The 54,824-nt window shown below is 68.5% G+C and carries 56 protein-coding genes and 1 tRNA gene; 33 read left to right on the top strand and 24 right to left on the bottom strand.

Annotated elements, in window-relative coordinates:
- Nucleotides 1-117 precede the first annotated feature (117 nt).
- From MFF55_RS12445 to MFF55_RS12420, 6 genes are all read left to right on the top strand, one after another.
- Nucleotides 118-1,221, top strand: a complete 1,104-nt coding sequence (locus MFF55_RS12445; protein WP_373874796.1) for an aromatic ring-hydroxylating oxygenase subunit alpha — start codon at nucleotides 118-120, stop codon at nucleotides 1,219-1,221.
- A gap of 83 nt (nucleotides 1,222-1,304) precedes the next feature.
- Nucleotides 1,305-1,505, top strand: coding sequence for a hypothetical protein (locus MFF55_RS12440; protein WP_238244407.1), 201 nt, complete (start codon nucleotides 1,305-1,307; stop codon nucleotides 1,503-1,505).
- A 62-nt stretch (nucleotides 1,506-1,567) separates the two neighbouring features.
- Nucleotides 1,568-2,626 carry an MBL fold metallo-hydrolase gene (locus MFF55_RS12435; RefSeq protein WP_238244406.1) on the top strand — a complete coding sequence of 353 codons (1,059 nt, stop codon included), beginning with the start codon at nucleotides 1,568-1,570 and terminating at the stop codon, nucleotides 2,624-2,626.
- A 91-nt stretch (nucleotides 2,627-2,717) separates the two neighbouring features.
- On the top strand, nucleotides 2,718-4,421 hold the full coding sequence (locus MFF55_RS12430) for a methyl-accepting chemotaxis protein (protein WP_238244405.1): 1,704 nt from the start codon (nucleotides 2,718-2,720) through the stop codon (nucleotides 4,419-4,421).
- A gap of 451 nt (nucleotides 4,422-4,872) precedes the next feature.
- Nucleotides 4,873-6,639 carry a pyrroloquinoline quinone-dependent dehydrogenase gene (locus tag MFF55_RS12425; RefSeq protein WP_238244425.1) on the top strand — a complete coding sequence of 589 codons (1,767 nt, stop codon included), beginning with the start codon at nucleotides 4,873-4,875 and terminating at the stop codon, nucleotides 6,637-6,639.
- A 246-nt stretch (nucleotides 6,640-6,885) separates the two neighbouring features.
- Nucleotides 6,886-8,016 carry an endo-1,4-beta-xylanase gene (locus MFF55_RS12420; protein WP_238244404.1) on the top strand — a complete coding sequence of 377 codons (1,131 nt, stop codon included), beginning with the start codon at nucleotides 6,886-6,888 and terminating at the stop codon, nucleotides 8,014-8,016.
- Nucleotides 8,017-8,121: 105 nt separating this feature from the next.
- On the opposite strand, the gene MFF55_RS12415 is transcribed toward MFF55_RS12420, so the two are convergent.
- Together MFF55_RS12415 and MFF55_RS12410 are read right to left on the bottom strand one after the other, a co-directional pair.
- Nucleotides 8,122-9,024 (bottom strand): alpha/beta hydrolase, encoded by a 903-nt coding sequence (locus MFF55_RS12415; protein WP_238244403.1) that lies wholly within the window; start codon nucleotides 9,022-9,024, stop codon nucleotides 8,122-8,124.
- Between the two features lie 94 nt (nucleotides 9,025-9,118).
- A complete protein-coding gene (locus MFF55_RS12410) occupies nucleotides 9,119-9,952 on the bottom strand; it encodes a lytic transglycosylase domain-containing protein (protein ID WP_373874798.1) in 834 nt (277 codons plus the stop codon).
- A 128-nt stretch (nucleotides 9,953-10,080) separates the two neighbouring features.
- On the opposite strand from MFF55_RS12410, the gene MFF55_RS12405 reads away from it, so the two are divergent.
- The 6 genes from MFF55_RS12405 to upp all read left to right on the top strand — a co-directional run bounded on the left by MFF55_RS12405 (nucleotide 10,081) and on the right by upp (nucleotide 15,223).
- Nucleotides 10,081-11,727 carry an ABC transporter ATP-binding protein gene (locus tag MFF55_RS12405; RefSeq protein WP_238244401.1) on the top strand — a complete coding sequence of 549 codons (1,647 nt, stop codon included), beginning with the start codon at nucleotides 10,081-10,083 and terminating at the stop codon, nucleotides 11,725-11,727.
- 5 nt (nucleotides 11,728-11,732) lie between these two features.
- Nucleotides 11,733-12,971, top strand: coding sequence for a phosphopentomutase (locus MFF55_RS12400; RefSeq protein WP_238244400.1), 1,239 nt, complete (start codon nucleotides 11,733-11,735; stop codon nucleotides 12,969-12,971).
- On the top strand, nucleotides 12,961-13,152 hold the full coding sequence (locus tag MFF55_RS12395) for a DUF1192 domain-containing protein (RefSeq protein WP_238244399.1): 192 nt from the start codon (nucleotides 12,961-12,963) through the stop codon (nucleotides 13,150-13,152). The genes MFF55_RS12400 and MFF55_RS12395 overlap by 11 nt, the downstream gene beginning before the upstream one ends.
- Before the next feature lie 111 nt (nucleotides 13,153-13,263).
- Complete coding sequence (locus MFF55_RS12390; RefSeq protein WP_238244398.1) at nucleotides 13,264-13,905, top strand: TetR/AcrR family transcriptional regulator; 642 nt, start codon at nucleotides 13,264-13,266, stop codon at nucleotides 13,903-13,905.
- Between the two features lie 70 nt (nucleotides 13,906-13,975).
- On the top strand, nucleotides 13,976-14,437 hold the full coding sequence (locus MFF55_RS12385) for a DUF2852 domain-containing protein (RefSeq protein WP_238244397.1): 462 nt from the start codon (nucleotides 13,976-13,978) through the stop codon (nucleotides 14,435-14,437).
- A gap of 147 nt (nucleotides 14,438-14,584) precedes the next feature.
- Nucleotides 14,585-15,223, top strand: a complete 639-nt coding sequence (gene upp / locus MFF55_RS12380; protein ID WP_238244396.1) for a uracil phosphoribosyltransferase — start codon at nucleotides 14,585-14,587, stop codon at nucleotides 15,221-15,223.
- Nucleotides 15,224-15,251: 28 nt separating this feature from the next.
- Here the strand turns inward: upp and MFF55_RS12375 are convergent, their stop codons facing one another.
- Nucleotides 15,252-15,533 (bottom strand): type II toxin-antitoxin system RelE/ParE family toxin, encoded by a 282-nt coding sequence (locus MFF55_RS12375; RefSeq protein WP_283206731.1) that lies wholly within the window; start codon nucleotides 15,531-15,533, stop codon nucleotides 15,252-15,254.
- Nucleotides 15,530-15,763 carry an acetyltransferase gene (locus MFF55_RS12370; RefSeq protein WP_238244394.1) on the bottom strand — a complete coding sequence of 78 codons (234 nt, stop codon included), beginning with the start codon at nucleotides 15,761-15,763 and terminating at the stop codon, nucleotides 15,530-15,532. Before MFF55_RS12370 ends, MFF55_RS12375 begins: the two co-directional genes overlap by 4 nt.
- Before the next feature lie 226 nt (nucleotides 15,764-15,989).
- Between MFF55_RS12370 and MFF55_RS12365 the strand changes: the two genes are divergently transcribed.
- Together MFF55_RS12365 and MFF55_RS12360 are read left to right on the top strand one after the other, a co-directional pair.
- Complete coding sequence (locus MFF55_RS12365) at nucleotides 15,990-17,003, top strand: NAD(P)H-quinone oxidoreductase (RefSeq protein WP_238244393.1); 1,014 nt, start codon at nucleotides 15,990-15,992, stop codon at nucleotides 17,001-17,003.
- Nucleotides 17,004-17,126: 123 nt separating this feature from the next.
- Nucleotides 17,127-17,426 carry a hypothetical protein gene (locus MFF55_RS12360; RefSeq protein WP_238244392.1) on the top strand — a complete coding sequence of 100 codons (300 nt, stop codon included), beginning with the start codon at nucleotides 17,127-17,129 and terminating at the stop codon, nucleotides 17,424-17,426.
- Nucleotides 17,427-17,450: 24 nt separating this feature from the next.
- Here MFF55_RS12360 and MFF55_RS12355 read toward each other — a convergent pair whose 3' ends face one another.
- From MFF55_RS12355 to MFF55_RS12330, 6 genes are all read right to left on the bottom strand, one after another.
- Nucleotides 17,451-18,332, bottom strand: coding sequence for a 3-hydroxybutyryl-CoA dehydrogenase (locus MFF55_RS12355; protein ID WP_238244391.1), 882 nt, complete (start codon nucleotides 18,330-18,332; stop codon nucleotides 17,451-17,453).
- A 201-nt stretch (nucleotides 18,333-18,533) separates the two neighbouring features.
- Nucleotides 18,534-19,481 (bottom strand): electron transfer flavoprotein subunit alpha/FixB family protein, encoded by a 948-nt coding sequence (locus MFF55_RS12350; RefSeq protein WP_238244390.1) that lies wholly within the window; start codon nucleotides 19,479-19,481, stop codon nucleotides 18,534-18,536.
- Nucleotides 19,482-19,549: 68 nt separating this feature from the next.
- The gene (locus tag MFF55_RS12345; RefSeq protein WP_238244389.1) at nucleotides 19,550-20,299 is read right to left on the bottom strand and encodes an electron transfer flavoprotein subunit beta/FixA family protein; all 750 of its coding nucleotides are present in this window, start codon (nucleotides 20,297-20,299) and stop codon (nucleotides 19,550-19,552) included.
- A gap of 168 nt (nucleotides 20,300-20,467) precedes the next feature.
- Nucleotides 20,468-21,040 (bottom strand): cob(I)yrinic acid a,c-diamide adenosyltransferase, encoded by a 573-nt coding sequence (locus MFF55_RS12340; protein WP_238244388.1) that lies wholly within the window; start codon nucleotides 21,038-21,040, stop codon nucleotides 20,468-20,470.
- 26 nt (nucleotides 21,041-21,066) lie between these two features.
- The gene (locus MFF55_RS12335) at nucleotides 21,067-21,702 is read right to left on the bottom strand and encodes an acyloxyacyl hydrolase (protein ID WP_373874795.1); all 636 of its coding nucleotides are present in this window, start codon (nucleotides 21,700-21,702) and stop codon (nucleotides 21,067-21,069) included.
- Between the two features lie 130 nt (nucleotides 21,703-21,832).
- Nucleotides 21,833-22,018 carry a twin transmembrane helix small protein gene (locus MFF55_RS12330; RefSeq protein WP_238244424.1) on the bottom strand — a complete coding sequence of 62 codons (186 nt, stop codon included), beginning with the start codon at nucleotides 22,016-22,018 and terminating at the stop codon, nucleotides 21,833-21,835.
- A 203-nt stretch (nucleotides 22,019-22,221) separates the two neighbouring features.
- Between MFF55_RS12330 and MFF55_RS12325 the strand changes: the two genes are divergently transcribed.
- A complete protein-coding gene (locus tag MFF55_RS12325; RefSeq protein WP_238244386.1) occupies nucleotides 22,222-23,220 on the top strand; it encodes a hypothetical protein in 999 nt (332 codons plus the stop codon).
- 53 nt (nucleotides 23,221-23,273) lie between these two features.
- Here MFF55_RS12325 and MFF55_RS12320 read toward each other — a convergent pair whose 3' ends face one another.
- The 6 genes from MFF55_RS12320 to MFF55_RS12295 all read right to left on the bottom strand — a co-directional run bounded on the left by MFF55_RS12320 (nucleotide 23,274) and on the right by MFF55_RS12295 (nucleotide 29,698).
- On the bottom strand, nucleotides 23,274-25,856 hold the full coding sequence (locus MFF55_RS12320) for a TIGR02302 family protein (RefSeq protein ID WP_238244385.1): 2,583 nt from the start codon (nucleotides 25,854-25,856) through the stop codon (nucleotides 23,274-23,276).
- A gap of 127 nt (nucleotides 25,857-25,983) precedes the next feature.
- Nucleotides 25,984-27,252 carry a diaminopimelate decarboxylase gene (gene lysA, locus MFF55_RS12315; RefSeq protein ID WP_238244384.1) on the bottom strand — a complete coding sequence of 423 codons (1,269 nt, stop codon included), beginning with the start codon at nucleotides 27,250-27,252 and terminating at the stop codon, nucleotides 25,984-25,986.
- Nucleotides 27,253-27,303: 51 nt separating this feature from the next.
- Nucleotides 27,304-27,642, bottom strand: a complete 339-nt coding sequence (locus MFF55_RS12310) for a hypothetical protein (protein ID WP_238244383.1) — start codon at nucleotides 27,640-27,642, stop codon at nucleotides 27,304-27,306.
- 86 nt (nucleotides 27,643-27,728) lie between these two features.
- Nucleotides 27,729-27,995: a 3',5'-cyclic-nucleotide phosphodiesterase gene (locus tag MFF55_RS12305; protein WP_238244382.1), complete on the bottom strand. Its 267-nt coding sequence runs from the start codon at nucleotides 27,993-27,995 to the stop codon at nucleotides 27,729-27,731.
- 145 nt (nucleotides 27,996-28,140) lie between these two features.
- The gene (locus tag MFF55_RS12300; protein WP_238244381.1) at nucleotides 28,141-28,950 is read right to left on the bottom strand and encodes a hypothetical protein; all 810 of its coding nucleotides are present in this window, start codon (nucleotides 28,948-28,950) and stop codon (nucleotides 28,141-28,143) included.
- Between the two features lie 211 nt (nucleotides 28,951-29,161).
- Nucleotides 29,162-29,698 (bottom strand): DUF1134 domain-containing protein, encoded by a 537-nt coding sequence (locus tag MFF55_RS12295; protein ID WP_238244423.1) that lies wholly within the window; start codon nucleotides 29,696-29,698, stop codon nucleotides 29,162-29,164.
- A gap of 162 nt (nucleotides 29,699-29,860) precedes the next feature.
- On the opposite strand from MFF55_RS12295, the gene MFF55_RS12290 reads away from it, so the two are divergent.
- The gene (locus MFF55_RS12290; protein WP_238244380.1) at nucleotides 29,861-30,391 is read left to right on the top strand and encodes a YHS domain-containing (seleno)protein; all 531 of its coding nucleotides are present in this window, start codon (nucleotides 29,861-29,863) and stop codon (nucleotides 30,389-30,391) included.
- Here the strand turns inward: MFF55_RS12290 and MFF55_RS12285 are convergent.
- Nucleotides 30,377-31,219 carry a 3'(2'),5'-bisphosphate nucleotidase CysQ family protein gene (locus tag MFF55_RS12285; protein ID WP_238244422.1) on the bottom strand — a complete coding sequence of 281 codons (843 nt, stop codon included), beginning with the start codon at nucleotides 31,217-31,219 and terminating at the stop codon, nucleotides 30,377-30,379. The genes MFF55_RS12290 and MFF55_RS12285 overlap by 15 nt on opposite strands.
- Nucleotides 31,220-31,382: 163 nt before the next feature.
- Between MFF55_RS12285 and chpT the strand changes: the two genes are divergently transcribed.
- The 6 genes from chpT to MFF55_RS12255 all read left to right on the top strand — a co-directional run bounded on the left by chpT (nucleotide 31,383) and on the right by MFF55_RS12255 (nucleotide 37,985).
- A complete protein-coding gene (gene chpT / locus MFF55_RS12280) occupies nucleotides 31,383-32,108 on the top strand; it encodes a histidine phosphotransferase ChpT (protein WP_238244379.1) in 726 nt (241 codons plus the stop codon).
- Nucleotides 32,109-32,240: 132 nt separating this feature from the next.
- Nucleotides 32,241-34,949 (top strand): hybrid sensor histidine kinase/response regulator, encoded by a 2,709-nt coding sequence (locus tag MFF55_RS12275; RefSeq protein ID WP_238244378.1) that lies wholly within the window; start codon nucleotides 32,241-32,243, stop codon nucleotides 34,947-34,949.
- Nucleotides 34,950-34,983: 34 nt separating this feature from the next.
- Nucleotides 34,984-35,475, top strand: coding sequence for a chemotaxis protein CheW (locus MFF55_RS12270; RefSeq protein WP_238244421.1), 492 nt, complete (start codon nucleotides 34,984-34,986; stop codon nucleotides 35,473-35,475).
- Nucleotides 35,476-35,495: 20 nt separating this feature from the next.
- Complete coding sequence (locus tag MFF55_RS12265; protein ID WP_238244377.1) at nucleotides 35,496-35,864, top strand: response regulator; 369 nt, start codon at nucleotides 35,496-35,498, stop codon at nucleotides 35,862-35,864.
- A gap of 82 nt (nucleotides 35,865-35,946) precedes the next feature.
- Nucleotides 35,947-37,110, top strand: coding sequence for a protein-glutamate methylesterase/protein-glutamine glutaminase (locus MFF55_RS12260; protein ID WP_238244376.1), 1,164 nt, complete (start codon nucleotides 35,947-35,949; stop codon nucleotides 37,108-37,110).
- Nucleotides 37,107-37,985, top strand: coding sequence for a CheR family methyltransferase (locus MFF55_RS12255; protein ID WP_238244375.1), 879 nt, complete (start codon nucleotides 37,107-37,109; stop codon nucleotides 37,983-37,985). Before MFF55_RS12260 ends, MFF55_RS12255 begins: the two co-directional genes overlap by 4 nt.
- Nucleotides 37,986-38,262: 277 nt before the next feature.
- On the opposite strand, the gene ctrA is transcribed toward MFF55_RS12255, so the two are convergent.
- The gene (gene ctrA / locus MFF55_RS12250) at nucleotides 38,263-38,964 is read right to left on the bottom strand and encodes a response regulator transcription factor CtrA (RefSeq protein ID WP_238244374.1); all 702 of its coding nucleotides are present in this window, start codon (nucleotides 38,962-38,964) and stop codon (nucleotides 38,263-38,265) included.
- A gap of 383 nt (nucleotides 38,965-39,347) precedes the next feature.
- Between ctrA and fliI the strand changes: the two genes are divergently transcribed.
- The 3 genes from fliI (at nucleotide 39,348) to MFF55_RS12235 (ending at nucleotide 42,357) form a co-directional block, all read left to right on the top strand.
- A complete protein-coding gene (gene fliI, locus MFF55_RS12245; protein ID WP_238244373.1) occupies nucleotides 39,348-40,706 on the top strand; it encodes a flagellar protein export ATPase FliI in 1,359 nt (452 codons plus the stop codon).
- An 81-nt stretch (nucleotides 40,707-40,787) separates the two neighbouring features.
- Entirely contained in the window at nucleotides 40,788-41,195 is a 408-nt protein-coding gene (gene fliJ / locus MFF55_RS12240; protein ID WP_238244372.1) for a flagellar export protein FliJ, read from the top strand.
- Nucleotides 41,196-41,349: 154 nt separating this feature from the next.
- The gene (locus MFF55_RS12235) at nucleotides 41,350-42,357 is read left to right on the top strand and encodes a lysylphosphatidylglycerol synthase domain-containing protein (protein WP_238244371.1); all 1,008 of its coding nucleotides are present in this window, start codon (nucleotides 41,350-41,352) and stop codon (nucleotides 42,355-42,357) included.
- 92 nt (nucleotides 42,358-42,449) lie between these two features.
- Here the strand turns inward: MFF55_RS12235 and MFF55_RS12230 are convergent, their stop codons facing one another.
- From MFF55_RS12230 to flhA, 4 genes are all read right to left on the bottom strand, one after another.
- Nucleotides 42,450-43,070, bottom strand: coding sequence for a TadE/TadG family type IV pilus assembly protein (locus MFF55_RS12230; protein WP_238244370.1), 621 nt, complete (start codon nucleotides 43,068-43,070; stop codon nucleotides 42,450-42,452).
- Nucleotides 43,067-43,510: a TadE/TadG family type IV pilus assembly protein gene (locus MFF55_RS12225; protein ID WP_238244369.1), complete on the bottom strand. Its 444-nt coding sequence runs from the start codon at nucleotides 43,508-43,510 to the stop codon at nucleotides 43,067-43,069. Before MFF55_RS12225 ends, MFF55_RS12230 begins: the two co-directional genes overlap by 4 nt.
- A gap of 52 nt (nucleotides 43,511-43,562) precedes the next feature.
- Complete coding sequence (locus MFF55_RS12220) at nucleotides 43,563-44,576, bottom strand: hypothetical protein (protein WP_238244368.1); 1,014 nt, start codon at nucleotides 44,574-44,576, stop codon at nucleotides 43,563-43,565.
- A 323-nt stretch (nucleotides 44,577-44,899) separates the two neighbouring features.
- Nucleotides 44,900-47,044, bottom strand: coding sequence for a flagellar biosynthesis protein FlhA (gene flhA, locus MFF55_RS12215; RefSeq protein ID WP_373874797.1), 2,145 nt, complete (start codon nucleotides 47,042-47,044; stop codon nucleotides 44,900-44,902).
- A gap of 238 nt (nucleotides 47,045-47,282) precedes the next feature.
- On the opposite strand from flhA, the gene MFF55_RS12210 reads away from it, so the two are divergent.
- Entirely contained in the window at nucleotides 47,283-47,993 is a 711-nt protein-coding gene (locus MFF55_RS12210) for a general stress protein (protein WP_238244367.1), read from the top strand.
- A 15-nt stretch (nucleotides 47,994-48,008) separates the two neighbouring features.
- On the opposite strand, the gene MFF55_RS12205 is transcribed toward MFF55_RS12210, so the two are convergent.
- Together MFF55_RS12205 and MFF55_RS12200 are read right to left on the bottom strand one after the other, a co-directional pair.
- Nucleotides 48,009-49,250: a KpsE/RkpR family capsule polysaccharide export protein gene (locus MFF55_RS12205; RefSeq protein ID WP_238244366.1), complete on the bottom strand. Its 1,242-nt coding sequence runs from the start codon at nucleotides 49,248-49,250 to the stop codon at nucleotides 48,009-48,011.
- Between the two features lie 138 nt (nucleotides 49,251-49,388).
- Nucleotides 49,389-50,042 carry an ABC transporter ATP-binding protein gene (locus MFF55_RS12200; RefSeq protein WP_238244365.1) on the bottom strand — a complete coding sequence of 218 codons (654 nt, stop codon included), beginning with the start codon at nucleotides 50,040-50,042 and terminating at the stop codon, nucleotides 49,389-49,391.
- A gap of 224 nt (nucleotides 50,043-50,266) precedes the next feature.
- Here MFF55_RS12200 and MFF55_RS12195 point away from each other — a divergent pair.
- From MFF55_RS12195 to MFF55_RS12165, 7 genes are all read left to right on the top strand, one after another.
- A tRNA-Ser gene (locus MFF55_RS12195) sits at nucleotides 50,267-50,356 on the top strand.
- A gap of 200 nt (nucleotides 50,357-50,556) precedes the next feature.
- Nucleotides 50,557-51,702 carry a tyrosine-type recombinase/integrase gene (locus MFF55_RS12190; protein WP_238244419.1) on the top strand — a complete coding sequence of 382 codons (1,146 nt, stop codon included), beginning with the start codon at nucleotides 50,557-50,559 and terminating at the stop codon, nucleotides 51,700-51,702.
- Nucleotides 51,703-52,509: 807 nt separating this feature from the next.
- Nucleotides 52,510-52,737: a helix-turn-helix domain-containing protein gene (locus MFF55_RS12185; RefSeq protein ID WP_238244364.1), complete on the top strand. Its 228-nt coding sequence runs from the start codon at nucleotides 52,510-52,512 to the stop codon at nucleotides 52,735-52,737.
- A 199-nt stretch (nucleotides 52,738-52,936) separates the two neighbouring features.
- Nucleotides 52,937-53,185, top strand: coding sequence for a transcriptional coactivator p15/PC4 family protein (locus MFF55_RS12180; RefSeq protein WP_238244363.1), 249 nt, complete (start codon nucleotides 52,937-52,939; stop codon nucleotides 53,183-53,185).
- Nucleotides 53,182-53,436, top strand: a complete 255-nt coding sequence (locus tag MFF55_RS12175) for a hypothetical protein (RefSeq protein ID WP_238244362.1) — start codon at nucleotides 53,182-53,184, stop codon at nucleotides 53,434-53,436. Before MFF55_RS12180 ends, MFF55_RS12175 begins: the two co-directional genes overlap by 4 nt.
- Nucleotides 53,437-53,510: 74 nt before the next feature.
- Entirely contained in the window at nucleotides 53,511-54,167 is a 657-nt protein-coding gene (locus MFF55_RS12170) for an AAA family ATPase (RefSeq protein WP_238244361.1), read from the top strand.
- Between the two features lie 85 nt (nucleotides 54,168-54,252).
- Nucleotides 54,253-54,414: a hypothetical protein gene (locus MFF55_RS12165; RefSeq protein WP_238244360.1), complete on the top strand. Its 162-nt coding sequence runs from the start codon at nucleotides 54,253-54,255 to the stop codon at nucleotides 54,412-54,414.
- Nucleotides 54,415-54,824 lie beyond the last annotated feature (410 nt).

The following is a 54,824-nucleotide window of genomic DNA, read 5'->3' as shown; positions in this document are numbered from 1 at the left end:
TGTCTCGCCGCTGACCCCGGCTGGCCTCCCAGGCCTCCACCGGGTATGAGGCGCGCTCGTCATCGCGAGGGGCGCCGGACGGCTCCGAGCGCCGGCGTTCCGCTTCAGGCCGCCCCCATGCTCGCACATTCCTCCGCCCTGGAGACCGGCGCGGCCCCGCCCGCGACACCCGACGAGGCGCTCGATCCCGATGCCATGCGCCAGCCGCTCGGCGACGCCTGGTACTGCGTCGGCCGCGCCGAGGCCATCAGCGGCGCCAAGCTCCGCGCGGTCGAGCTGAACGGCGAGCAGATCGTCGTCGGCCGCGATCCTTCGGGCGCGCTCTTCGCCCTGCGCGACCGCTGCCCGCATCGCGGCATGGCCCTCTCGAAGGGCCGCTTCGACGGCGCCTCCCTGACCTGCCCCTTTCACGGCTGGCGCTTCGGCACCGACGGCCGCTGCCGGGACGTGCCGACCCTCTCGGCCTCCGACGCGGCGGATTTCTCGAAGATCGCGGTCCAGCGCTTCCCCGTGAGCGAGAGCGCCGGCTTCGTCTGGTTGAACGGCCATCTCGGCCGGCAGGGCGCGGACGTGCCGGCCATGCCCGAGCTCGGCTTCACGCCGCGGGGCTCCCTCGTTGTCGAGCTCGTGGTCGAGGCCTCCTTCGACCTCACCACCTTGAGCCTCGTCGACCCCGGCCACGTCGCCTTCGTGCACGATTCTTGGTGGTTCCGGCCCTCGAAAGAGCTGCGCGAGAAGGTGAAGACCTTCCAGCCCGTGCCCCACGGCTTCGTCATGACGAGCCACGCCACAACGACGAGCTCGCCGGTCTACCGCCTGCTCGGCGGCGTGCCGGCCGTCGAGATCGAGTTCCGCTTGCCCGGCGTGCGGCTGGAGCGGATCGAGGCGGGGCCTAAGCGCGTCGCCAACTACACCTTCGCGACGCCGCTGACGCGCAACCGCACCATGCTGACGAACGCGCTCTACTGGAACATTCCCGGGCTCAACCTCCTGAAGCCCGTCGCCCGCCCGCTGATGCGCCAGTTTCTGACCCAGGACCAGCAGGTGCTCCAGCACGCCCAGGCGGGCCTCGACCGTAAGCCGACCATGGTGCTGTTCGGCCAGGGCGACCTGCCCTCACAATGGTATTTCCGCCTCAAGCGCGAGATGCTGCAGGCGCAAGGGGAGGGGCGGCCGTTCCGCAATCCGCTGACGCGCCAGGAGCTTCGCTGGCGCTCGTGAGCCCCGGCTCCTGAAACTTTCGCGCGGCCGACGCCGTAGGGTGGGGGATCGGGGAGAGGCACGCTCACGAAAGGCTCGAGGCCTTGCCGCAGCCGCACTACGTCATTCGCCGCAGCCGCATGGGCCGCTTCAACTTCACCCTGCTCGGTCAACACGGGCGCCTCACCGGCGTCGTGGTCGTCCCGACCGAGAATCGAACGAAGCCCGAGGTCGAGGAGGAGGCGCGGGCCAAGATCCGGGCGCTCGCCCGGGAGCTCGTCGAGACGGCCGGCCCGACCGAGTAGGGCCCTGCGGCGCGAGCGCCGACCGGCTTGACGGCGGCGCCCGAACCGCCATCTCGGGAGCGATGAAACGGCGAAGCCTTCTCGCGGCGGTGAGCGCGGCCACGGTGATGACGCTTGGCGGGGTCGGTTACGCCGCCCACCGGCGCAGCCGCAATCCCTATTACAGCGGCCCCAAGAGCGACCATTTCGACGGAATCCGCTTCCACAGCCCCGACCAGGCGACGGACAAGGACCTCACGGACGTGATCCGCTGGCAGCTCTCCCGGTCCGGCGAGCCCTGGCCGAAGCGTTTCCCGAGCCCCTTCTCCGACAAGCCGCCGGAGCGGGTCGACGGGTTGCGCGTCGCCCTCATCGGGCATGCGAGCTACCTGGTCCAGGTCGCCGGCCGCAACATCCTGATCGATCCCGTCTTCGCCAAGCGCGCGAGCCCGGTGGCTTTCGCTGGGCCGAGGCGGGTCAACCCGCCGGGGATCGCCTTCGACGACCTGCCGCCCATCGACGCGGTGCTGATCACGCACAACCATTACGACCACCTCGACGGGCCGGCGATGGCGCTGCTCTGGCAGCGCCACCAGCCCCTCGTGGTCGCGCCGCTGGGCAACGACGCCATCCTGCGGGCCTACGACGACACCATGCATGTCGAGGTCCGCGACTGGGGCGGCTCGGTCGATCTTGGCGGCGGGGTCACGGCGCACCTGACGCCGGCCTACCATTGGTCGGCGCGCGGCCTCAACGACCGCCGGATGGCGCTGTGGTGCGCCTACGTGATCACCTCGGCCTCAGGCGTCCACTACCATGCCGGCGATACCGGGCTCGGCGACGGCGCGATCTTCCGCGCGGCGCGCGAGCGCTTCGGCCCCCCGCGCCTCGCGACGCTGCCGATCGGCGCCTACGAGCCGCGCTGGTTCATGCAGCCCCAGCACATGAACCCGACCGACGCCGTCGAGGCCGCCGCGCTGCTGGGCGCGAGTCAGGCGCTGGGCCACCATTGGGGCACCTTCCGTCTGACGGACGAGGGCGTCGAGCGACCGGTCGAGGCGCTGAGCGCCGCCTGCGAGGCCGCGGGCCGCGATCCGGCGACCTTCCTGGCGCTTCGCCCCGGCCAGGTCTGGACGGCCTGACCCCGTGCAGAAAGATCGTGTCCTTTAGTCTAAGTTAAGCTCGCCGCGGCATCCTCGGTCCGTCCGGAGGCGTACCCTCCCCGCGAGCCTGATGATGACCGTCCTTCGCAGCCTGACTTCCAAGATCATCATGCTCGCCGCGGCGGCGATCATCACAACATCCGGGATCCTGTGGGTGGTCACCGGCCGCCAGATCTGGTCCCAGCTCGAGCTCCGTCAGGTTCAGGAGGGCGACCGGAACCTCCGGACCCTCGCGCTGGTCTTCAACAGCAAGGTCGACGGCGCCAGCGTCCAGGTGGACGGCGATCGCATCGCCCGCGTCGTCGCCCCGAACCTCGCCGGCCTCAACGACTTCTCGATCGTCGACAGCGCCGTTGCCTATCTCGGCGGCAATGCCACGGTCTTCAGCTACGACGCGGCGACCGACAAGTTCGTGCGCCGGATCACCAACGTGAAGAAGGAGAACGGCGAGCGCGCCGTCGGCACGACCCTGGCTGCCGACCATGCCGCACAGGCCGTCCTGCGCCGCGGCGAGACCTATCGCGGCCCGGCCAACCTGTTCGGGCGCAACTTCTTCACCGTCTACCAGCCCACCTTCGACGCCGCCTCGAAGGTCAACGGCATCCTCTACATCGGCATCCCGCTCGAGAACTTTCAGGCCGTCTACGACAGGACGATGTCGACGATGACCTGGACGGCGCTCGCCGTGACCCTGCTGGCCTGCCTCGTTCTCGGCGCCGCGGCCCTCCACCTGTTCCGGCCCCTGAAGGTCATCGCCGAGCGCACGACCAGCCTCTCCGAGGGCGACCTCGACAGCCCGGTCCAGTTCGGAAACCGCCAGGACGAAATTGGATCGGTAGCGCGCGCCCTTGAAGGCCTCCTCGACACTAGCCGCCAGGCCCGCGCGTTGGAGTCCGACCAGCGCGAGAGCTCCGCCGAGGAGCGCAAGCGTCGGGCGCATCTCGACGGCGAGATCGAGCGCTTCCGCGTCCAGGTCTCGCAGGCGATCCGGTCCTTCGGCGAGCGCTCGGCCGAGATGCGGGATCGCGCCGCGTCCATGACGACCCTTTCGGGCGAGGCCTGCCGAGCCGCGGAAGGCGCCACCGCCGGCTCGCGCGAGACCTCCTCGAACGTCCAGACCGTGGCCAGCGCCGCCGAGGAGCTGACCGCCTCGATCGCCGAGATCAGCGCCCGCATCGATCAGGCCAAGGGCGAGGTCCACGGCGCCTTCGGCGAGGCCGAGGCCACCAACAAGCAGATCGGCGAGCTCGCCACCACCGCGCAGCGGATCGGCGACGTCGTCGGCCTGATCCGGGCCATCGCCGAGCAGACCAACCTGCTGGCGCTGAACGCCACCATCGAGGCGGCCCGCGCCGGCGAGGCCGGCCGCGGTTTCGCGGTCGTCGCCTCCGAGGTCAAGGCGCTGGCCTCCCAGACCGCCAAGGCCACCGACGAGATCGCAACCCAGATCGCCTCGGTGCAGAACTCGACGAGCACGGCGGTCGACGCCATCGGCCGGATGACCGGCCGCATGGGCACGATCAGCACCACCACCGCCGACCTCGCCGATGCCGTCTCGGCGCAGGGCGCGGCCACCGGCGAGATCTCGCGCAACGCCGGCGACACGGCGAGCACCTCGGTCGCCATCGCCCGCGACCTCGGCACCGTCACGGACGTCGCCCAACGCACCGCCGAGATGGCCGCCAAGGTCCAGGCGACCGCGTCCTCGGTGGAGGCCGTGGCCTCGGGTCTCGAAGCCGAGATCGACCGGTTCCTGCGGGCCGTCGCGGCCTGAGGCCGGATTACTCTCCTCCCCCTTGTGGGGAGGAGTTGGAGGTGGGGGTGGTTCCGCTGGCCGCAGCAGCAGGGTCGCCCAGCCACCTCCACCCCAAGGACAGGGTGATCGCAGATGAAGCGGTTCATCAGCGGGCCGCCTCCATAGCACCCCCGTTTGTCATTCCGGGGCGCCGCAGGCGAGCCCGGAACCCAGAACCATAGGTCGTTCTCCAGCTTGCCGCGTCGGCGGCTCTGGGTTCCGGGCTCCGCCTCGCGGCCCCGGAATGACAAAGAGGGTTGATGGACCTTACCCCGAATCCCTCCCCGCAAGGGGGAGGGGACGCGCTCGACCGACGTGCTATCGCCCGGTCCCGCTCTTGCCCTCGGCGCGCCGACCTGAGACGTCAGGGTCCTGCACCTGAAGCGCCCCGGCATCAACCGGAGGGCGCAGGGAGGGACCGCCTGCCATGATGCTCGCCGCGATCCGCCGCCTCGCTCTTGCCTGCGCCTTCGGCGGCCTGCTCGCCGCCCCGGCCGGCGCCGAGGATTGGCCGATGTTCGGCCGCGACCACACCAACCGGCACTTCTCGCCGCTGACCTCCATCGACCGCACCAACGTGAGGGGCCTGCGTCCGGCCTGGATCTTCCAGACCGGGGTCACCGGCTACTTCCAGGCGGAGCCCGTGGTGGTCGAGGGGGTGATGTATCTCTCTACCACGCAGAACCACGTCGCGGCCCTCGAGGCGCGCACGGGCCGGGTGCTCTGGACCTACACGCACAAGGCGCGCACCGAGAAGATCTTCGGGCCTCCCTCGAACCGCGGGGTTGCCGTCTCGAACGGCCGCGTCTTCGAGGCGACAATGGACGGGCGGGTGATCGCGCTCGATGCCGCCACCGGCAAGGTCCTCTGGGACCATGAGGCGGTGCGGCCGGAGGAGGGCGAGTCCGAGACCGCCTCCGAGCTCGCGGGCCAGCTCGGCGCGGCCGGCGTGCAGGGATCGAGCCGGCTCGGCTTCAAGATGCCGCCGCTGGTGGCGGAAGGCCTCGTCATCGTCGGGGTCGCGGGCGCCGGCTACGGGCTCCATGTCGAGGACGCCAAGGGCGGGCTCGACGGCGGCGCGGTGGTCGGCATCGAGGGCGGTTACGGACGGCGCGGCTGGCTCGCCGCCTACGATGCCGCCACCGGCGCCGAGCGCTGGCGCTGGTACGTCACCAAGGAGGACGGCTGGGAGGGCGTCTTCGCGGAGAAGACCGCCGACGGCGTGCCGCTCCATCGCGACATCGCCGCCGAGAAGGCGGCGGCCGCGAAGTACCCCGAGGCCTGGCGGGTCGGTGGCGGGTCTCTCTGGATGACGCCGGCCTACGACCGCGAGCTCGGCCTCATCTATGTCGGCACCGGCAATCCGGCGCCGCAGAACTTCGGCCTCTCCCGGCCCGGCGACAACCTCTACACGATGAGCCTCGTGGCGCTGGACGTCGCGACGGGACGCTTGCGCTGGTACTACCAGCAGGTGCCCCACGAGGAATGGGGCTACGACGTCGCGAGCCCGCCCTTCCTCCTCGACCATCCGGGGCCGAACGGCCCGGTGAAGGCCGTCGCGCAGGGGAGCAAGACGGGCTGGATCTACGTGCACGACCGGACGACCGGCGCGCTGCTGGCCAAGTCGGCGCCGCTGATCACGCACAAGAACCTGTACGCGCCGCCCACCGAGGCTGGAACCGTCGTCAGCCCGGGGCCGCTCGGTGCGATCTCCTGGCACCCGGTCGCCTACGATCCCGTCGCGGGCGCGGCCTTCGCACAGGTCCGACACGGCGCTACGACCTACACGGTGAAGACGGTGCCCGCCGCGGCCGGGCGCCCGGCGATCCGCTACACCGAGACCAGCGAGGCGAAGGGCGAGCCGAGCTTCAGCACGCTGACGGCGGTGGACCTCGCCGGCGGCGGGGCGATCAAGTGGTCGGTGAAGGCGGGCAGCCGGCTCTCCGGCGGCACGCTCGCCACCGCTGGCGGCCTCGTCTTCTCGGGCGAGGACGACGGCCATCTCGACGCGCACGATGCCGAGACCGGCGCCATGCTCTGGCGCTTCCAATGCGGCGCGGGCATCGGCGGGCCGCCGATCACCTACGCGATCGGAGGGAAGCAGTACGTCGCGGTCGCGGCCGGCGGGGCTTCGTTCACGAAGGGGTCGGGGTTCGGGACCGGGGACGCGCTGGTGGTGTTCTCGCTGCCGGATTGAGGGGTTGTCATCGCGCGCGGGTCGAGGGTGTAGCACCTCGTACAATCGTCAGTGCGAGGCCTCCCCTTATACCGCCAACGCTTGTCATTCCGGGGCGCTGCAGGCGAGCCCGGAACCCAGAACCGCTGACGTCGCAAGCTGGAGCAGTGTCGACGGCTCTGGGTTCCGGGCTCCGCTGGCGCGGCCCCGGAATGACAAACGTGGTGAAAGACGAAGCCCTTGCGGCATCCGTCAGGAGGAGCTCCTTTGAACCAGCCCTCCCGCCGCGGCATCCTCGCCGGCGCGCTCGCGGCCGGCCTCGCCCCAGGCCGATCCATGGCGGCGTCATGGACTCCCGACAGCCTCCACGCCGTCGCTGCCGCCAAGGGCCTGGCCTACGGCTCGGCGGTCAACATCACGCCACTCCGCCGCGACCCGGTCTACGGCGCGGCGATCGCGCGCGAATGCGGCATCGTCGTCGCCGAGAACGAGATGAAGTTCGTCCACGCCTGGCCGCGCGAGGCCGCGCCCGCTTTCGCCGGGGGCGACGAGACCGCTGAATTCGCCCGCGTCAACGGTCAGCGTCTGCGGGGCCACGCCCTGATCTGGCACGAGGCGATCCCCGATTGGGCCCGCGCCCAGATCACCCGCCGCTCGGCGGAAGGCCTGATGCGGCGCTGGATCGGGCTCATCGCCGGGCGGCACCGCGGCCGGATCGAGGCCTGGGACGTCGTCAACGAGATCTGCGGACCGAACGAGGGCCGGCCCGACGGTTTGCGGGCGAGCCCCTGGCTCGACGCGCTGGGCTCCGGCTATGTCGACCTCGCCTTCGCGATCCTGGAGGAGGTCGATCCCGGCGCCGCAGGTGTCTGGAACGAGAACGACCTCGAGCTCCAGGCCGACTGGATCGACGCGCGCCGCCGCATGGTGCTGCGCAGCCTGGAGGCCATGCTGAGGCGCGGCGTCCCGATCCGCCGCCTCGGGCTGCAGGGCCACATCTACAGCACCCATCCCCTCGACGCGAAGAAGCTGCGCGATTTCCTGCGCGAGGTGGCGGGGCTCGGGCTCGCCATCGAGATCACCGAGTTCGACGTGGACGACCGGGCCTACCCCGCCGACCTCAAGGCCCGCGACGCCGCGGTCTCGGATTTCGCGCGGCGCTTCCTCGACGTCGTGCTCGACGAGCCGGCCGTGATCAACCTGCTGACCTGGGACATCACGGACGCGAACACCTGGCTCAACACCAACCCGCAGCGCCGCCGCCGGGACGGCCTGCCCCATCGCGCGCTGCCGCTCGACGCCGCCTCCCGCCGCACGCCGCTCTGGAGCGCCATGCACCGGGCCTTCTCGGATGCGCCGGCCCATCGGGCGGCGCGGGCGAGACTGAGGGGCGGGTGAGGTGCGATTTCACCTTCTTCGCCCACCACCCTTTGTCATTCCGGGCTCTGCTTCGCAGCCCCGGAATGACAAAGGCGCGCGAAAGCAGGCAACACTCCCGATGCCCTACCGCGACGCCTTCACCAGCGGCCGCTCGCTCGCATACTGCTTCAGGAAGGCCGTCATCTCGGCGAGTTCGGGCGCCTTGGACCGGAACGTCACGGACAGCGCCAGCAGCGTGTCGGCGTGGTCGAGGCCAGGATAGATCCGCTCCTGGACCGGCACTCGCGCGGCGCGGAGCTTGGCAGCCAGGCTCTGAGTGTTGCGCGGCCGGACGATAGTGTCGTTCTCGCCCGTGGCGAGGAAGGCCGGCGGGGAATGCGGGCCGGCGAAGGTGATCGGCTGCGTCGCCGCCTTGTCCGACGCATGGCCGAACAATTCGGTGGCGGTGCCGGGATCGAGCGGCAGGAAGTCGTAGGGGCCGGAGAGGCCGGCGACCGCGCGGACCGCCTTCGGGTCGACGCCGGCGCGGCGCAGGTAGCGGGTGTCGAGGCCCAGCATCACCGCGTTGTAGGCGCCGGCCGAGTGCCCCGCGAGCACGATCCGGCGCGGGTCTCCTCCTTGCGCGGCGATGTTGTCGCGCACCCAGGCCAGCGCCGCGGCGCCGTCGTCGAGGAAATCGGGGAAGCGCACCTCCGGGTAGAGCCGGTAATCGGGCAGCACCGTCACGAAGCCCTGCGCCGCGAAGGCCTGGCCGACGAAGGCGTAATCCTCCTTCGCGCCGCCCTTCCAGGAGCCGCCGTAGAAGAAGACGAGAACCGGCGCCCCGGTCGTACCCTCGACGGGTGCGAAGATGTCGAGCTTCTGGCGCGGATGCGCGCCGAAGGCGGCGTCCTTCAGGACGAGCCGGCCGCCGCGGTCCCGCGGGCCGATCGCGTCGAACAGCGCCAACGGCGAGCAGGCGGAGATGCCGATCGCCATGAGGGCGAGGCTGAGCAGGCTGGCGAGGGCGGCGAAGGCTCGGGTCATGCATCTCTCAAGCGGGACGGTCCCCCCTGATGCCATCGCCGTCGCGGCGGATTCATGACCAAAGCGCGGGCATTCCGGGTCGTGAGCCAAGGCCTCAGGTTCGCAGGACGAGACAGGCGCCGCCGGCCCCGCGAATCCGCCCGCACAGGGCGTCGGCCGCGGCGCGGCTCTCGGCGGGAATGCGGATGCGGTAGAAGGCGCGGGTGCCGCGGCTGCGCAGTCGCGTGCCGATGATCATCGGGCGGACCTCGCCGATCACGCCGGCGTAGCGGCTCCGTGCCCGGGAGAAGCTCTGGAGCGCGAGCGACTTCGAGAAGTTGCCGGCGAGCTGGATGCCCCAGGGCGCGGCCGGCCCCTCGTTGACGCCGAGGGCGAAGCGGTCGCCGCGGGAAGGAATGCGCAGGGTGGCCGTCACCTGGATGCAGGTTTGGTCGCTCTCCGGCGGCGAGGCGGCCTCGGCGCCGCCGCGCCAATCCTCGGCCGGAGCTCCGGTGATGCCGATGACGTAGGCGCGCGTCTCGGCCGGCAACCCGCCGGTCCCGGCAAGCCAGGCCGAGACTCGCCCCGGGCCGCCGTTATAGGCCGCGGCCGCGAGCCCGAGATTGCCGAACCGCCGGTTCAGGTCCGCGAGCAGATGGGCGGCGTGGGGAATCGCCTGCTCCGGGTCGAAGGGGTCGGCCAGGCCGCGCTCCCTCGCCGTCCCCGGCATGAACTGCGCGACGCCTTGCGCACCGACCGGACTGACAGCACCGGCGCGGAAGCTGCTCTCGCGCCAGATCAGGCGGGTGAGGAACGGCACCGGCAGCTTGTGGGTCCTCGCGGCACCGTCGATCAGCCGACACAGGGCCTGCTCGACGGTCTCGGTCTCGCCCGCGGCTGCGGCCGCGCGAGCCGAACCCGTCATCGCCAACGTCGCCGCTGCGAACATCCAGAGCCATTTGGTGATCACCGTGCGGTTTTAGGGCTTTGCCGCCCGCGATCAATCCGGCGGCGACGTTCGCCGATCCGCCCCCGCCGCGCTATAAGCCCCTTCGCGCTCGTTCCTGCCGGATGCCGATGACCGCCAAGGTGCCGCCCACCCAACTGCTCGAAGTCCAGGATCTGTCGGTCGCCTTCCGCTCGCGGGAGCGCGGCGACACGCTGGCGGTTGACCGGGTCAGCTTCTCGATCGCGAAGGGCGAGACGCTGGCCCTCGTCGGCGAATCCGGCTCCGGCAAGTCGGTGACGGCGCTCTCGATCCTGCGGCTCCTCGACGGCGCGGCCCACCACCCGGGCGGAAAGATCCTGTTCCGGGGCGAGGATATCCTGTCCTTGAGCGAGCGGCGGCTGCGCGAGATCCGCGGTGCGGACATCACCATGGTGTTCCAGGAGCCGATGACCTCGCTGAACCCGCTGCACACGATCCAGAGGCAGATCGGCGAGGTGCTGCAGATCCATCGCGGCCTCACGGGCCGGCCGGCGCGGGCGCGGATCCTCGAGCTCCTCGATCTCGTGGGGCTTCGCGACGCCGAGCGGCGGCTCGGCGCCTATCCGCACGAGCTCTCGGGCGGGCAGCGCCAGCGCGTGATGATCGCGATGGCGCTCGCCTGCGAGCCGGACCTCCTCGTCGCCGACGAGCCGACGACGGCCCTCGACGTCACCGTCCAGGCCCAGATCCTGACACTGCTCGCCGACCTGCAGAAGCGGCTCGGCATGGCGATGCTGTTCATCACCCACGATCTCGGCATCGTGCAGCGGATCGCGGACCGCGTCTGCGTGATGCTCCAGGGCCGGATCGTCGAGGCCGGCCCCGTCGCGGAGATCTTTTCGCGGCCGAGCCACGAATACACCCGCCGGCTCATCGCCTCGGAGCCGAAGGGCCGCGCCAACCCGGTCCCGGCGGAGGCCAAGAACCTGCTGGAGGCCGGGCCGCTCAAGGTCTGGTTCCCGATCCGCGAGGGCCTGCTGCGGCGCACCACCGGCCACGTGAAGGCCGTGAACGGCGTCGCCCTCAGGGTTCGCGCCGGCGAGACGGTCGGCGTCGTCGGCGAATCCGGCTCGGGCAAGACGACGCTCGGCCTCGCGCTCCTGCGGCTGACGGGCAGCGAGGGCCCGATCGTCTTCCTCGGGCGCTCCATCGAGGGCTTCACGCCAGGGGCCATGCGGCCCGTGCGCCGCGACATGCAGGTGGTCTTCCAGGACCCCTACGGCTCGCTCTCGCCGCGCATGACCGTCTCCGACATCGTCGCGGAGGGGCTCGTCGTCCAAGGCGCGGCGAAGTCCCGGGCCGAGCGCACCGCGATCGTCGCCAAGGCCCTCCAGGATGTCGGCCTCGATCCGGCGACGATGGACCGCTACCCGCACGAGTTCTCCGGCGGCCAGCGCCAACGCATCGCCATCGCCCGCGCGATCGTGCTCAAGCCCCGCTTCGTCGTGCTGGACGAGCCGACCTCGGCGCTCGACCGCTCGGTCCAGGCGCAGATCGTGACGCTGCTGCGCGATCTGCAGCGCGAGCGCGGGCTCGCCTACCTCTTCATCAGCCACGACCTCAAGGTGGTGCGGGCGCTCGCGAACTACGTTCTCGTCATGCAGAACGGCGTCGTCGTCGAGGAAGGCTCCGCCGACGCGATCTTCACCGCGCCCAAGACCGAGTACACCCGCGCCCTGTTCGCGGCCGCCTTCGACCTGGCGAGCGAGACCGTCGAAGACCCGGTCCCGGCCTGAGCGCGATGGCCCGCGTTCTCCTCATCGTGCTGGATTCCGTTGGAATCGGCGGTGCACCCGACGCGGATCGCTACGGCGATGCCGGAGCCGACACCCTCGGCCATATCGCCGAGGCCTGTGCCCGTGGGGAGGGCGACCGCGCGGGGCTTCGCGCGGGTCCCCTCAAGCTGCCCCACCTCGCCGAACTCGGGCTCGGCCTCGCCGCCGAGGGCGCCACGGGACGCATCCCGCCGGGCCTTGCTCCCTCAGACCCCCTTCGCGCCGCCTTTGGCCATGCGATCGAGACCGCCGCCGGCAAGGATACGCCCTCCGGCCACTGGGAGATCGCCGGGCTGCCGGTGCTCGAACCCTGGACCTACTTTCCCGACACCCGGCCGGCCTTCCCGCCGGAACTGATCGAGGCCCTGATCGCTCGAGGCGGCCTGCCCGGAATCCTGGGCGATTGCCACGCGGCCGGCGCCGCCATCGTCGAGCGCCTGGGGCCGGAGCATGTCCGGACCGGCAAGCCGATCTGCTACACCTCGGCCGACAGCGTCTTCCAGATCGCGGCCCACGAGGAGAGTTTCGGGCTGGAGCGGCTCTACGACCTCTGCGAGGTCGCCCGCGAGCTCTGCGACGGCTACCGTGTCGGGCGCGTCATCGCGCGGCCCTTCATCGGCTCGACCGAGGCGGGTTTCCGGCGCACCGGGCACCGCCGGGATTTTTCGACCGAGCCGCCTGGCGAAACCCTGCTCGACCGGCTCGCCGCGGAGGGCCGCGCTGTCGTGAGCGTCGGCAAGATCGGCGACATCTTCGCCCACCGCAATACCGGCCGGGAGATCAAGGCGATCGGTAACGCCGCCTGCCTCGACGCGGCGCTGGCGGCCTTCCGCGACCTGCCGCCGGGCGGCCTCGTCTTTCTCAACCTCGTCGATTTCGACACCGAGCACGGCCATCGCCGCGACGTGCCGGGCTATGCCGCCGAACTCGAAGCCTTCGACGCGCGGCTGCCCGAGGTCCATGCGGTGCTGGGCGAGGGCGACCTCTGCCTGATCACCGCCGACCACGGCAACGATCCGACCTGGGCCGGCACCGAGCACACCCGCGAGCAGGTGCCCATCCTCGCCTTTGGCCCGCGGATCGCATCGCGAACCCTCGGGGCGCGGGCGAGTTTTGCCGATATCGGTGCCGAGGCGGCGCATTATCTCGGTCTGGCGCCGCTCGCGGCCGGACGCGCATGGTCGGGGGAATCGCATGAAGGATGAGGAGGAGTACCGCGTTCGACGGCTGGTTGGGCACGAGATCGGACAGAAGCTCGACGACTTGTCCGTCGCCGATCTCGACGAGCGGATTGCCCTTCTGCGCAGCGAGATCGAGCGTCTGGAGAGCGCGAAGGCGGCGAAGAACGCGGCTCGCGACGCGGCCAGTTCGATCTTTCGGCTGTGAGGCGGGCCGGTATGCGTGATTCTGCGGAGTCGAAACGGCACGGACCCGTGCTAGGGGTCGGCGGGTTGCATCCGAACGCGCGAGCGAACGGATGCGTGCGGGGATGTAGACGTGCGACCCTGGCGGGACGGACCAAGTGACAGGCGCAGCTACCACCACGGCAACCTCAAAGAGGCGCTGATCGAGGCCGCACGCCGCTTCATCGCGGAGCGTGGCGTCGGTGGCTTCACCCTGGTCGATGCGGCCCGCCTGGTCGGCGTCACGCCCGCCGCGCTCTACCGCCACTTCCGTGGGCGCGAGGCCCTGCTGGAGGAGGTCGCCGGCCGCGGCTTCACCGACCTCGCCGAACGTCTCGCCAAGGCGATCGGCGGCCGCGGCACCCCGCTCGAGCGCTTCACCCGTATGGGCGAGGCCTATCTCGCCTTCGCGGAGGAGGAGCCGGGCTACTACGCCGCGATCTTCGAGACCCGCAGTACCGGCCTCGCGCCGGGGACCTCCGGCTCGGACGAGCCGCCCCGGCCGAGCCCCTTCGATCTCCTCGTCGAGGCGCTGCGTTCGACTTTCCCGGACGGGTTCGGCGGCGTCGACCCCCGCTTCATCGCGCTCGAAGTCTGGGCGCTCTCGCACGGGCTGGCTACGCTCTCGGCCGCGGGGCAATTGCCGAAGGGGCCGGGCGTGCCAGACAAGTACGAGCTGCTGCGCGCCGGCGTGCTCGCGCTCGTGCACGGGGCGGCCTCTCGGCCGCGCGCCTGACCGCCCCTTGAAAAGCCCGAGACCCACCCGCAAGTAAATGTGGTTCACATTTACATTGGAGCTGTGAGCCGTGAGCTTTTCCTCGACCACTCCCTGGGCCACCGGCAAAGCTTGCCGCAGCGGTCCTTTCCCCCGCCGTTCCCTCGAGATCGGCGCCATCGTGCTTGCCTTCATCTACTGGTGGCCGCTGGCCCTGGGCTACGTCATCTGGAAGGTGGCGGGCTACCCGGCCCTGGCCGAGATGCGCGGCCTCGTCGGCCGCGGATCGTCGCTGGCGAGCGGCGCCCGCAAGTCGCGCTTCGCGGCCGCCTTCGAGGCCGCGAGCGGCAGCACCGGCAACCTCGCCTTCGACGCCTATCGCCGCGCCGAGATCGAGCGTCTCGTCGCCCAGCGCCGTGCGCTGGAGGAGGAGAGCCGGGCCTTCGCCGCCTTCGTCGAAGAGCTGAAGCGGGCCAAGGACCGCGAGCAGTTTGACGCCTTCATGGCCAAGCGTCGTTCGGAGACCCGCGACGGCTCGCCCGTCGACGTCTGAGCGCGTTCAAGGCCGAACGACCGGGCTCCCTGCCGCGAGGCGGGGAGCCTTTTTTGGCGCTCCGTCCCCGCTTTCGCCCGATGCGGAAGGGTGGTCTACAAGCGGGACCCCGGTCTCGCCTCTCCCCGGCCGGGCGGGAGCGCATCCATGCAGGGCACGGCCTCGGTCCGGGTGGTCGACCACCCCCTCGTTCAGCACAAGCTGACTTTGCTGCGCGACAAGGCCCGCTCGACCAAGGGTTTCCGCCAGATCCTCAACGAGATCGGGATGCTGCTCGCCTACGAGGTGACCCGCGACCTGCCGCTCGAGACCGTGACCATCGAGACGCCGATCCAGGCGATGGAGGCGCCGCAGATCGCGGGCAAGAAGCTCGTCCTGGCGCCGATTCTGCGCGCCGGCGTCGGCTTCCTCGACGGCATGCTCTCGCTGGTGCCCTCCGCCCGCGTCGCCCATGTCGGCCTCTACCGCGATCCCGACACGCTCCAGGCGGTGGAATATTACTTCAAGGCGCCCTCCGACCTCGCCGACCGCACCGTGCTGGTGCTCGACCCCATGCTCGCCACAGCGAACTCGGCAGTGGCCGCGATCGACCTGCTGAAGCAGCGCGGCGCCCGCGACCTCCGCTTCGTCTGCCTGCTCGCCGCCCCCGAGGGCATCGCGCGGCTGCAGAGCGTGCATCCGGAAGTCCCCGTCTGGACGGCGGCAATCGACAGCCACCTCAACGACCACGGCTACATCGTGCCGGGGCTGGGGGATGCGGGGGACCGGATGTACGGGACGCGGTAGGTGATCTCGTGGCTGGATTGAGCGAACGTCAACGCTCCTCACGTCGCGCCGCGTGACGCACCGTGAAGACGTCCACTTCGTCGCCAGCCTCACGTATTCGGTAGAAGATGAGATAGGGATAACGAGGCAGGGCGAAGCGGCGGACCCCGTCACCCAACTTGCGGCCTACCTCCGGATAGGACGCGATGAGGTCGAAGGCTTCCTGCAATGCCTCCTCGACGCGCTTGGCGCCATGCGGATTTCGAACGACAAGGTAGGATGCAATCTCCACGAGTTCGCTTTCCGCACGCGGAGTAAGCCGAAGTCTCACCCGCGGGCGCGCCGGAACGCGCGGGCGACGACTTCCCTGGCGGTGCCTTCGACGAACTCGCCGCGTTCAGCCTGCGCGATGCCTTCCATCACCGCGGCGCGATGCTCCTCTTCGATATCCAGAGGTTCACCGATCTTGGCCAAGCTCAGCATGGCCTGAGCGATCGTGTCCTGTTCGGCAGGCGGCATCCGGCGGATGGCCTCGACCGCCTGCTCGAGAAGCTTTGTCATCGTGCATTCCTGTTCTGATCCGCATCCTAACCGGGCCATCCTGGATTGCACAAACGCGACCAGCAGCGCGGATCTTGGATGAGCTTGTGCCAGCGGAAGCCGTGCGCCGGCACGGGTGAGAAGTTTGATCTATGTGGCTGGCGACGAAGCGGCGTGATCTGTCTCACCGCACTTGCCAGCAGGACCTGAGCCCGCGAAGACGGCACCTGCTTCAAGGAGAAATTCGATGGCGCGGCCCAACCTCCCCGAGACCATGCGCCAGATCCGCTTTGCGGGCTCTGGCGGCCCAGAGGTGATTGCGGTGGAGACCGCGCCGGTGCCGCGGCCGGGACCCGGCCAGGTGCTGATCGAGGTCGCCGCGGCGGGCGTGAACCGGCCCGACGTGATGCAGCGGGCCGGCCTCTACCCGCCGCCGAAGGGCGCGACGGAGGTTCCGGGTCTCGAGATCGCCGGCCGGATCGTGGCGCTCGGCGATGGTGCGGACGAACTCGCCATCGGGGACGAGGTCTGCGCCCTGGTGATCAGCGGCGGCTATGCCGAGTTCGCGATTGCCGAGGCCGCTCAGTGCCTGCCCCGTCCAGGCCCCCTCTCGCTCATCGAGGCCGCGGGCCTGCCGGAGACCTATTTCACCGTCTACAGCAACGTGATCGAGCGCGGACGGCTGAAGCCTGGGGAGAGCTTCCTCGTCCACGGCGGTTCGAGCGGCATCGGCTCGACCGCGATCCAGATGGCGAAGCTCCAAGGCGCTCGGGTGTTTGCGACGGCCGGCTCGGCGGAGAAATGCGAGTTCTGCCGCTCGCTCGGGGCGGACGCCGCCATCAACTACCGAGAGGCCGACTTCGCGGAGGAGGCGAAGCGGCTCACCGAGGGGCGCGGCGTCGACGTCATCCTCGACATGGTCGGCGCGCCCTACCTCGCCCGCAATCTCGCCGCCCTGGCGGTGGAAGGCCGCCTCGTCCAGATCGCCTTCATGCAGGGCTACAAGGCCGAGGGCTTCAGCATGACGCCGATCATGATCAAGCGCCTCACCTTCACCGGCTCGACCCTTCGCGCCCGCCCGAACGCCGACAAGGCCGGCATCGCCGAGGGGCTGCGGCGCGAGATCTGGCCCTACCTCGAGGACGGCCGGATGAAACCCGTCATCCATGCGACCTTTCCGCTTGAGGAGGCGGCGCAGGCCCATGCGCTCATGGAATCGAGCGCGCATCTCGGCAAGATCATGCTGATCACGGGGCGCTGAGAGGCGCCGAAGCCCCGTCCGACAGGAACTCCGATCGCAAGCGCGGCGTTTCCGACCATCTCGACGCGTCCTGCGTCGGCTAGTCACGCGTGCCCTGACAGGGCTCATCAGATGGGGTTGCAGATGCCAGAGATTCTTCCGGAACAGGAGGCCCGCCAGGGCGCCAAGGGCAAGCCGGTGCTCTACGTCCTGCTCGCCAGCCTCGCATTGCTCGCCGTTGCCATCACCGGCCTCATGACGTGGCAGGGCGCGCAATCGCCGAAAGACAACGCCTCCAGGAGCCAGGATGCCTCGCGCGGCGAGGTCACGGGCTCGGTCAATGGCGGCACCAGCGCGCCGTCCTCCAACAGCGGCAACGTCCCGGCGGCGAACCCGAACTATCCGTCGCCCGCTCAGCCGACGGCCAACCCCAACCAAAAGTGACGTGTCGCGTCCGTATCGATCCGCCTAGCGGGTCGGTACGGGCGTTTCGCCGCGGTAATCGTAGAAGCCGCGCTTCGACTTCCGGCCGAGCCAGCCGGCCTCGACGTATTTCACGAGGAGTGGGCAGGGGCGGTACTTCGAATCCGCCAAGCCCTCGTAGAGCACCTGCATCACCGACAAGCACGTGTCGAGGCCGATGAAGTCGGCGAGCTGCAGCGGCCCCATCGGGTGGTTGGCCCCGAGCTTCATCGCCGTATCGATCGCCTCCACCGAGCCAACACCCTCGTAGAGCGTGTAGATCGCCTCGTTGATCATCGGCAGCAGGATGCGGTTGACGATGAAGGCCGGGAAATCCTCGGACATCGTCGAGGTCTTGCCGAGCTTGGCGATGAACGCCTTAGCCGACTCATAGGTCGGATCTTCCGTCGCGATGCCGCGGATCAGCTCGACGAGCTGCATCACCGGAACCGGGTTCATGAAATGGATGCCGATGAAGCGCTCGGGCCGGTCGGTCGCCGCGGCTAGCCGGGTGATCGAGATCGACGACGTGTTCGTCGCGATGATCGCGTCCGGCTTCAGCGACGCGCACAATGTCCCGAAGATCTTGCGCTTCGTGGCCTCGTCCTCGGTCGCCGCCTCGATGACGAGGTCGCAGGGCGCGAGGTCGTCATAGGCATGGGCGGGCAGGATCCGCCCCATCGCGCTGCGGCGCTGCTCGTCGCTGATCGTGCCCTTCGCGACTTGGCGCGCGAGGTTGCCGTCGATCGTGGCGAGGCCGCTCTCGAGCCGCTCCCGCTCCCGATCGTTTAGTCGAACGTCGAGGCCCGCCATGGCGCAGACATGGGCGATGCCGCTGCCCATCTGACCGGCGCCGACGATGCCGACCGTCGTGATATCGATACCCATCGCTTGAACCGCACCCCCGACGCACGGCCCCGATCGGCCGCGGAACGCTTTTGCTCGCGACAGAGGCGACCACGCCGTCCATATCGCATCGCAAAAGTGTCTTAGAGCATTTCCACGCCCAGGTGCAGCCCGCCGGCCTGCGTAAAATGCATGATCGGCGCCGCCCGGGAGGCCCGAGCGACCCCTTTCAATTCCTTGCCGTCAGCCCTTCGCCTTGGCGAGTTCGCTTTGGAGCGCGGGCACCACCTGGAAGAGGTCGCCGACGAGGCCGTAATCCGCCACCTGGAAGATCGGCGCGTCCTCGTCCTTGTTGATGGCAACGATGACCTTGGAATCCTTCATGCCGGCCAAGTGCTGGATGGCGCCCGAGATGCCGACCGCGACGTAGAGGTCCGGCGCCACGACCTTGCCGGTCTGGCCGACCTGCCAGTCGTTCGGCGCGTAGCCGGCATCGACCGCCGCGCGCGAGGCTCCCACCGCCGCGCCGAGGGTGTCGGCCAGCGGCTCGATCAGCTCCTTGAACTTCTCGGCCGAGCCGAGCGAGCGGCCGCCCGAAACGATGATCCGCGCCGCTGCGAGCTCGGGGCGATCGGACTTGGCGATCTCCTCGCCCTTGAAGGTGGAGCCGCCCGCTGCCGGGGCCGCCGCCTGCAGCGCCTCGACGGGGGCCGCGCCGCCCTCGGCCGCCGGCTTGAAGGCGGCGGTGCGCACCGTGATCACCTTCTTGCCGGCGCCCGCCTGCACGGTCTGGATCGCGTTCCCGGCATAAATCGGCCGCTCGAAGGTGTCCGGCGAGACCACGGAGATGATGTCGGAGATCTGTGCGACGTCGAGGAGAGCGGCGACGCGGGGAAGCACGTTCTTGCCCGTGGTCGAGGCCGCCGCGATGACGACGTCGTAGGGCTCGGCGACCGCGGCGATCAGCGCGGCGGTAGGCTCGGCGAGCAGGTGATCGAAGGCGGCGTCTTCCGACACCAGCACCTTCTCCAGGCCTTCGAGCTTGGCGGTCGCGTCCGCTGCCGGGCGGCTGCCGGTGCCGAGCACCAGCGCGTGGACGGGCCCGCCGAGCTGGACCGCGGCGCTGAGCGCCTTCTGGCTCGCATCGCGGACGGCGCCGTTCTCGTGCTCGATGAGGAGGAGGGTAGCCATGCTGTTCTCAAAACCTCGAACCTGGATCGCCCGGGGCCCCGGGCCTGAGACAATGCCGGCGGGTGGGGTCAGATGACCCCGGCTTCCACCTTCAGCTTCTGCACGAGAACCTCCGCCGACTCGACCTTCACGCCTGCCTTACGGCCGGCGGGCTCGACGGTCTTGAGGACCTTGATGCGCGGCGTCACGTCGACGCCCAGCGCCTCGGGGGTGAGTTCCTCGAGCGGCTTCTTCTTGGCCTTCATGATGTTGGGAAGGCTGGCGTAGCGCGGCTCGTTGAGGCGCAGATCCGTCGTGACGATCGCCGGCAGCTTGAGGGTGACCGTCTGGAGGCCCCCGTCGACCTCGCGCGTCACGTCGATGGCGCCGTCGCCGAACTCGACCTTGAAGGCGAAGGTGCCCTGCGGCCAGCCGAGCAGCGCGGCCAGCATCTGGCCGGTCTGGTTGGAATCGTCGTCGATCGCCTGCTTGCCGAGGATGACGAGCTCAGGGCCCTCCTTCTCGACGATTGCCTTCAGGATCTTGGCGACGGCGAGCGGCTCGACATGGGCGTCGGTCTTCACGAGGATCGCCCGGTCCGCCCCCATGGCGAGCGCCGTGCGCAGGGTCTCCTGCGCCTGCTGCGGCCCGATCGAGACGGCGACGATCTCGGTGGCCTTGCCCTTCTCCTTCAGGCGGATCGCCTCCTCGACGGCGATCTCGTCGAAGGGGTTCATCGACATCTTGACGTTAGCGAGCTCCACCCCGGACCCGTCGGCCTTCACGCGGATCTTGACGTTGTAGTCGACAACCCGCTTCACGGGCACCAGAAGCTTCATGGCGGTCTCAATCCTCCGCGCGGGGAACGATCATGCGGGCCGGCGGGCGCAGCCTCGATGCGGGCGAGGGCCGTCAGGCCCCTGTCGGCGCGGCGGCGGACCGTAACGACCTGATTTCGGGCTTGTCAACGCGCGCCGGTAGGCAGCCCGCTCCTGCGGGCGCCCGGTTCAGCGGTTCTTGCCGGGCACCCAGAGCACGTCGTCCGCGCCGTTGGCGTTGGCGGTGCGGCTGGCCACGAACAGGAAGTCCGAGAGGCGGTTGAGGTATTGCAGCGCCTCCGGCGAGACCGTCTCGCCCTCGACAGCGGCCAGCGCCACGGCCAGGCGTTCCGCGCGCCGGCAGACCGTGCGGGCGAGATGCAGGGCGGCCGAGGCCGGGGAGCCGCCCGGAAGCACGAAGGACTTGAGCGGCGAGAGGTCGGCGTTCAGCGCGTCGATGTCGGCCTCAAGCCGCTTCACCTGCGCGGCCACGATGCGCAGGGGCTCGTATTTCGGCGGCTCGGGACCCTCTGGCGTGGCGAGGTCGGCGCCGAGGTCGAACAGGTCATTCTGGATGGGACCCAGCATCGCGTCGAGGCGGGGTTCGGCGTGCAGGCGCGCGAGGCCGATGCAGGAATTGGTCTCGTCGACGGTCCCGTAGGTCTCGATCCGCAGATCCGCCTTCGAGCGGCGCTCGCCGTTGGCCAGCGCCGTCGAGCCCTTGTCGCCGGTGCGCGTGTAGATGCGGTTGAGCGTGACCACGTGAACCCCGGTTCGGACCAATCAGCTCAGAACGTATAGCCGATCTTGCCGCCGTAATTCGTCAGGCCGCGATTGTTCGCGCACAGGCCGGCATTCGACATGTGATCGATCGTCGCCATGATGCTCCAGTTCTCGGAGAGCCGGAAGCCGATGGCGGCCGCCTCGCGGAAGAGCGGGTTGCAGCCGAGCGCGTTGAAGCCGAACGGCGTGAGCGCCCGCGGCCCCGTGTAGCCGTTATGGGCCGCGGCACCGAAGAAGCCCTCCACGAAGAGGCGACGGTTGAAGAACTCGGGGAAGACGTCCACGGTCCAGGTGGCGCCGATATAGGCGTAGCTCGTCCGGCCGCCGGTGTTGTAGCTGCCGCCGACCGTCGGCCGCGGCACGAAGGCCTGCCAGAACGGGTCCTCGAACACGAGCGGCTTGGCGAACAGGATCTCGCCGTTGACGTTCGCCTTGCTGAAGTTTCCGACCTTGCCCTCGGCGCTGCCGGGGTCCTGCACGGAACCGCCGATGCGGATCTCCGACACGATGCTGACGGGTTTGACCGGAGCGGTGTAGATCGGCGGCGCGGGGCGACGCCCGCCGAGATCGGCGGCCTGCGCGGCGCCGGCGGCGAACAGGGCGACACCGCCTGCTAGGAACTTCAAAGGCGTGACGTACATCGGCGACGGACCCGTTTCTAGTCCGTTTCTCTTAGCATGGCGCCGGAGGCACCCGTCAGTCCGCGGCATCGGTTTCCATCCCCTGGCAAGTGGATAGATCGACAGTGCGGCCTCGCCGCCACACCCGCTCTCAGGCGGAGCGCCACCAGACGACGCCCATGATCACGACGACCGCCACGAACTGCAGGAGCACGCGCATGCGCATCAGCCGCTGGGACAGGTTGGCGCTGCCGCCGCGCATCATGTTCACGAGACCGAGGAGCAGGACGATCGCCACCGCGAGGCAGGCGAGGAGGACGAGCGTGTTGGAGGAGATCAAGGCTTTGTCTCGGCTTTGAGGTTCGCTCGTCCGATATGGGCCGGATCACCGGACCTGCCCATAGGGCAGCAGGGCGCACCCGAGAGGCGTCGTCAACGGAGGACGATCGCACTGCCGTCCGTCAGATTGACGTTCGTCGACCAGGATTGTCGCTATCAATCGTGATGCGGAACAGACCGGACAAGCGGAGCCAACCTGCCATGACGATCCTGCGAAATGAACTCCGGCGTCGATCCATCAGCCGCAGGCATCTCGTTCAAACCGGCGCGGCCTTCGCAGCCACCGCCGCGATGTTCCAGGATGCAACCGCGCGAGGCTCGCTCCCCGAAAACTTCAACGGCGTCGCGGTCTACGACGAGACCGCCGACGGCCGCATCATCGTCTCCGACTCGCTCAGCTACTTGACGCGACGGCTCGATCTCATGGGGCCGCTACGCGTATCGCAGAAGGATGTCGTCGTCGGTTGTTCGTTTGCCGGCCGGCAGACATTTGCCGACCCGTTGTCCCTCGGGCCTCGGGGGCTGATCGGACACGCCGCCGGAGTCGGAAAGGACAACGCGGGGATCGCTGGGCTCGCGATGGCGCAGGACCACGGCGTGCCCGCGGCCGCGTGCCGAACCATGTCAGCGCGCATGTCCGATGGACGGTCGCTGTTCCTCGAGCGTGTGATCGGACATCTGAACGAGGCGGCGATGGCCGCGGGTGTGCGCGAGAACATGACGGTGCGGGAGGCCGCCTACCGCTTGCTGGCGGCTCCCGAGGGACGGGTCCGCACCGTCGAGAGCGGGGCCGGCTCACATACCGGCGGCAAGGTCACGATGCTGCTCGAAGGGGATGCCGGCGGGATCTGCGCGGCCTGGTTCATCGCGCTGATCAAGGAGAAGCGGCCGAACGACGTCTTCGTCACCGCCCCCCATTGCGGAGAGACCATGGCGGAGTATACGCTCGCCGTTCGCCCGAGAGGAATCATCGCGAACGATGCCGGGCTCTGCAAGGACCGCTCGGGCGTGATCGGCCTCGCAATGCTGGAGCGCGAGGGCATTCCCGCAGCGGCCGTGGGAGCCCTCTCCGCGCGGATCGGAGACGAAATCAGCTCCTATCAGGACGGCGTCATCTCCGAGGCGAATGCGCAGGCCGCGGCTAGAGGCGTGAAGCCCGGGATGCCGTGCCGAGAGGCCGCGCACGCTCTGCTTCGTTGATGAGACGGTCGCCTCCGATGGACCTTCGGAGGCGACTTTGCGGAGAGACGACCTCAGTTCCGGCGCAGCAACCGCTCGAAATAGTCGAGCTCCTCGCGGGCCCGGCTGGGATCGCCGAGCTTGCGCCGCAGCTCCTCCATGATCCGCCGGGTCCGCTGGACGCTCGATTCGTCGGCGCCCGGGACGCGCACCCGGCCGTCGGACATCTCGCGGCCCTTGGTGGGACGGCCGAGGGGGTCGTCGTCCTTGGCGCCGGCCTGGCCCTGTTGGCTCGGGTTCTGGCCGCCCTCCTGCTCGCCCTCGCCTTCGCCTTGCGCCATGTCCTGCATCTGCTTCTGCATGCCCTCGGCGCCGCGCTGGAGGCCGTCGAGCGCCCGGCCCTGCGCGTCGACAGCGTTGCCCTCCTTGCCCTGGCCCAGCGCATTCTCGGCCTCGCGCATGGCCTCCTCGGCGTCGGAGAGGCCTTCCTCGCCCTGCATGCCGAGCTCCTTCATCCGGCGCTGCAGGTCCTGCAGGCGCTCGCGCAGGGCCTGCTGGCGCTGGCCGACGCCGCCACCCTGACCCTGCTGGCCCTCGCCCTGGCCCTGCTGCCCCTGGCCTTGCTGCCCCTGGCCTTGCTGCCCCTGGCCTTGCTGCCCTTGGCCTTGCTGGCCCTGGCCGCGCTGCGGGCGCTGCCCGCGCTGCTCGGCGCCGCGCTTGCTCTGGCCCTCCTTGAAGGTCTCGTCGCGCAGGCCCTGCTGCTCGCGGGCCATCTGGTCGAGTTCCTCGGCCTGACGGTTCATCTCGCGGGCGCTCGGGTCCGCCTGACCGCCCTGCTCGGCGGTCTGAAGGTTCTCGAGGATTTCGCGGAGCTGTTCGAGGAGGCGCTGCGCCTCCGCCGTGTCGCCGCGCTTCATGGCCTCCGCCATGTCCTGGAGCATCTTGTTGAGGTCGTCCGGCGTGACGCTCTTGGCGCCCTTCTGCGGCGGGCTCTTCTCGCCCTGCTGCTGCGGGTTCTTGCGCTGGCGCTCGGCCATCTCCTTCATGAACTTGTCGAGCGCCTGCCGCAGGTCCTCGGTCAGCTTCTGGATCTCGTCGTCCGGCGCGTTGCGCTCGATCGCCTGCTTCAGCTTGTCCTGAGCGGCGCGCAGATCCTTCTCGGCGTCCGAGAGGTCGCCGTCCTCGATCTTGAGGGCCATCTCCCACAAGAGGTCGGCGACCTCCGTCAAAGCCTCGTCGCTGCGCGCGGCGCGTAGGCGGCGCGAGGCGGTCTTGAGGCCCATGAACACGCTCGGCTGGGGTGTGAACTGCTCCGGCGCGATCAGGAGAGCGTCGAGCGCGGTCAGCACCCGGACGCGGCCGGAATCGGGCGTCGTCACGAGGCGACGGCGCTCCTCGGCCAGCGCCCGGGCCAACGGCTTCTGGAAGGGGCGCGCCGGCAGCGTCATCTCGGTCGTCGCGGTCCGACCCTCCTGGTCCGCTTCGTCCTTGACGACGATTGTGAAACGCACCCGCGCCCCCGACCAGGGATGGTCGGTGAGGTCGACGAGCGTCTTCACGTCGGCCTCGCCGCTCGGATCGCCGGGCAGCGCCAGCGGGATGCGCGGCGGTGGCACTAGGGAGCGGCCCGGCTTCAGCGGCTCGACGACGCCTTCGGCGGACGCGATCCCGTAATCGTCCTTGACCCGGTAGGTCAGGTTGAAGGTGCCGCGGCCGTTGACTTCGGGACCTCCGACCGCCTCGACGGTCGGGGCGTTGTCTGGAATCGTCTCGACGATCAGGCGCTGCGGCGTCCCGCCCGTCGCGATCGTCAGGTCGGCGGTGCCGCCGGTGAGCCCGAAGCGGTCCTCGCGCAGGTCCGCCTTAAGCTCCTTGCCCGGCAACGCCTTGAGGCCACCATTCGGGGTCAGGGCGACGTCGCCACGGCCGGCGATGCGCACGATCAGCGTCGAATTGACCGGCGCGCGCAGGCGCTGCTCGGTCCCGTTCATGGTCACGATCAGGGGCGAAAGCCGAGTGTAGAGCGGCGGATCGATCCAGCCGTCGACCCGGAAGCTCGGTCCGGCGGGGCTCGGCGCGCGCCAGTCGAAGGCGGTGCCGAGGCGCTGTCGCCATTCTGCCCCGGCCACGAACAGGCTTGCCACGGCCGCGACGACGAGGGCGGCGCGCAGCGCCAGGGGGTCGCGCCGGGCCATCATCGGGCGCGGCGGGCCGACCTTGAGCCGCGCGACCGCCGCCGCGGCGCGGCGCTGGTGGAGGGACCACAGGGCCTGCGTTGTCGGATCGCTCTTGCCGACCGCGAGCGTATCTTCGACCGCGGAGGCCGGGTTGTGCGTGACCGCCCCACCGCCCGCGGCGGCGTCACGATCGATCCGTGCCAGGGCCTCGCGCCGCCCCGGCCGGCCGACACGAAGGAGCGGAAGCAGCACCGCGACGAAGGCGAGGGCGAAGATCGCGAGGCCGGCCATCCGCCAGCCCGGACCGACATCCAGCCAGAGGCCGAGCCAGGACAAGGTGAGGAAGGCGAGGACGACGGCGAGGCCGCGCCAGAGCAGCGGCCAGACCTGTTCCCACACCTGAGCGGCATTGGCCTGCGCGACGAGCCGGTCGAGCCGGTCGCGCGTCGCGCGGGAGGTCGTGCCGTCGGCCTCTGCCATCGATGGAAGGCTCCTAGGGATCCCACGCCGGAGCGGCGGGTCTCACGATCCGAAGCCTTCATGGTGGCCGCCGCGGAGGGCGGGGTCAAATCGGCCCAAGGTCGCGGGGCAGGGGCCCGCCCTCGGCCTAGCCCATCCAGGCCGGCAGGCGGTCGAGCCCGATAAGCTCCTCATAGGACTGGCGCGGTCGCACGATCGCGGCCTCCGCGCCCCGCACCATCACCTCCGGCACCAGGCGCCGGGTGTTGTAGGTCCCCGACTGGACGGCCCCATAGGCCCCGGCGGTCATGATCGCGATGAGGTCGCCCTCGGCAACGGCGGCCATCTCGCGGTTGAGGGCCAGGTAGTCGCCCGTCTCGCAGACGGGGCCGACGAGGTCGGCGACGAAGCGAGGTCCGTCCTCCGCCGTTTCCACTACCGGTCGGACCGCATGATAGGCCTCGTAGAGCGTCGGGCGGATCAGGTCGTTCATCGCCGCGTCGACGATGACGAAGATCCGGCCCTCGGAATGCTTCACGTGAATGACGCGGGCGACGAGGATGCCGGCATTGCCCGCGATCATCCGCCCGATCTCGAAGACCGGGCGCAGGCCGAGCGGCGCGAAATGCGGACGCAGGACGGCGGCGAGCGCGGCCGGGTCCGGCGGCGGTGCGTTGTCGTCGCGGTAGGGGATGCCGAGGCCACCGCCGAAATCGATGTGGTGCAGGGCGTGACCCGCGGCCATCAGGTCGCGGGCGAGGCCGGCCAGCAGCCGCCCGGCATGGTCGAAGGGCGCGAGATCGGTGATCTGGCTGCCGATATGCATGTCGACGCCGCAGATTCTCAGGCCCGGCAGGGTGGCGGCGCGGGCGTAGACCGCCGGCGCCCGGGTGATCGGGATGCCGAACTTGTTCTCGTACTTGCCCGTCGAGATCTTGGCGTGCCCCCCGGCATCGACGTCTGGGTTGACCCGGATCGAGACGGACGCGGTCCGGTTCATGCTCGTGGCGACGGCGGACAGCGCTTCGAGCTCCGGCTCGCTCTCGACGTTGAAGCAGAAGATGCCGGCACCGAGCGCCGCCTCCATCTCTTCCCGGGTCTTGCCGACGCCCGAGAAGACGATCTTCTGCGGATCGACGCCCGCGGCGAGCGCCCGGCGCAGCTCACCCTCCGAGACGATATCCATGCCGGCGCCGAGGCGCGCCAGCGTGCGCAGCACCGCCTGGTTCGAGTTCGCCTTCACCGCGTAGCAGACGAGGGCGTCGTCGCCCGCGAAGGCATCGGCGAAGACACGGTAATGCCGTTCGAGGGTGGCGCTCGCGTAGCAGTAGAAGGGCGTGCCGACGCGATCCGCGAGGTCGGTCAAGTCGACGTTCTCGGCATGCAGCCGCCCGTCGCGGTAGTGGAAATGATGCATGGTCGGCCGTGTGCTCGCCACCTCGCGCGGAGCGCGTGAGGCTTGGCTCCCTCAGAGGAGCGGATCGAGGAAGAAGGGCTGCTTAGGGATCGTATAGCCCCGTTTCGCGCCGCGCGTCGTCGTCACCGGCGCGTCGGTGCCGCCGGCCGCAACGGCTGAGGCAGGCAACTCGTCGCCATCCTGCACGGCTGCCGGATCAGGCGCTGCCGTACCGCCGCCGAGGCCGACGCTGCGCGGCAGCTGGCGGGCGCTCGCCGGGGCCGACGCGGTGGGGGAGACGGTCGCCTCGCCGTCGGGCGGCTGCAGGCCGCCGCGCCGGCCGCAGGCCGAACAGGTCAGCGCAACGAGGCCGAGGGCCGCGAGCGTCAGGGAAAGGGAACGAGGGAGCATCGACGCGGGTCCGGCACTGTCGGGACGGCATCATAGCGGGCGCTAGCGCCCGATGCGAGCGAAACGGCCACGCTTGGCCGCGGCACTCAGCCTTTCTTGCCGGCGGTGGTCTTCTCGTAGGCGTCGATCGCCCGGCGGCAATTCTCGTTCAGCTTGGCCCAATTCGCCCCGAAGCACTTGTCCACGGCGGGATCGCTCGGCGCGAGGTCGCCGCAATAGGTCAGGTAGTCGCCCGTGCAGTACTTCTTCAGCGTCTCGTTGCCCCGGCGGGTCTGCGGCGCAGTCTGCGCGACGGCCGATCCGGCGACCAGGGCGCAGGCGACGACGGCGAGCGATGTCAGCTTCAGGGCCATAGGCAGTCTGGTCCATCTCAAGGAAGGGGATGCCCGACCCGATGATGCCGCGGCATGTTCGAAACAAGGCAGGCGGGTGATCGATCCGTGGAGCGCGCCATTTACGATGCGCCCGCCGCCCTGCGCAACGGCCCGGATGCCAGTCTCAGGGCCGGCCCGGAAGCGGGAAGGCGCCGACGGAGGGCAGGCGATCGCCGCGCGTCAGCGCCTCCGCGACTTCGGCGATGCGGGTTCGAAGCTCCGCATGCTCGGCTGCGGCCCGGGCTTCCCGCTGAGCGCTGTCGGTGGCGAGGGCTTCCTCCGCCGCCGCGAGCCGGGCCCGCAGGGCCTCGCGCTCGGCGAGGAGCGCCGCGTGCTGGCGCGCGAGGTCCGCGGCCTCGCCCGGAGCGTTGTCCGAGAGGTCGTCGTGGTCGATGGTCGTGCCGAAGCTCGGGTCGGTGGCGACGGAGAGGCGACGCAGGGCGACGTTGCGCTCCTGCCGAAGGGCCAGGAAGTCGTCGAGCAGTTCCCGATGGGCGTCCTCGAGGACCCGCAGGGTCGCGACGCCCACGGCCTCCTCAGCGCGCGCGGCTTCGAGGTCCCGCTCGACGCCCTCGATCGCCTGCTTCGCGGCCAGGATCTCCGCCTCGCGCGCGCGCAGGACCGAATCTCGCTCATCGAGCTCGCGCGCGAGCGTGGCGATCTCCAGGGTGCGGGCGCCGATGGCCGCCATGTCGGCGTGGCGGTTGGCCCGCACGGTCTCGAGCTGCCGCTCCAAGCGGCGCTGCGCGACGGCGAATTGCGCCCTCAGGTAATCCTTCTCGGCGGCGATCTCGGAGATCGAGAGCGGAAACATCGCCTCGACGCGGCGGCTGGCGAGACGCACGGCCCGGGCGTTGACGGCCGGCAGGGCGAGGAGCCCGAACAGGCTCGCCGCCAGGAAGCCGAGCGCGAAGATCATGATGGTTTCGATCACGCACTCACATCCCCGACATGCGACGCATGTCGTCCTGTCGCCAGCAATCTTCGACCCCGCCGGTGCGGCGGGTCATCGGAGAAGGCTTCTCGCATCGTCCGGCGCGCCGCGCAAAGTCCGGACGGCGCAGCATGCCGCCGGTCGCCCGAAAGCTGGGCGATGGAGGCAAATCGAGGGCCAGCCCTCCCGTACCGGATTGGTACGCCCCGGCTCAGAAGGGGTTCCAGGTCGGCTGCTTCGTGAACTTCAGATAGCCGACATTGATCCCGAGGCGGGCGCCGACGCCGGTGCGGATCGGAACCACCACGATGCCGTCCGAGGTCGCGGCCGTCATGCCGAAGCCGCCGACGAGGTAGGCCGAGCCGTCGACGCCGCCGAAGCGACGGTAGATCTGGCCGGCGCCGGGCAGGTTGTAGACGAGCATCATCGTGCGGTTGCCGTCTCCGCCGACGTCGAAGCCGATGCTCGGCCCCTGCCAGTAGATCCGGCGCTGGCCCGCATTGCGGGTGTAGAGGGTGCCCTCGCCGTAGCGTACGCCGCCGACGATGGCGCCCGACGCCTCCTGGCCCAGGATGTAGCTGTTCGGCTCGCCCCAGCGCCGGGTCGCCTCCTCCACGGTGAGAGCGAGGCCCTTCGACATCGAGCCGAAGAAGCGGTGCCCGGATTCCACGATCTCCCGCGGGCGGAAGGAGCCCGGGTCCTCGGCCGCGCCGGCGAGGCCGACCGACGGACCGGCGAGAAGAAGCATCGCCAGGATCAGGGTTCTGAAGGCGCCCGGGAAAGCCCCGAGGCGCCGGGGGAAAATGTGAGATGGGATCATCGTCTCTCGCCGCCCGCGTAAAGGATCTGTTTGCATCCAGTCCCAAGGATGCCGGCGGCGCCCTCGGGGCGCCACGCATCGACGGGCGGCATGATGAACCTGGAAGACGGCAATATGTGGTTAACGCGGCGTCGCTGCCTGATACTCGCCGGTGTCGCGCTTCTGCCCTTCGACCGGTCCCAGGCGGGGACGCCGCCCCGCATTCCCGGAAGTCTGGCCCTGAACGGCTTCGACGCGGTGAGCTACTTCCTCGCGGCGGGTGGCGACCCGGTGCCGGGCCGTCCGCAATTCGAGCTCGACTGGAAGGGCCGCGTCTGGCGCTTCGCCTCCGCGGCGAACCGGGAGGCCTTCCGGCCGTATCCCGACGGCTATGCGCCGCGGCTCGGGGGATACGATCCGCTGGGCGTCGCGGAAGGCCGGCTCGTCGACACCGACCCGATGGTGTTCGCGCTGATGCCGGGACCCGCGGCGCGGCGTCTCTACCTGTTCCGGAACGAGGCCAACCGGGATGCGGCGGCCAAGCGCCCGGCGCTCATCGCCCAGGCCGAGGCCCTTTGGCCAGCGCTGGGCGGCTTGACGGATGCGAGCCTCGCCGAGCAAGCCACCTCAGAGCAGCGGTAGGCGCCGTCCGTCGACGGCCCGCTCCGGCAGATCGAGACGCGCGGCATAGGCCGGGTCGCCGAGCGCCGCGAAGGGTCCGTTGCGGTAGTGCAGCGCGTGATGGCCGTAGGTGATGGTCTCGCCCGAAGGCACGACGACGCAGCCGCCGGCGCTGGTGAGGACGTGGTCGCCGGCCGCCGTGTCCCATTCCATGGTCGGGCCGCAGCGCACGTAGATGTCGGCCTCGCCGGAGGCGATCAGGCAGAACTTGAGGGCCGAGGAGGTCTGCCTGCGCGAGCCGACGGGCAGGTTCGAGAGGCAGGCCTCGGTCTCGTGGTCGCCGTGGCGGCGGCTGACGAGGGCGACGAGCCCGTCCTCCGGCCCCCGTCGCACGGAGACGGGGTGCGGGCTGCCGGGACGACCCGCCTGGATCGGCGCCTCGAATGCCGTCGTGCCGGCGCCCCAGACCCGGCCGATGCCGGGCGCCGCCAGCGCCGCGGCGATGGGACGATCCCCCGCGATCAGGCCGATGTTGACGCTGTATTCGGGGTCGCCCGCCAGGAAGTCGCGGGTGCCGTCGAGGGGGTCGACGAGGAAGAAGAGGTCGGCGGGGGGGCGATCGGCGCTCGATTCCTCGGCGATGACCGGGATGCCCGGCCAGTGTCGCGCCAGGGCGCCGAGGATCATGGTTTCGGCGGCGTGGTCGGCCGCGCTCGCCGGGGAGCCGTCGGGCTTGAGGACGTGCGCGCAGTCGCCGCCGTGATAGACCCTGAGAATCTCGCCGGCTTCGCAGGCGATCTCCGTCAGGATCGTCGCGACGCGGTCGCGCATCTGCGGAGGGAGCGTCATCATGATGTCATGCCGCGCGGAGCGGCGATTGTCGACCCTTGGCGCGGCGAGCATCCCGCAGCTTTTCAAAGCGGGACGCGCCGTCTATCGGTGCCGTGACGGCGGGGCGGGCCGATTTGGCGACGCGCTCGCGAAAGCCTTCAACGTTCGCGCGGAGCGCATCATGACGACCGTCAACCTCGATCCCCTCGACCTCTCGGCGCTGCTCTGCTCCCGCGTCTGCCACGACGTGATCAGCCCGGTCGGTGCGATCGTGAACGGTCTCGAAGTGCTGGAGGACGAGGACGATGCCTCGATGCGCGACTTCGCCATCGACCTCATCCGCAAGAGCGCGCGCCAGGCCTCGGCGCGCCTTCAGTTCGCGCGGCTGGCCTTCGGCGCGGCGGGCTCGGCGGGAGCCTCGATCGATCTCGCGGACGCCGAGAAGGTCTCCCGCGGGATGTTCGCCGACGAGAAGACGCAGCTCGCCTGGAGCGCGCCGCAGGCGCTCTACCCGAAGAACAAGGTCAAGCTTCTCCTGAACCTCGTGGTGATCGCGACGAGCGCGATTCCCCGCGGCGGCCTGATCGACGTCGTGGTCACGGGTGACGGCGAGGCCCCAAGCCTCGTCCTGAAGGCGAAGGGCTCCCACGCCCGCATCCCGCCGCACGTGGAGTCGCTGATCGCCGGAACGCCGGAGGGCGGGACGGTCGATGCGCACGGCATCCTTCCCTATTATGCCGGCCTGGTGGCGCGGGCCGCCGCCATGGACGTGCGCTTCACGATCGACGGCGACGAGGTGACGGTTCGCGCCGAGCCGGTGGCAGCGGCAAGTCCTGCCGCGCAGGCCCCGAGCCTTGAGGCTTCGCGACCGTCGGACAGCGAGCCGCCGGAGACGGCCCTGGCCTGATCCTCCGGCTCGACGATCGAATATTGGAGTTTTCAGCGGATAGGGAGGACGTCAGCAACGCTTCACTAACGCATTGGGCTCATGGTCGGGAACGCACAGACCTGTAGTGCGCGTATGGACTGAGTACCGCTCATGGACGATTTGCTGCGTGAGTTCCTGACCGAGAGCGCCGAGCATCTCGACACGGTCGACACCGAACTCGTCCGGTTCGAGCAGGATCCGAACAACAAGACGATCCTGAGCAACATCTTCCGGCTCGTCCATACGATCAAGGGCACCTGCGGCTTCCTCGGGCTGCCGCGCCTCGAAGCGCTGGCGCACGCGGCCGAGACGCTAATGGGCCAGTTCCGCGACGGGATGCCGGTCACCGGCGCCGCCGTGAGCCTCATCCTCGTCACCCTCGACCGGCTGAAGTCGATCCTCGCCGACCTCGAACAGACCGGCGCCGAGCCCGCGGGCAGCGACGACGACCTGATCGGGGCGCTCGACCAGATGTCGGCCGGTCCGATGCCGGCCGCCGCACCCGCGCCTGCGCCGACCATCACCCTGCCGCCGCCCGTCGAGCGCGAGCTCAAGCCCGGCGAGGTCTCGCTCGAGGATCTGGAGCGCGCCTTTCTCGAGGCCGAAGGCCCCGACGATTTCGCGCCGCCCGCTCCCTCCGCGCCGGCGCCGGAGCCCGCGATGGAATCTGCCGCGCCCGAGCCCATGCCGGAGCCCGAGCCGGTCATGCAGGCCGCGCCCGCCGCGAAGGCCAAGCCCGCCGCCGAATCCGCTGCCGGAGAGGGCGAGGGCGGCGTCTCGAAGGTGCAGACGATCCGCGTGAACGTCGACACCCTCGAACACCTGATGACCATGGTCTCGGAGCTGGTGCTCACCCGCAACCAGCTCCTCGAGATCGCGCGCCGCCACGACGACTCCACCTACAAGGTCCCGCTGCAGCGGCTCTCCCACGTGACGGCCGAGCTGCAGGAGGGCGTCATGAAGACGCGCATGCAGCCCATCGGCAATGCCTGGCAGAAGCTGCCGCGCGTGGTCCGCGACCTCTCGTCCGAACTCGGCAAGCAGATCGAGCTCGTGATGAACGGCGCCGAGACCGAGCTCGACCGCCAGGTTCTCGAAGTCATCAAGGATCCGCTGACCCACATGGTCCGCAACTCCGCGGATCACGGCATCGAGTCGGCTGCCGAGCGCAAGGCCGCCGGCAAGCCGGTGAAGGGCACGATCCGCCTCTCCGCCTTCCACGAGGGCGGCACGATCACCATCGAGATCGCCGACGACGGCAAGGGCCTCGACCTCGTCGCCATACGCAAGAAGGCCGTCGAGCGCAACGTCGCGACCCAGGCCGAGATCGACAAGATGACCGACGCCCAGGTGGCGAAGTTCATCTTCCATCCCGGCTTCTCCACCGCCAAGGCTATCACCTCGGTTTCCGGTCGCGGCGTCGGCATGGACGTCGTCAAGACCAACATCGACGTCATCGGCGGCATCATCGACATCAACACGCAGCTCGGCCGCGGCACGACCTTCACCATCAAGATCCCGCTGACGCTGGCGATCATCGCGGCCCTCATCGTGAAGGCCGGCGAGCAGCGCTACGCGGTGCCGCAGGTCGCGGTGCTGGAACTCGTGCGCGTCGACAAGGCGACCGCCCAGACGGTGGAGCGCATCAACGGCTCGCCGGTGCTGCGCCTGCGCGAGCGCCTCCTGCCGATCGTGACGCTCACCGGCGTCCTCGGGCAGGACCAGCCCGCCGAGACCATCGACTCGGGCTTCGTCGTGGTGGCCCAGGTCGGCCGCCAACGCTTCGGCATCCTCGTGGACGAGGTCTTCCATACGGAGGAGATCGTCGTGAAGCCGATGTCCTCGAAGCTGCGCCACCTGCCGCTCTTCGCCGGCAACACCATCCTCGGCGACGGCGCCGTGGTGCTCATCGTCGACCCGAACGGCATCGCCCAGCAAGTCAGCCAGGGCTCGCAGTCGGGCGGCGTGCCGATGGACATCGAGGCCGAGGAGGTCGAGACCACCGACGCCAAGGCGACCCTGCTGGTGTTCCGCGGCGGCGGCGGCAGCTTCAAGGCCGTGCCGCTCTCCCTGGTCACGCGGCTCGAAGAGGTCGAGGCCTCCAAGGTCGAATGGGTCGGCGGACGCCCGCTCATCCAGTACCGGGGCCGCCTCATGCCGCTGGTGCCGGCCGACGCCTCCATCGAGATCCGCAGCGAGGGCACGCAGGCGCTGGTCGTGTTCTCGGACGGCGAGCGGGCGATGGGCCTCGTCGTCGACGAGATCGTCGACATCGTCGAGGAGCGCCTCGACGTCGAGATCGCGGCGGAGCGCTCGGACCTGATCGGTTCGGCGGTGCTGCGCGGCCGGGCCACCGAGATCATCAACATCGCCCACTTCCTGCCGCTCGCCTACGATGACTGGGCGCGTGGAGCCCGGACGGCCGAGAAGCGGACCTCGACGCTCCTGCTCGTGGACGACTCGGCCTTCTTCCGCGACATGCTGAGCCCGGTCCTCAAGGCCGCCGGCTACAACGTCGTCACCGCGGCGAGCGCCGAGGAGGCGCTGACCACCTTGATGACGAGCGGCCGCGTCGATGTGGTCGTCTGCGACCTCGAAATGCCGGGCCGCAACGGGTTCGACCTCGTCCAGGCGATGCGCAAGGCCGAGGGGCGGGTCGCGGCGCTGCCGGTGATCGGCCTCTCGGGCAATATCGGCGCGGACGCCATCGAGCGGGCGCGGAGCCTGTCCATCGCCGACCTCGTCGCGAAGTTCGACCGCAGCGGCCTCATCGCCGCGCTCTCGGAACTCGACGTCGTCAATCTCGCCCGCGCCGCCTGAGGCCGGCCTTCAGGTATCGGAGTCACATTCCATGATGCAGGCTGCCAACAGCAACGCCGAAGGCGCCGACGCCGGCGCCACCAGCGATTTCGTCACCGTGTTCGTGGGCGAGACCATGTTCGGTCTCGCGATCGACCGCGTGCACGACGTCTTCATCCCCGCTGGCATTACGCCGGTGCCGCTCTCGCCGCCGGAGATCGTCGGTCTCTTGAACCTGCGCGGCCGGGTCGTCACGGCGCTCTGCCTGCGCCGCCGCCTTGGCCTGCCGGCCCGCACGGATGACGGTCGGCAGATGGCGATCGGGCTGGAGCAGGGCGGGGAGACCTTCGCCCTCATCGTCGATGGCGTCGGCGAGGTCCTGAAGCTCGGCGCCGCCACCCACGAGCCGGTGCCGATCAACCTCGATGCCCGCTGGCGCGACCTCTCGCTCGGCGTCCATCGCCTCGACGGCCGCCTCCTCGTCATCCTCGACGTCGATGCCTTGCTCGCCTTCGGCGCGCCCCGCCGCGCCGCCGGCGCCGCCTGATCCCTCCAAGGAGTGACGCGATGAAGACCTGTCTCGTCGTCGACGATTCCGCCGTGATCCGGAAGGTCGCCCGCCGCATCCTTGAGAGCATGAACTTCGAGGTCGGCGAGGCCGAGGACGGCGCCAAGGCGCTGACCGTCTGCGCCGAGGCGATGCCGGACGCGATCCTGCTCGACTGGAACATGCCGACCATGGACGGCTACGAGTTCCTGAGGGTGCTCCGCCAGAGCCCCGGAGGCAGCGCGCCGAAGGTCCTGTTCTGCACGACCGAGAACGACGTCGGCGCCATTGCCCGGGCGCTCCATGCCGGGGCCGACGAGTACATCATGAAGCCCTTCGACCGCGACATCGTCACGGCGAAGCTCGAGCAGGTCGGCCTCGCCCAATAGGCGCGCCGCCTTGGACGATCCGGCCGCCGCGTCGGCCGGGCACTCCCTCGTTCCCATCCCGCGTAGCGTAGGCGTAAGCACGATGCTGGCAGCCGTTGCCCACCCGCCCGGCCCCACCGGCACCGTAGCCGCAGGGACGGGCCAGAAGATCCGCGTGCTCATCGCCGACGATTCCGCCGTGGTGCGCGGCCTCGTCGCGCGCTGGCTCGGCGAGGCGGGCTACGACGTCGTCGCGACGGCCGCCAACGGCCGGATCGCCGTGGAGGCGATGTCGCGCCACGACCCCGACGTCGTGCTCCTCGACATCGACATGCCCGAGCTCGACGGGACTCAGGCGCTGCCCCTGCTGCTCGCCAAGAGCCCGGGCGTGCAGATCGTGATGATGTCGACCCTGACGACGCGCAACGCCGACATCTCGCTGCGCTGCCTGGCGCTCGGGGCCGTCGACTACCTCGCCAAGCCCGAGAGCAACCGCGGCGTCACCACCTCGGATGCTTTCCGCACCGAGCTGGTCGAGCGGGTTCGCGTGTTCGGCAGCACCCGTGCCCGCCGCCGCGGCCCGGCGCTCGCTCCTTCGCATATGCCGGCGGCGCCGACCGCACCCGCTCCGCGGCCCGCCGCGCCCGTGCTGCTGCGGCCGAAAGCGCGCAGCGCGACGCCGCCCCGCTGCCTGCTCGTCGGTGCCTCGACGGGCGGACCGCGCGCCGTCGGCGAGGTCCTCGAGAAGATCGGCGCCGCGACGCTTCGTCAGTTCCCGGTCCTCATCGTGCAGCACATGCCGCCCGTCTTCACCGCCGTCTTCGCCGAGCATCTCGGCGCGCGCACCGGCATCCCGGCCGCCGAGGGCAAGGCCGACGAGCGCGTCGTGCCCGGCCGCATCTACGTCGCGCCGGGCGGCCGCCACATGGGCCTCGCCGGCGGCCGCGGCGACGTCACCATCCGCCTCGACGACGGCCCGGTCGTGAATTTCTGCCGCCCCGCCGTCGACGTGCTCTTCAACGACGCGGCCGCAATCTACGGCGGTGCCTGCCTCGCCGTGGTTCTCACCGGCATGGGCTCCGACGGCACCGGCGGCGCGCGTTCGCTGACCGAGGCCGGCGCCGCCGTGCTCGCGCAGGACGAGGCGACCAGCACCGTCTGGGGCATGCCCGGCAGCATCGCCAAGGCCGGGCTCGCCCAGGCCATCCTGCCGCTCGGCGAGATCGGTGGCGCCTTACGCAACCTCCTGACAGGACACGGCGCATGACCGACGTCGAGTTCGATTTCCTGCGCGGCTACCTCAAGCAGCGCTCCGGCCTCGCGTTGACCGCCGAGAAGCGCTACCTGATCGAGAGCCGCCTCGGGCCGATCTGCCGCCGCTTCGGGCTGGAGAGCCTGCGCGACCTCGTCGGCGCCCTCAAGGTCTCGCGCGACCTCGCCATGGAGAAGGCGGTCGTCGAGGCGATGACCACCAACGAGACCTTCTTCTTCCGCGACCGCACGCCCTTCGACCTCTTCAAGGACGTGCTGCTGCCCGAAGCCCTGACCCGGCGCGCGGCGCAGCGCCGCCTGCGCATCTGGTGCGCCGCCGCCTCGACGGGGCAGGAGCCCTATTCGCTGGCCATGCTCCTGCAGGAGGCCGGCCCGAGGCTCGCCGGCTGGCAGGTCGACATCGTGGCGACGGACCTCTCGACCGAGGTGCTCGAGAAGGCCAGGGCCGGCCTCTACAGCCATTTCGAGGTCCAGCGCGGGCTCCCCGTCCAGATGCTGCTCAAGAACTTCGAGCAGGTCGGCGAGCTCTGGCGGATCTCGGATTCCTTGCGCCGGATGGTCGATTTCCGGCCCCTCAACCTGCTGCATCCCTTCGAGCAGCTGGGCACCTTCGACATCATCTATTGCCGTAACGTGCTCATCTATTTCGACGCGCCGACCAAGGGCGACGTGCTCGGCCGGCTCAGCGCCAGCCTGGCGCCGGACGGCGCGCTGCTGCTCGGCGCGGCCGAGACCGTGATCGGGCTGACGGACAAGCTCGTCCCGAGCCCGCAGCACCGCGGACTCTACAACCAGGCTCCTTCGGCTGCGCGGATCGTTGCGACGGTTGCCCCCGTAGCGCCGCCGATCCGGCGCGTGGTGGGATTCTGAGGGCGGGCTTCTGACCTGCTTACGGAGGGAGGGCGGACCTGGGCGCCACCCTCCCTTTGTCATTCCGGGGCGCCGTAGGCGAGCCCGGAACCCAGAACCACGAGTGGTGCTCCAGCTTGCTAAGTCAGCGACTCTGGGTTCCGGGCTCTGCTTCGCAGCCCAGAATGACAACGGTTGGAGCAAGGCCTCTCCGGTGAAGCCCAGCGTCCGCAGGAAGCCCGCAAACGAAAAGGCCCCGCCGAAGCGAGGCCGTTCCGAAAACCGAAACCTTCTGCGCTCAGACGGCGATCCGCTCTTCGCCTTCGACCGGCTCGCGCAGGACGTAGCCGCGGCCCCAGACCGTCTCGATGTAGTTCTTGCCCTGGCTGGCATTGGCGAGCTTCTTGCGCAGCTTGCAGATGAAGACGTCGATGATCTTGAGCTCGGGCTCGTCCATCCCGCCGTAGAGGTGGTTGAGGAACATCTCCTTCGTCAGCGTCGTGCCCTTACGGAGCGAGAGGAGTTCCAGCATCTGGTACTCCTTGCCGGTCAGGTGCACCCGCGAGCCGGAGACTTCCACCGTCTTCTGGTCGAGGTTCACGATGAGGTCGCCCGTGGTGATGACCGACTGGGCGTGGCCCTTCGAGCGGCGCACGATGGCGTGGATGCGGGCGACGAGCTCGTCCTTGTGGAAGGGCTTGGTCAGGTAGTCGTCGGCCCCGAAGCCGAGACCCTTCACCTTGTCCTCGATGCCGGCCATGCCCGACAGAATCAGGATCGGTGTCTTGACCTTGGCGACGCGGAGGTTCCGCAGGACCTCGTAGCCCGACATGTCGGGCAGGTTCAGGTCGAGGAGGATGATGTCGTAGTCGTAGAGCTTACCGAGATCGATCCCTTCCTCACCGAGATCGGTGGTGTAGGTGTTGAAGCTCTCGGACTTGAGCATCAACTCGATGCTCTGCGCCGTGGCGCTGTCGTCCTCGATCAGAAGTACCCGCATCGTCGGTCCCCAGCCCAGCCGGCCGTTGCAGCGTTTGGGCAAGCCCCCGCTGATCGCCCGCCACCGGCCCGCGGCGGACGCTCCCTTGTCTTCGACTTAGAACGCTATTCGTTAATCGTTAACAAAACCTGATTCCCGCTGGCAAGCAGAGATTTAGAGATTTTGATCCTGCAACCGGCTCTTCGTTTTTGATCTGTTCTCATCCGATCCATGCTCAAGCTGAATCGATCTGAGCAAGACCTTGCCTAAGTGATTCTATCTTCACGCTTCGCTTCGGACCGTCGCCCGTGTGCCACGGACGCGGCGCATGACGGCGGCCCGCTGTCGGCGCGATGGAGGCAGTGTTAAGGAGGGAGGTAAATGAAAGGTTGAGAGGCGGCCGAATGTCGGAGCGGGATCGCGGCGGGGGTGCTTCGCGCCTCGCGGCGGCAAGACAGGCGCTCGACGGCGTCGAGACCCTCGAGACCTACGGGCGGGTCGTCGCCATCCGGGGGCTGCTCATCGAGGTTGCCGGGCCGGTCGCGGCCATGCGGCTCGGCGGACGCCTCGACATCGCCGTCGACACCGGCGCGGGCGGCATCGTGCCCTGCGAGATCATCGGCTTCCAGGGCGACCGGGCGCTCGCGATGCCCTTCGGCTCCCTGGAGGGCGTCCGCCGCGGCTGCCCGGCCACGGTCCGCGACGAGGCCGCGGGCGCGATCCGCCCGTCGGCCGCCTGGCTCGGCCGCACCGTCGACGCGCTCGGCCGCCCCATCGACGGCCTCGGACCGATCCCAGCCGGACCGGCCATCTATCCCTTGCGGGCGGACCCGCCGCCGGCTCATGCCCGCCGACGCGTCGGGCCGCCGCTGGACCTCGGCGTCCGCTGCATTAACACGTTCCTGACGATGTGCGCCGGCCAGCGCATGGGCATCTTCGCGGGCTCCGGCGTCGGCAAGTCGGTGCTGCTCTCGATGCTTGCCCGCTACACGGCTGCCGACGTCGCCGTGATCGGCCTCGTCGGCGAGCGCGGCCGCGAGGTCCAGGAGTTCCTGCAGGACGACCTCGGCGAGGCCGGGCTCAAGCGCTCCGTCGTGGTGGTCGCGACCTCGGACGAACCCGCCCTGATGCGGCGCAACGCGGCCTACGTGACGCTCGCCATCGCCGAGCACTTTCGCGACCAGGGCGCTCAGGTGCTCTGCATGATCGACTCGATCACCCGCTTCGCCATGGCCCAGCGCGATATCGGCCTTGCCGCCGGCGAGCCGCCCACCGCCAAGGGCTACACGCCCACCGTGTTCAGCGAGCTGCCGCGCCTCCTCGAACGCGCCGGGCCGGGAACGGGGGAGGGGGCGATCTCGGGCCTGTTCACGGTGCTCGTCGAGGGCGACGACCACAACGAACCCGTGGCCGACGCGGTGCGCGGCATCCTCGACGGGCATATCGTGATGGAGCGCGGCATCGCCGAGCGCGGACGCTATCCGGCGATCAACGTGCTGCGCTCGGTCTCGCGCACCATGCCGAAGGCTTGCGACCCGCAGCACCTTCCGACCGTTCGCCGCGCCCGCCGCATCCTCGCGACTTACGCCGACATGGAGGAGCTGATCCGCCTCGGCGCCTACCGCGCGGGCGCCTCGGCGGAGGTCGACGAGGCGGTGGCGCTCATGCCGCAAATCGAGGCTTTTCTGGGTCAGGGTAAGGAAGAAGCAACTTCGATCGGCGAGGGTTACCGTCGACTCGGCGAGATCGTCGGCGCCGCCTAAGCGCCGGGAAGGCTCGTCGAACCGGGGCCGGCGAAGCCGCAGCGCCCGGGTGTCGAGCGTTGCGTGGAGTGGACCCTCAAGATGAAATCGCGTGACACGCTGATCCGGCTGCGCCGCTTCCAGGTCGACGAGAAGCGTCGCCGCGTGACGCAGATCGAGATGATGATGGCCGACTTCCAGCGGATGGCCTCCGAGCTCGACCGCGAGGTCGCCCACGAGGAGAGCCGCGCGGGCATCTCCGACCCCGCCCATTTCGCCTACCCGACCTACGCCCGCGCCGCGGCCGTGCGCCGGGACAACATGCGCCAGTCGGCGGCCGCCCTCGACGGGCAGCTCTCCGAGGCCAAGGCCGAGCTCGGCGAGGCCTTCGAGGAACTGAAGAAGGTCGAGATCCTCGAGGATCGCGAGCGCAGCGCCGAGCGCGCGGTGGAAGCCGCCCGCGACCAGGCGGCGGTGGACGCGATCGGCCTCTCGCGCGCCCGCGCTTAGGTAGACGTCGCGCCTGCCGGAGCCCCTTGCCGGCACGAAACCGTCATGATCCCATGACATCAGCCCCGGACAGGCCGGGGCTTCACCGGTCTCGCTTGCGGTGCACGGCCCCGTCGTGCAGGTAGGCCCCGCTCCAGGGACGCGACCGGTTGCCATGAAGAAGATTAAGGATTTTGCCTGGCCGCTCGTCGGCCTCGTGGCCCTCGTGGTCTCGGGCTACCTCCTGTACCGCGAATTGCAGGGCATCTCCCTCAAGGAGGTCGAGGACAGCCTGAGGGCGATCCCGGCGCACCGCTACGGCCTGGCGTTCCTCTCGACAATCGTCGCCTACGCGGCGCTCGCCTGGTACGACCGCATCGCGCTCCTGCATCTCGGCGTGCGCCACATCTCTTGGCTGTTCGTCTCGGTCTGCTCCTTCACCACCTACGCGCTGTCGCACAATATCGGCGCCTCGGTCTTCTCGGGCGCCCTGGTGCGTTACCGGGCCTACTCGGCGAAAGGCCTGAGCGCGGCGCAAGTGGCCGTGCTGGTAGCGCTCTGCTCCTTCACCTTCGGCCTCGGCACGATGCTGCTGGGCGGGATCGTGCTCACGATCTACCCGGAGCTGCTGACCCGGCTCGAGGGCAAGCTGCCGGCCGCGCTGACGAACCCGACTACCGCGCGCGTCGTCGGCCTCGCGCTCCTGACCTTCGTCAGCCTCTACGTCATCGGCTCGCTGCTGCGCCTGAAGCCGCTGACGATCCGCACCTTCAAGCTCGAATACCCGCGCCCCAACATCATGGGCCGTCAGCTCATCGCGGCGCCGCTGGAGCTGCTGGGTGCGGCCGGCATCATCTATTTCGCGCTGCCGGAGGCCGGCAACCCGGGTTTCGTCGTGGTGCTGGCGGTCTTCCTCGCTTCATTCTCCGCGGCGCTGGCCTCGCACTCGCCGGGCGGGCTGGGCGTGTTCGAGATCATCTTCCTCACCGCGATGCCGGAGGTGCCGAAGGTCGATGTGCTGGCCGCTCTGCTCGTTTTCCGGCTGCTCTACCTTTTGATCCCGTTCGCCCTGTCGATCGTGACGGTGCTGTTGTACGAGCGGGCGAATTTGGCGAAGGCGTTCCGGCGTAATGCGAAGCCCGTCGAGGCAGTGCCGGCGCCGCCTATCAGCAAGGCGTCATAGCCTGCCCCTGCCTATCCGGGCCGAGCGCGCCTCCGGCGCGGTAGTCCGGCAACCGTTTCGCGAAACGCGGACCGGAAGGGTTTGCCTGACCATCAACTCGACGATTTCGAGCAACGTGACCCAGGACCTGAGCCTTGAACGTCGACGGTATACTGTGAGCTGCTGAGCGCTGCCGAAAGGCCATGATCGATGATGAAACTCGGCATCAGTGGAGTGTAATTCGACACGATCCTGGCTACCACGCCCGTGTCGTCATCGCGGGTCACCGACAGCACGGTCGGTTTCACGTTCGGCCCTAGATCCTCTACGAAATCGACACCGAAGCAGGTCTCGATCTCGGTGCCGACTCGGGTGAAGTAGAGGAGTTTTAGGTCGGCGTTTGGAAGGCCCAAGACAATGTTCTTGAACCGACCGTTGTTCCCGTCGGTGTAAAGTCTCATTGTTTGGGTCACGCAGTCGGAGCCTTGGTGCGTGAACCCGGAATTTGCGGTGGTGCGCGGCGGACAGCTGGCCAGAGTCTTGACGATGAGCGCCGAAGCGCGCTCCGCGTCCCGATTGGCTCCGATCATGAAGCTCAGGTCGATGATGCCACCTAGGATAGCGGCCAACACCGTGGCGATCAGGCCGAACTCGACAGCCGCGGTCCCTCTGTCCTCCCGGAAGAACGACCTGACTGCGGTCCGCGAAGATGGTGGAGCAACGATGTGCGTCATGCCGGCCGCCTAAATACGACTGAGGCCTTCGCCTTCAGCAAGGGAATGAAAGGGACGAACTGCACGACTGATGCGGTGGCACGTAACGATAAGACGTCGTTGCTGGATCCGACCTGGAACATCTCGGTGACCGCTGTGCTAGCGGTCGGAACGTCTTGCAGGCGTCTCATCTCCAAGACCAAACTGTTCTTACAAGTTTCAGGAAAGAAGGTCTTATCGCAGACGATGTCCCTATAGGCGTTTCTTTGCCCAAGCAAAAGAGCCGGCTCAGGCGTCGCTGCCGATGCGTAGAGCGCATCGCTCAGCGTGCTCTGCATGACATGCATGGCGTAGAATTGTAGAATGCCCATGATTATCAAGACAAGCGGTCCGGCAAGGAGCCCAAACTCGACTGCACTCGCGCCGCTCGTGCGATGTATGAAGTTGCGAATGGTCCTCATTCCTCGAAATCCCTGCCCTCATTAACCCGCTCTCACGCACCATTACTGCAGATCAGGGACAGACACCCTCACAAATTCGGATGTAATCCAGCAGGCCGCCGTAGGTATCCTGACGTCCGGCGCCGCGCCACACGATGCGATAATCACCCGCACTGGGAACGGTGAAGGTAAGCTTGCGCTCGACCCAGTCTTTCGTCCAGACGCAGACGTCCGTAAGGTTCTCCACCTGATAAAGGGCGTCCGACTTCTTTTCGACGTAGAGCTCGATCCTGAAGGTCCAGCCATCCTTCTGGGCTTGAGCGACGGCCAGCTCGTTGATGGCCCGCTGCTCAAAATCGTCGCGACCAGCGCCTTTTGCTTTAGTCAGATCAGAGCACGTCTCCGCATTTCCGTACTTATTGTAATCGATCCCGGACTTATCCTTACGAGAATTGTACCAGTATCTAATTTCGTGATTACCCCCCTTGAGGGTCATGTTTCTGATAATTGATGAGTTAGTCGTGTTAGCGCAGCTGACCTTTTGCGACGAGCTTGCATTTTTGCAATCACTATCCAATTCTGCAAAAAAATTCCCGAACCGCAGTTTGCCGCTGGTAAGCGAAGCCTGACCATTGATTTCGAGGCCTGCACCACTCGTAGTCCAACTGTTGAACCAAGTATTTGCTGTGTCGATGACGTTCCAATTCCCTTGGCCGACAGTGTGATTCTCCTCGAACGACTCAGAGAAGATCAGTGTCGACGTGCTCGACGGATCTGGAACGTTAGGCGCGATCAGACAACTTTGTGAGACGCTGAAGTATTGGTTCGACTTCGGTAGGACGCCACCGAGAAGAAAGCTAAGATTTCCAGACGTCGTCACAGAAACCCTGACCGCGTCTACGCTCGGGCTGATCGTGATGTTTTCAAGCCTTTTTTCCGTCAGGTTTTTCTGGGTAATACTGCGCACATCACCCGTGTAGTCAGTCGTGAGATTGGCATTATTCTTTCGCTTGCTTCCGACGAAAATAGCGCCCTGATGGCAGGACAATTCGGTCGCGCTGGTGAGGCGCTGCTTGAACGCTGTCATCCGTGTGACTTCCACGGCACCCGCCAAGCCGGCCGCGAGGACCGGAAGCGTAAGCCCGAAGACGACGGCTGCGCTACCGCTCTGGTTTCTACAAAACATGACTAATGCTCTCGGCAGCGTCGGATTTCGCTTCCGTCTTAGAGCTAGATTGCTAATGATGGGTGTGCTGATGTATCAAAATATATCGTTAACAAGTGCTGTAGATTTAGTGAAACCTGATCTTAAATTTCGCAATAGCCCACTATCCTTGCTTGGGTCGGGCACGAAGGACGTGAAAGAGCGAGGCCCTTAAGCGACGATGCAGCCCGCCGCCCGGATGTCCCTCACACCGACCCCACCGTCCGCAGCCGCGCCCGCGGATGGATCTCCGCCTGACTCATCACAGGCGTCTCCCGCCGGAAGCGCTCGATGATCGAGCGGACGAAGGGACGCGCTTGCGCCGAGGTGACGAGAACCGGCATCTCTCCGATGCGGGCTGCCGTCTCGAAGCGATCCCGCACGGTGTTGACGAACTCGGTAAGCTTTGAGGGCTGCATCGCGAGGTAGCGCTCGTCGCGCTCGCCGACGATCGAGTCGAGGAAGGCCTGTTCCCAGGCCGGCGAGAGGGTAATGATCGGCAGCATGCCGTCGGGACCCTGATACTGCGCGCAGATCTGCCGGCCGAGGCGCGCGCGGACGTGCTCGACGATGTCGCGGGGGTTCTTCACGTGGCCCGCCACCTCGACGATGCCCTCGACGATCGTGCCGAGGTCGCGGATCGAGACCCGCTCGGCGAGCAGGAACTGCAGCACCCGTTGGATGCCGGTAGTGGCGATCTGGCTCGGCACCACTTCCTTGACCAAGTCGGAATGGTCCTTCGGCAGCTCCCGCAGAAGCTTCTGGACCTCGACATGGTTCAGGAGCTCGGAGACGTGGGCCTTGATGATCTCGGTAAGATGCGTCGAGACGACGGTGGAGGCGTCGACCACCGTGTAGCCCTTGAGCTGCGCCTGGTCCCTGAGCGACGCGTCGATCCAAGTGGCGGGCAGGCCGAAGGTCGGCTCCAGCATGTGCTGCCCGGGTAGCTGCACCTGCCCGCCCATTGGGTCCATCGCCATGAACTGGCCCGGGAAGATGCTGCCGGTGCCGGCCTCGATCTCCTTCACGCGCACGACGTAGGCGTTGGCGTCGAGCTGGACGTTGTCGAGAATGCGCACGGAGGGCATCACGAAGCCGAGCTCGGCCGCGAGCTGCCGGCGCAGAGCCTTGATCTGGTCGGTGAGCCGGTCCTGCCCGTCTGGACCGTTGACGAGCGCGAGAAGCGCGTAGCCCATCTCGAGCTTGAGGTCGTCGAGCTTGAGGAGGTCGGTGACCGTCTCCTCCTTCGGGGCCGCTGCGGCAGCCGGATCGACGGGAAGGCCCTCGGCATCCAGGGGCGGGGCATCCTTGGCGACCTGAGCGATCTTCCAGGCGGCGTAGCCGGAGCCCGCGGCGAGCGCGAGGAAGGGCAGCATCGGCATGCCGGGCAGGAGCGCGATCAGCACCATGACGCCGGCCGACATGCCGAGCGCCTTCGGATAGTTCGCGAGCTGCTTGCCCAGCGCCTTGTCGGCCGAGCCCTTCACGCCCGCCTTTGAGACGAGGATGCCGGCCGCCGTCGAGACGATTAGCGCCGGCACCTGGCTCGCGAGGCCGTCGCCGATGGTGAGCAGGGTGTAGGTCTTGGCCGCCGCGCCGAATGGCATGCCCTGTTGGGCGACGCCGATGATGATGCCGCCGATGACGTTGATGAAGGTGATCAAGAGCGCCGCGATCGCGTCGCCGCGCACGAATTTCGAGGCGCCGTCCATCGCGCCGAAGAAGGAGCTCTCCTCCTCGAGCGCCCCGCGCCGCGCCTTGGCGGTCTTCTCGTCGATGAGGCCGGCCGAGAGGTCGGCGTCGATCGCCATCTGCTTGCCCGGCATGGCGTCGAGGGTGAAGCGGGCCGCGACCTCGGCGATGCGGCCCGAACCCTTTGTGATCACGACGAAATTCACGATGATGAGGATCGCGAACACGATGATGCCGATGACGAAGTTGCCGCCCATCACGAAGTTGCCGAAGGCCTCGATGACGTGGCCGGCCGCCGCCGTGCCCTCGTGGCCGTGGCCCAGGATGAGGCGCGTCGAGGCGAGGTTGAGCGCCAGCCGCAGCAGCGTCGCGACGAGGAGCAGCGTCGGGAAGACGGTGAATTCGAGCGGGTTGTCGATGAACAACCCCGTCATCATGATCAGGACGGAGAGGATGATCGAGACCGCCAGCAGCAGGTCGAGCAGCATCGCCGGCAGCGGGAAGATGAGCACCGCCAGGATGCCCAGGACCGCGAAGGCGAAGAACAGGTCAGTGCGCTTCGAGAAGGCGCCGAGGTCGGCGCGCGTCGGCATCGCCATCCCCGAGAAGGGATTGTTGCTCTTGGCCCCTGACGTCCCGGCGGTGACCGCTTCGCTCATCATGGCTCCCGCCGGTCATCATCCGGATGCGGCTTATTCTGCTCCGAACCCGGCAAGTTTTGCCGGGTTTACGGTTAGCGCGGGGTTAATGACCCGCTCGCGATCGGCCCGCGCGGCGGGAACCAAGCCGATCTCCGCCGCTTGAACCGGACCGATCCGCTGACCGCAGCGGCGCGCCGACCGAGGCGGCGACCTGCCTCATCGAGCGCCTGCCGCGTGGAAACCCGAGGTGACACCCATGGCGATGCGAACCCTCACCGCCCTCTACGACGATTACGAGAAGGCGGCCGCGGCCGTGGACCGGCTCGAGGCGGCCGGCATCCCCCAGGGCGAGATCAGCATCGTCGCGCAGAAGGACGGCCAGGGCGCCGCCTCATCGACCGGCACGGCCACGGACACCGAGAGCGACTCGGCCGACGGCGCGGGCACCGGCGCGACGCTCGGCACCGTGCTCGGGGGCGGGGCAGGGCTGCTCGCGGGGCTCGGCCTCATGGCGATCCCAGGGATCGGCCCGGTCGTCGCGGCGGGCTGGCTCGTAGCGACGCTCGCGGGTGCGGGCGTCGGCGCCGCCACGGGCGGCCTGCTCGGGGCGCTGACCGGCGCGGGCCTGAGCGAGGCCGATGCCGAGACCTATGCGGAGGGCGTCAGGCGGGGCGGGACGCTCGTCACGGTCCGGGCCGAGGAATCGCGCGCGGACCGGGTGACGGCGATCCTCGACGAGAACGGCGCGATCGATCTCGACGAGCGGGCGCAGGGCTGGCGGGCGCAAGGCTGGACCGGCGGGACGGCGAGCCGCGCCGCGACGGAGGAGGTCGGCTCGACGGCGATCGGGGCGGCGGGCTCGACTACGACCGGCCTCGACACGGAATCCGGCCGCACGCTCCTCACGCTGGGCGAGGAGCGGCCGGTCGGCGGCGCGCCCGGGACGACGCCCGGCGGCCTCCGCTGAGCGGCGGGGCGTCCGTCAGGACATCTGCTTGCGGGCGAACAGCGCCAGCGCGAAGAACACGGCCGAGCCGGCCGTGACGAGGCTCGCCATCAGCACCCGGCGGGGCTCCTGGGAGGATTGCGCCATCACCGGCTGCACCACCATGGTGAAGAACTCCACCTGCCGGTCCGCGATGATGCGGGCCCGCTCGTGGGCGGCCAGCACCTTGGCGTAGTACTTCTCGGCGTCCTTGCGGTCGTTGTCGAAGGCCTCGAACCGCGTCAGCGAATCGGCGAGCACCCGGATCTGCTCCGGGTCCTGGCTCGCGGATTGGCGCTGGATCTTGGCGATGTTCTCGTCGAGGTCGCGGATCTGGCTCTTGAGGTCCTGGATGCGGCGCGATTCGGGGCCGAGGTCGCGCTGGCCGAGGGCGAGCTGCACGGCGAGGTTGACCCGCGCCGTCGTCAGCTCCGCGATCACCTTGAGGTTGCTCTCGTTGGTCTTCTGCGCGTCGAGCACGCCGTCCTTGTTGCGCAGCGCCGCCACCGCGATGCGGATGTTCGACATCCGCTCGCCGGCGAGCTTCAGCTCGCGCACGCTCTCGGCCAGGGCGTCGTTCCGGGCGCGGGTGCTCAGCGCGTTCACCATGCGCTCGCTCTCCGCGAGGATCGCCTCGGTCAGCGCCAGCGATTCCGCCGGGTCGAAGGTGTTCACGGCCAGGCTGAGGATGCCGGAGCCGGATTCGATCTTCACGTGGACGCGCTTGTTCCAGTATTTCAGGAACTTCTCGATCGGCTTCTCGGGATCGAAGCGCGAGAACCAGTCGATGCTGTCGCGCGAGAACATCTCGCGCACCGGCATGACCGCCTCGATCGCCTCCACCATCGGGCGGCTCTCGATGTAGTTGGCGGTGATGAGGCTGTCCTGCGCCACCATCATCTTCGGCGTGCCCTCGTTCGTCCCGACCGAGTCGGGCGAGGCCTTCTCGACGCCGCCGATCGCCGGCCGCAGGGCGAAGCGCGCCTCCGTGACGTAGCGGTCGGAGGCGATCAGCCCGTAATAGGCGGCACCGGCGAGGCTCGGCAGCAGGAAGCAGAGCACGAACAGGACCGGGACCCAGGGGTCGCTCTTGACGTGGGTCTGGTAGGACCGGATGCCCTTCTTGCGGTCCGCGAAGCGGGAGACGCGCGCGATCTGCCGCAGCGATTCCGCGACGGCGTTCGAGCGATCGGCCGTGGTGAGGGGCTGGCCCTGGGGGGTGCGGATGTCGACCGTCATGCGCCCTGTCGTTCCGTTCCGGTCGTCGACCGAGGCGCGATGCCGCCGCGCCGAACCCGTTCATCGCTCGAGCACACGGCAAAACCGTGGCCGCCGCGCGTGCCGGGGCAAGGCTGAGGCCAAGGCTCAGGCCAAGAGTCAGGCATTGAGGCGCCGATAGACCTCGATGGCGTCGTTGACGTCCTCGTAGACGATGGCGCGGCCGTTGATGAGCACGATGCCCTGGCTGCACCATTGACGGATCGTCTCCATGTCGTGCGAGACCATGATGACGTCGGCGTTCTCGCGCCGCGCCGCGAAGGCCTCCTGGCAGCGGCGCTGGAAGCGGGCGTCGCCGACCGCCGTGACCTCGTCGATGAGGTAGCAGTCGAAGGGGATGGCCATGCTCATCCCGAAGGCGAGGCGCGAGCTCATGCCCGACGAGTAGGTCCGGATCGGCACGTCGAGGTAGCTGCCGAGCTCGGAAAAGTCCTCGACGAACTCGAGCACCTTGCGCGGGTCCTCGCCGTAGATGCGCGCCACGAAGATGATGTTGTCGCGCCCCGTCATCATCGGGTGGAAGCCGCCGGCGAAGCCGAGCGGCCAGGAGACCCGCAGGTTGCGGTGGATGCGCCCGCGGGTCGGGTCCTCGGTGCCGGCGATGAGGCGCATCGAAGTCGACTTGCCGGCCCCGTTGATGCCGAGGATGCCGTAGCTCGTGCCGGGCTTGAGCGTGAACGAGACGCGCTCCAGGATGGTCCGGCGATGGCCGTCCGTCCGGTAGATCTTGGTCACGTTCTCGAACCGGATCAAAGCCGTCCGCACTCCCGAGGCGCCGGCCCCTCGCGCAGGGCGGACCGGCCGATGCCGGGGCGTTGCACCGCGAAAACGGCGAATCTGAGGATCGCGCCGCCAAGGCCCGCCTCCCCAACGCCGGCCCCGCCGACACCCGCCTTGCACGACGCGGGCGCGGCTTGTACAGCACGCCACCCGATGCCCGACGGCCGCGCCCTGGCCGCCCGTCCCGCGCAGGGTCCGGAGGGGTGGCCGAGTGGTTGAAGGCGCACGCCTGGAAAGTGTGTATACCGGAAACGGTATCGCGGGTTCGAATCCCGCTCCCTCCGCCAGATAGCTGTTCATAACCCTTCGCCGCAGTCCGCTAAACCACCGAAATCATTAGATCTTCCAAAAACTCTGGTCCGCTGGAGGCCGCTGGAGGCCGCTGGCGTTCGCCCAAATTCGCGATTACGATGTGGGTAGCATCGTGGGTGAACGCGTGCAGGGAAAGCTGACAGCTCTTGGCGTGGCACGACTGAAAACGCCCGGCATGTACGGCGACGGCGGCGGCTTGTGGCTGCAGGTCACCGGCAAGGGCGCAAAGTCTTGGATCTTCCGGTTCACCCTGAGCGGCAAGGCCCGAGAGATGGGTCTCGGCTCGGCCGGGACGTTCTCGCTCGCCGAGGCTCGCGACAAGGCGCTCTCCTGCCGCAAGCTATGCGCGGAGGGGATCGACCCGATCGAGGCCAAGCGGGCGCAGATGGATCAGGCGCGCCTCGAGGCGGCCCGGGCCATAACCTTCCGCCAATGTGCCGAGGCCTACATCGAGGCCCACAAGGCCGGCTGGCGCAACAGCAAGCACGCGGCCCAGTGGACGGCCACCCTGAGCACCTACGCTTACCCGGCGTTCGGCGAGCTGCCTGTCCAGGCGATCGACACTGGCTTCGTCATGCAGGCGCTCCAGCCGATCTGGACGGCTAAGCCCGAGACGGCCACTCGGGTGCGTGGCCGGATCGAAGCGATCCTCGACTGGGCCAGGACCCACGGCTACCGCCGTGGGGAGAACCCGGCTCGGTGGAAGGGGCACCTGTCAAACCTGCTGCCGAAGCGCTCTCGGGTGCAGAAGGTCGAGCACCATGCCGCTTTACCGTACGCCGAGGTATCGGCGTTCGTGCAGGCTCTCGACGCGCAGCCCGGCATCGCCGCCCAGGCGCTCGCCTTTACGATCCTGACCGCAGCCCGCACCGGCGAAGCTATAGGTGCCAAGTGGTCAGAGTTCGACCTAGAGGCCGGAGTCTGGACCGTGCCGGCCGAGCGGATGAAGGCGCATGTCGAGCATCGGGTGCCTCTCTCGGCCCCGGTGCTGGCGATCCTGAAGACCCTGAAAGAGGCCAGCACTGGCGAGTTCGTGTTCCGAGGTGGGCGCCGCGGCCGGCCCATCAGCAACATGTCCATGCTGATGACGTTGCGCCGGATGAGGTGCGAGGATCTGACGGTTCACGGCTTCCGGTCGACCTTCCGCGACTGGGCCAGCGAGTCGACGCACTTCCCGTCTGAGGTCGTCGAGATGGCGCTGGCGCACGCGATTGAGAGCAAAGTCGAGGCTGCTTACCGACGCGGCGACCTGTTCCAGAAGCGGCGCGAGCTGATGGATGCCTGGGCGGCCTGGGCGACCGACCCACGGAGATCAGGTTGAACGAGGTTTACCCACCGCCTGGCTACGTTAGGCTGCCCGCGGCAGCTCTCCTGGCTACCAAGACTTGGTTTCCGCAAGAGTGGGAGGCCTCCGATCCCGGCGAACCGTCGCCGCCCGAGATATCAGGCGATCCACTTGTAGCTCTCATTGCAGGCGGTATCGGACACCAAGGCGAACCTACTTGGAGAGAAAGGACGCTGCTTCAGCGCGCTGAGCCATATATTTCTCAAGCTATAAAACGCTTGCGTGACGCGTTGTTCTTAGGGCGATTAGCAGTGCTCTATTTCCCTGATGACAGCGGGAAGGCCAGGGAAGTCAATCAAGGCTTCTGGGCCACTGCGAGTGCGAATGGCGTAATCGAACGAGGCTGGTTTGAGCCTTGGGGTTCTCCAACAGCTAGTGGCCGGCGCTACATCGAGCACTTGTTCGTGTCGGAAGGTGCTTTGAGTGCTCTCCTCTCGCCCGAACCGGAGCGCGCCTCGTACCTGAGTTCCAACCTTGATGTCAGTTCAAGGCTCAGGAAATTGGGACGGCCACCGCGGAAGCAGGAAGCTGTTAAGGACAAGATGCGTGACTTCATCTCACGAGAGGGCATGCCAGCGCTCCAAGCTCTGACTGAGGAGGCGATGAAGTCGCTCTTTGGCGCAAGCCGGGACACCTGTCGGAAAGCCCGGCAGGAATTAGCGACAGAATTCTCGACTGAATAGCGACAGATTTTCGACCATCGACAATTAGCGACAGCGAACGCTATTCGCCAACATCCATCCGCACCGACCTGAACCAGGGCGGCAAACGACGGATTTAGCCATGAACTCTCACAAGGTTCGGGCGCCGCAGGGAGACCTGCGCGCGTCAACGGAGAAGCTCGCCTACACCATCACGGAGGCGATCCACGCGACCGGCCTCGGTCGCACCACGATCTACGCCCTCGTGGCGGAGAAGAAGTTGCGGACCATCAAGGTCGGCGCGCGCACCTTGATCCCGGCCGACAGCCTGCGCGGCTTCCTGGCCTCCCTCGAGCAGGAGGCCGCATAGCCTATGGCAAAAACAGTTGAGGGACGGAGCGCCGGCCAGCGCTCGCGTCCCTCGGAATGTGTCGCTCGCCTGACCGACGCTTCCGAATATTCGCCGCCGAGCCTCGCTGTCCATCGTCTCAGCCAGCGCCTCGGCGTCTCGCATGAGGTGGCCGCTCTCGTTGCCCAACTCGCCGGCCTCGGTCCGAGGGAGGCGCGCCATGGATGACATCCTGATCGCAGAGATTGCCAAGAACTCTCGCGAGCGGCTGCGCATCCAGCTGCGGGAGTTCAAGGGTCATCGATTCATCGATCTCCGGCTGTTCGCCATCAGCGCTGACGGTGACTTCGTCCCGACGCGCACCGGAATCGGTTTCCGGCCGGATCTCATAGACGCGGTGGTGGAAGCGCTTGAGGCCGCTCAGCGCAAGGCGGCCGGTCAGGGCCACTCGACTGGGGGGGTGCGATGAATGCTCCACTCGACCATGCCGCCTTCGGCACGCTCGAAAAGCTGCGTGAGACCGCTCGCGAGCAGCTCCACCTCTGCGCGTTCCACTGCTCCCTCGCCGTTGATCACGGCGAGGTACGGGCCGACGCAGGGATGACCTACAACACCCGCCGGGCCGTCGCCCACATGCGCTTCGCCATCGACGCCCTGAAGATGATGGCCGAGCATCAGGACCGCAGCACGGTCGATCGCTCGCGAGGCGATGCATCATGAACCGGAGCGATCCCTTCGCGGATTTCGCCCCGCTCGACGACCCACCGGATCTAAATCGGGAATGGGCGCCGGTCGTGGGTTCGCCGGCCTCCCTCATTCGAGCAACCCCCTACGTCTGGCGCGACCCACGCCAGATTCCACCGCGGGCCTGGCTCTACGATCGCCGACTGATCCGAGGCTTTCTGTCGACGACGGTGGCACCCGGCGGCATCGGCAAATCGAGCCTGGAGCTCGTCGAGGCCGTGGCCCTCGCCACCGGTCGTCCGCTCCTCGGTGTTCCTGTGCAGGCGCCTCTCCGCGTCTGGTACTGGTGCGGCGAAGATCCGCTCGAGGAGATCGAGCGCCGCGTTGCCGCAATCCTGATCCGCTACAACACCGACGCAAGAGAGCTTGAGGGGAGGCTCTTTCTCGATCCGGGCCGCACCTCCGAAATTGTCATCGCTCAGACGACGCGAGCCGGTACGGTCCTGGCTCAGCCTGTCCTCGACGCCCTCCGAGCGACCGTTCAGGCCAGCGCTCTCGACGTGGTGATCTTAGACCCGTTCATCTCGACGCATCGAGTCCCGGAGAACGACAACGGCGCGATCGACATGGTGGCGAAGGCCCTGAACCGTGTTGACTGGCACGCACACCACCATCTCGGATCGAGCACCGCGCCGAGTGGAGGCGGACCGACGGGCAGAAGCTCAGGCCAGGGAAGCGCCGACCGATGTTGCCGATGGATTGCCTGATCCGGAGATAGCGAAGGGACGGACATCCGGCGTGTCAACCAACGATCGTCGTGGCTGATCATTCGCTCCACCGACAGCCCGTCACATGATCGCCGTCAGCGTTGGCCCGCTACTTGGACGGATCGGGCGTCGGGAAATGGTCGATGAAGCGCAGGCCTGCCCACAGATCGACGGCGTGGCCGTCCACGAGGGCCTTGGCCTTCTCACGTGCTTCGACATCATCACCAGCCAGGATCCGAACGGCTGAAACCACGGCACCCTGCTCGTCGATCAGGTTGGCGCGATACCTCGGCTCATCATTATCAGGGGATCTGCTCACACCAGCCGACCCCCATGCGGCAGCCTTCCAGAACCTCATAGCCGAACTAAATAGCGACGGTGTGGTTTTACACAAAGGCGCCGTTCGTCGCGGAGAATAAGGAGGGGGATGGATGCGCGAACCATTGCTTAGGATGGCTTTACGTTATCACCTTAGCCCCAAACTTCGCCGAGGTCCGGATCTTTTTCCATTTCGAATGCATAGCGCGAGCAAGAGAAATCGACCAAGAAGTCAATGTCGCAATCTGATGCTGCTTTGGTAGAACTGAGTTAAGTCTTCACTGGACTTAAGACCGATACCAGACCTTGCCAGCAGAGACCTAGTACACGAGGCCGCCG

Source organism: Methylobacterium iners, assembly GCF_022179305.1.
GTDB lineage: Bacteria > Pseudomonadota > Alphaproteobacteria > Rhizobiales > Beijerinckiaceae > Methylobacterium > Methylobacterium iners.
This window is presented reverse-complemented; position numbering and strand designations above follow the sequence as displayed.

Coding starts and splice junctions, on each gene's coding strand:
- MFF55_RS12445 (WP_373874796.1), top strand. CDS start 118: ATGCTCGCACATTCCTCCGCCCTGGAGACCGGCGCGGCCCCGCCCGCG.
- MFF55_RS12435 (WP_238244406.1), top strand. CDS start 1,568: ATGAAACGGCGAAGCCTTCTCGCGGCGGTGAGCGCGGCCACGGTGATG.
- MFF55_RS12430 (WP_238244405.1), top strand. CDS start 2,718: ATGATGACCGTCCTTCGCAGCCTGACTTCCAAGATCATCATGCTCGCC.
- MFF55_RS12425 (WP_238244425.1), top strand. CDS start 4,873: ATGCTCGCCGCGATCCGCCGCCTCGCTCTTGCCTGCGCCTTCGGCGGC.
- MFF55_RS12415 (WP_238244403.1), bottom strand. CDS start 9,024: ATGACCCGAGCCTTCGCCGCCCTCGCCAGCCTGCTCAGCCTCGCCCTC.
- MFF55_RS12410 (WP_373874798.1), bottom strand. CDS start 9,952: ATGTTCGCAGCGGCGACGTTGGCGATGACGGGTTCGGCTCGCGCGGCC.
- MFF55_RS12405 (WP_238244401.1), top strand. CDS start 10,081: ATGACCGCCAAGGTGCCGCCCACCCAACTGCTCGAAGTCCAGGATCTG.
- MFF55_RS12400 (WP_238244400.1), top strand. CDS start 11,733: ATGGCCCGCGTTCTCCTCATCGTGCTGGATTCCGTTGGAATCGGCGGT.
- MFF55_RS12395 (WP_238244399.1), top strand. CDS start 12,961: ATGAAGGATGAGGAGGAGTACCGCGTTCGACGGCTGGTTGGGCACGAG.
- upp (WP_238244396.1), top strand. CDS start 14,585: ATGCAGGGCACGGCCTCGGTCCGGGTGGTCGACCACCCCCTCGTTCAG.
- MFF55_RS12370 (WP_238244394.1), bottom strand. CDS start 15,763: ATGACAAAGCTTCTCGAGCAGGCGGTCGAGGCCATCCGCCGGATGCCG.
- MFF55_RS12365 (WP_238244393.1), top strand. CDS start 15,990: ATGGCGCGGCCCAACCTCCCCGAGACCATGCGCCAGATCCGCTTTGCG.
- MFF55_RS12360 (WP_238244392.1), top strand. CDS start 17,127: ATGCCAGAGATTCTTCCGGAACAGGAGGCCCGCCAGGGCGCCAAGGGC.
- MFF55_RS12355 (WP_238244391.1), bottom strand. CDS start 18,332: ATGGGTATCGATATCACGACGGTCGGCATCGTCGGCGCCGGTCAGATG.
- MFF55_RS12350 (WP_238244390.1), bottom strand. CDS start 19,481: ATGGCTACCCTCCTCCTCATCGAGCACGAGAACGGCGCCGTCCGCGAT.
- MFF55_RS12345 (WP_238244389.1), bottom strand. CDS start 20,299: ATGAAGCTTCTGGTGCCCGTGAAGCGGGTTGTCGACTACAACGTCAAG.
- MFF55_RS12335 (WP_373874795.1), bottom strand. CDS start 21,702: ATGTACGTCACGCCTTTGAAGTTCCTAGCAGGCGGTGTCGCCCTGTTC.
- MFF55_RS12325 (WP_238244386.1), top strand. CDS start 22,222: ATGACGATCCTGCGAAATGAACTCCGGCGTCGATCCATCAGCCGCAGG.
- MFF55_RS12320 (WP_238244385.1), bottom strand. CDS start 25,856: ATGGCAGAGGCCGACGGCACGACCTCCCGCGCGACGCGCGACCGGCTC.
- lysA (WP_238244384.1), bottom strand. CDS start 27,252: ATGCATCATTTCCACTACCGCGACGGGCGGCTGCATGCCGAGAACGTC.
- MFF55_RS12310 (WP_238244383.1), bottom strand. CDS start 27,642: ATGCTCCCTCGTTCCCTTTCCCTGACGCTCGCGGCCCTCGGCCTCGTT.
- MFF55_RS12305 (WP_238244382.1), bottom strand. CDS start 27,995: ATGGCCCTGAAGCTGACATCGCTCGCCGTCGTCGCCTGCGCCCTGGTC.
- MFF55_RS12295 (WP_238244423.1), bottom strand. CDS start 29,698: ATGCTTCTTCTCGCCGGTCCGTCGGTCGGCCTCGCCGGCGCGGCCGAG.
- MFF55_RS12290 (WP_238244380.1), top strand. CDS start 29,861: ATGATGAACCTGGAAGACGGCAATATGTGGTTAACGCGGCGTCGCTGC.
- MFF55_RS12285 (WP_238244422.1), bottom strand. CDS start 31,219: ATGACGCTCCCTCCGCAGATGCGCGACCGCGTCGCGACGATCCTGACG.
- chpT (WP_238244379.1), top strand. CDS start 31,383: ATGACGACCGTCAACCTCGATCCCCTCGACCTCTCGGCGCTGCTCTGC.
- MFF55_RS12275 (WP_238244378.1), top strand. CDS start 32,241: ATGGACGATTTGCTGCGTGAGTTCCTGACCGAGAGCGCCGAGCATCTC.
- MFF55_RS12270 (WP_238244421.1), top strand. CDS start 34,984: ATGCAGGCTGCCAACAGCAACGCCGAAGGCGCCGACGCCGGCGCCACC.
- MFF55_RS12265 (WP_238244377.1), top strand. CDS start 35,496: ATGAAGACCTGTCTCGTCGTCGACGATTCCGCCGTGATCCGGAAGGTC.
- MFF55_RS12260 (WP_238244376.1), top strand. CDS start 35,947: ATGCTGGCAGCCGTTGCCCACCCGCCCGGCCCCACCGGCACCGTAGCC.
- MFF55_RS12255 (WP_238244375.1), top strand. CDS start 37,107: ATGACCGACGTCGAGTTCGATTTCCTGCGCGGCTACCTCAAGCAGCGC.
- ctrA (WP_238244374.1), bottom strand. CDS start 38,964: ATGCGGGTACTTCTGATCGAGGACGACAGCGCCACGGCGCAGAGCATC.
- fliI (WP_238244373.1), top strand. CDS start 39,348: ATGTCGGAGCGGGATCGCGGCGGGGGTGCTTCGCGCCTCGCGGCGGCA.
- fliJ (WP_238244372.1), top strand. CDS start 40,788: ATGAAATCGCGTGACACGCTGATCCGGCTGCGCCGCTTCCAGGTCGAC.
- MFF55_RS12235 (WP_238244371.1), top strand. CDS start 41,350: ATGAAGAAGATTAAGGATTTTGCCTGGCCGCTCGTCGGCCTCGTGGCC.
- MFF55_RS12230 (WP_238244370.1), bottom strand. CDS start 43,070: ATGACGCACATCGTTGCTCCACCATCTTCGCGGACCGCAGTCAGGTCG.
- MFF55_RS12225 (WP_238244369.1), bottom strand. CDS start 43,510: ATGAGGACCATTCGCAACTTCATACATCGCACGAGCGGCGCGAGTGCA.
- MFF55_RS12220 (WP_238244368.1), bottom strand. CDS start 44,576: ATGACAGCGTTCAAGCAGCGCCTCACCAGCGCGACCGAATTGTCCTGC.
- flhA (WP_373874797.1), bottom strand. CDS start 47,044: ATGAGCGAAGCGGTCACCGCCGGGACGTCAGGGGCCAAGAGCAACAAT.
- MFF55_RS12210 (WP_238244367.1), top strand. CDS start 47,283: ATGGCGATGCGAACCCTCACCGCCCTCTACGACGATTACGAGAAGGCG.
- MFF55_RS12205 (WP_238244366.1), bottom strand. CDS start 49,250: ATGACGGTCGACATCCGCACCCCCCAGGGCCAGCCCCTCACCACGGCC.
- MFF55_RS12190 (WP_238244419.1), top strand. CDS start 50,557: ATGTACGGCGACGGCGGCGGCTTGTGGCTGCAGGTCACCGGCAAGGGC.
- MFF55_RS12185 (WP_238244364.1), top strand. CDS start 52,510: ATGAACTCTCACAAGGTTCGGGCGCCGCAGGGAGACCTGCGCGCGTCA.
- MFF55_RS12180 (WP_238244363.1), top strand. CDS start 52,937: ATGGATGACATCCTGATCGCAGAGATTGCCAAGAACTCTCGCGAGCGG.
- MFF55_RS12175 (WP_238244362.1), top strand. CDS start 53,182: ATGAATGCTCCACTCGACCATGCCGCCTTCGGCACGCTCGAAAAGCTG.
- MFF55_RS12165 (WP_238244360.1), top strand. CDS start 54,253: ATGATCGCCGTCAGCGTTGGCCCGCTACTTGGACGGATCGGGCGTCGG.